Annotated in this window: 42 protein-coding genes; 11 read left to right on the top strand and 31 right to left on the bottom strand. The window is 33.9% G+C overall.

Going from position 1 to position 57671, the window contains the following annotated elements:
- Positions 1–61 precede the first annotated feature (61 nt).
- From AB9Q04_RS01590 to AB9Q04_RS01635, 10 genes are all read right to left on the bottom strand, one after another.
- Positions 62–1618 (bottom strand): hypothetical protein, encoded by a 1557-nt coding sequence (locus AB9Q04_RS01590; RefSeq protein WP_410023638.1) that lies wholly within the window; start codon positions 1616–1618, stop codon positions 62–64.
- A 1-nt stretch (position 1619) separates the two neighbouring features.
- Positions 1620–2372, bottom strand: coding sequence for a class B sortase (srtB, locus tag AB9Q04_RS01595; protein WP_410023640.1), 753 nt, complete (start codon positions 2370–2372; stop codon positions 1620–1622).
- Positions 2373–2744: 372 nt separating this feature from the next.
- Positions 2745–3794, bottom strand: coding sequence for a DUF7601 domain-containing protein (locus AB9Q04_RS01600; RefSeq protein ID WP_410023641.1), 1050 nt, complete (start codon positions 3792–3794; stop codon positions 2745–2747).
- 215 nt (positions 3795–4009) lie between these two features.
- Positions 4010–4615: a signal peptidase I gene (gene lepB / locus AB9Q04_RS01605; RefSeq protein WP_410023642.1), complete on the bottom strand. Its 606-nt coding sequence runs from the start codon at positions 4613–4615 to the stop codon at positions 4010–4012.
- Positions 4608–4823, bottom strand: coding sequence for a hypothetical protein (locus AB9Q04_RS01610; RefSeq protein WP_410023643.1), 216 nt, complete (start codon positions 4821–4823; stop codon positions 4608–4610). The genes lepB and AB9Q04_RS01610 overlap by 8 nt, the downstream gene beginning before the upstream one ends.
- Entirely contained in the window at positions 4816–9525 is a 4710-nt protein-coding gene (locus tag AB9Q04_RS01615) for an InlB B-repeat-containing protein (RefSeq protein ID WP_410023644.1), read from the bottom strand. Before AB9Q04_RS01615 ends, AB9Q04_RS01610 begins: the two co-directional genes overlap by 8 nt.
- A 313-nt stretch (positions 9526–9838) precedes the next feature.
- Entirely contained in the window at positions 9839–10741 is a 903-nt protein-coding gene (locus AB9Q04_RS01620) for a class C sortase (RefSeq protein WP_410023645.1), read from the bottom strand.
- Positions 10710–11591 carry a class C sortase gene (locus tag AB9Q04_RS01625; RefSeq protein WP_410023646.1) on the bottom strand — a complete coding sequence of 294 codons (882 nt, stop codon included), beginning with the start codon at positions 11589–11591 and terminating at the stop codon, positions 10710–10712. Before AB9Q04_RS01625 ends, AB9Q04_RS01620 begins: the two co-directional genes overlap by 32 nt.
- Positions 11584–12672 carry a class C sortase gene (locus AB9Q04_RS01630; protein ID WP_410023647.1) on the bottom strand — a complete coding sequence of 363 codons (1089 nt, stop codon included), beginning with the start codon at positions 12670–12672 and terminating at the stop codon, positions 11584–11586. The genes AB9Q04_RS01625 and AB9Q04_RS01630 overlap by 8 nt, the downstream gene beginning before the upstream one ends.
- Positions 12673–12790: 118 nt before the next feature.
- Complete coding sequence (locus tag AB9Q04_RS01635) at positions 12791–14992, bottom strand: SpaA isopeptide-forming pilin-related protein (RefSeq protein WP_410023648.1); 2202 nt, start codon at positions 14990–14992, stop codon at positions 12791–12793.
- 271 nt (positions 14993–15263) lie between these two features.
- On the opposite strand from AB9Q04_RS01635, the gene hydG reads away from it, so the two are divergent.
- The gene (hydG, locus tag AB9Q04_RS01640; protein ID WP_410023649.1) at positions 15264–16682 is read left to right on the top strand and encodes a [FeFe] hydrogenase H-cluster radical SAM maturase HydG; all 1419 of its coding nucleotides are present in this window, start codon (positions 15264–15266) and stop codon (positions 16680–16682) included.
- The gene (gene hydF / locus AB9Q04_RS01645) at positions 16679–17827 is read left to right on the top strand and encodes a [FeFe] hydrogenase H-cluster maturation GTPase HydF (RefSeq protein WP_410023650.1); all 1149 of its coding nucleotides are present in this window, start codon (positions 16679–16681) and stop codon (positions 17825–17827) included. The genes hydG and hydF overlap by 4 nt, the downstream gene beginning before the upstream one ends.
- A 663-nt stretch (positions 17828–18490) precedes the next feature.
- On the opposite strand, the gene AB9Q04_RS01650 is transcribed toward hydF, so the two are convergent.
- The 11 genes from AB9Q04_RS01650 to AB9Q04_RS01700 all read right to left on the bottom strand — a co-directional run bounded on the left by AB9Q04_RS01650 (position 18491) and on the right by AB9Q04_RS01700 (position 40032).
- Positions 18491–18805 (bottom strand): GIY-YIG nuclease family protein, encoded by a 315-nt coding sequence (locus AB9Q04_RS01650; RefSeq protein ID WP_410023651.1) that lies wholly within the window; start codon positions 18803–18805, stop codon positions 18491–18493.
- A gap of 508 nt (positions 18806–19313) precedes the next feature.
- Positions 19314–20354, bottom strand: coding sequence for a [FeFe] hydrogenase H-cluster radical SAM maturase HydE (gene hydE / locus AB9Q04_RS01655; protein ID WP_410023652.1), 1041 nt, complete (start codon positions 20352–20354; stop codon positions 19314–19316).
- A 405-nt stretch (positions 20355–20759) separates the two neighbouring features.
- Complete coding sequence (locus tag AB9Q04_RS01660) at positions 20760–21074, bottom strand: type II toxin-antitoxin system RelE/ParE family toxin (protein ID WP_410023653.1); 315 nt, start codon at positions 21072–21074, stop codon at positions 20760–20762.
- On the bottom strand, positions 21055–21327 hold the full coding sequence (locus AB9Q04_RS01665) for a type II toxin-antitoxin system Phd/YefM family antitoxin (protein ID WP_410023654.1): 273 nt from the start codon (positions 21325–21327) through the stop codon (positions 21055–21057). Before AB9Q04_RS01665 ends, AB9Q04_RS01660 begins: the two co-directional genes overlap by 20 nt.
- 612 nt (positions 21328–21939) lie before the next feature.
- Positions 21940–22584, bottom strand: coding sequence for a hypothetical protein (locus AB9Q04_RS01670; protein ID WP_394012204.1), 645 nt, complete (start codon positions 22582–22584; stop codon positions 21940–21942).
- Between the two features lie 266 nt (positions 22585–22850).
- Complete coding sequence (locus AB9Q04_RS01675) at positions 22851–23186, bottom strand: hypothetical protein (protein WP_394012206.1); 336 nt, start codon at positions 23184–23186, stop codon at positions 22851–22853.
- A 168-nt stretch (positions 23187–23354) separates the two neighbouring features.
- The gene (locus AB9Q04_RS01680; protein ID WP_410023655.1) at positions 23355–25640 is read right to left on the bottom strand and encodes a pilin N-terminal domain-containing protein; all 2286 of its coding nucleotides are present in this window, start codon (positions 25638–25640) and stop codon (positions 23355–23357) included.
- Positions 25641–26523: 883 nt separating this feature from the next.
- Positions 26524–34749, bottom strand: a complete 8226-nt coding sequence (locus tag AB9Q04_RS01685) for a SpaA isopeptide-forming pilin-related protein (RefSeq protein WP_410023656.1) — start codon at positions 34747–34749, stop codon at positions 26524–26526.
- A gap of 1319 nt (positions 34750–36068) precedes the next feature.
- Positions 36069–37904 (bottom strand): V-type ATP synthase subunit I domain-containing protein, encoded by a 1836-nt coding sequence (locus AB9Q04_RS01690; RefSeq protein WP_410023657.1) that lies wholly within the window; start codon positions 37902–37904, stop codon positions 36069–36071.
- Positions 37905–38176: 272 nt separating this feature from the next.
- Complete coding sequence (locus AB9Q04_RS01695) at positions 38177–38950, bottom strand: pepsin/retropepsin-like aspartic protease family protein (RefSeq protein ID WP_410023658.1); 774 nt, start codon at positions 38948–38950, stop codon at positions 38177–38179.
- Positions 38950–40032, bottom strand: coding sequence for a hypothetical protein (locus AB9Q04_RS01700; protein WP_410023659.1), 1083 nt, complete (start codon positions 40030–40032; stop codon positions 38950–38952). Before AB9Q04_RS01700 ends, AB9Q04_RS01695 begins: the two co-directional genes overlap by 1 nt.
- A gap of 205 nt (positions 40033–40237) precedes the next feature.
- Here AB9Q04_RS01700 and AB9Q04_RS01705 point away from each other — a divergent pair, with 205 nt between their 5' ends.
- Complete coding sequence (locus tag AB9Q04_RS01705; RefSeq protein ID WP_410023660.1) at positions 40238–41149, top strand: helix-turn-helix domain-containing protein; 912 nt, start codon at positions 40238–40240, stop codon at positions 41147–41149.
- 47 nt (positions 41150–41196) lie between these two features.
- On the opposite strand, the gene AB9Q04_RS01710 is transcribed toward AB9Q04_RS01705, so the two are convergent.
- The 5 genes from AB9Q04_RS01710 to uvrB all read right to left on the bottom strand — a co-directional run bounded on the left by AB9Q04_RS01710 (position 41197) and on the right by uvrB (position 48470).
- Positions 41197–42369 (bottom strand): ABC transporter permease, encoded by a 1173-nt coding sequence (locus tag AB9Q04_RS01710; RefSeq protein ID WP_410023661.1) that lies wholly within the window; start codon positions 42367–42369, stop codon positions 41197–41199.
- Positions 42362–43252, bottom strand: coding sequence for an ABC transporter ATP-binding protein (locus AB9Q04_RS01715; RefSeq protein WP_410023662.1), 891 nt, complete (start codon positions 43250–43252; stop codon positions 42362–42364). The genes AB9Q04_RS01710 and AB9Q04_RS01715 overlap by 8 nt, the downstream gene beginning before the upstream one ends.
- Positions 43253–43378: 126 nt before the next feature.
- On the bottom strand, positions 43379–43663 hold the full coding sequence (locus AB9Q04_RS01720; RefSeq protein WP_410023663.1) for a hypothetical protein: 285 nt from the start codon (positions 43661–43663) through the stop codon (positions 43379–43381).
- Positions 43664–43672: 9 nt separating this feature from the next.
- Positions 43673–46501 (bottom strand): excinuclease ABC subunit UvrA, encoded by a 2829-nt coding sequence (gene uvrA / locus AB9Q04_RS01725; protein ID WP_410023664.1) that lies wholly within the window; start codon positions 46499–46501, stop codon positions 43673–43675.
- A gap of 1 nt (position 46502) precedes the next feature.
- The gene (uvrB, locus tag AB9Q04_RS01730; RefSeq protein ID WP_410023665.1) at positions 46503–48470 is read right to left on the bottom strand and encodes an excinuclease ABC subunit UvrB; all 1968 of its coding nucleotides are present in this window, start codon (positions 48468–48470) and stop codon (positions 46503–46505) included.
- 229 nt (positions 48471–48699) lie between these two features.
- On the opposite strand from uvrB, the gene dhaK reads away from it, so the two are divergent.
- The 4 genes from dhaK (at position 48700) to AB9Q04_RS01750 (ending at position 51386) form a co-directional block, all read left to right on the top strand.
- The gene (gene dhaK, locus AB9Q04_RS01735; protein WP_410023666.1) at positions 48700–49677 is read left to right on the top strand and encodes a dihydroxyacetone kinase subunit DhaK; all 978 of its coding nucleotides are present in this window, start codon (positions 48700–48702) and stop codon (positions 49675–49677) included.
- A 7-nt stretch (positions 49678–49684) separates the two neighbouring features.
- Positions 49685–50284: a dihydroxyacetone kinase subunit DhaL gene (dhaL, locus tag AB9Q04_RS01740; RefSeq protein WP_410023667.1), complete on the top strand. Its 600-nt coding sequence runs from the start codon at positions 49685–49687 to the stop codon at positions 50282–50284.
- Positions 50277–50663, top strand: a complete 387-nt coding sequence (dhaM, locus tag AB9Q04_RS01745) for a dihydroxyacetone kinase phosphoryl donor subunit DhaM (RefSeq protein WP_410023668.1) — start codon at positions 50277–50279, stop codon at positions 50661–50663. The genes dhaL and dhaM overlap by 8 nt, the downstream gene beginning before the upstream one ends.
- Before the next feature lie 90 nt (positions 50664–50753).
- Entirely contained in the window at positions 50754–51386 is a 633-nt protein-coding gene (locus AB9Q04_RS01750; RefSeq protein WP_410023669.1) for a PepSY domain-containing protein, read from the top strand.
- 40 nt (positions 51387–51426) lie between these two features.
- Here AB9Q04_RS01750 and AB9Q04_RS01755 read toward each other — a convergent pair whose 3' ends face one another.
- The 5 genes from AB9Q04_RS01755 to AB9Q04_RS01775 form a co-directional block, all read right to left on the bottom strand.
- The gene (locus AB9Q04_RS01755; protein WP_410023670.1) at positions 51427–51588 is read right to left on the bottom strand and encodes a hypothetical protein; all 162 of its coding nucleotides are present in this window, start codon (positions 51586–51588) and stop codon (positions 51427–51429) included.
- 71 nt (positions 51589–51659) lie between these two features.
- Entirely contained in the window at positions 51660–51830 is a 171-nt protein-coding gene (locus tag AB9Q04_RS01760; RefSeq protein ID WP_410023671.1) for a hypothetical protein, read from the bottom strand.
- A 79-nt stretch (positions 51831–51909) separates the two neighbouring features.
- Positions 51910–52083 carry a hypothetical protein gene (locus AB9Q04_RS01765; protein WP_410023672.1) on the bottom strand — a complete coding sequence of 58 codons (174 nt, stop codon included), beginning with the start codon at positions 52081–52083 and terminating at the stop codon, positions 51910–51912.
- A gap of 10 nt (positions 52084–52093) precedes the next feature.
- Entirely contained in the window at positions 52094–53224 is a 1131-nt protein-coding gene (locus AB9Q04_RS01770; RefSeq protein WP_410023673.1) for a hypothetical protein, read from the bottom strand.
- A gap of 3 nt (positions 53225–53227) precedes the next feature.
- Positions 53228–53932 (bottom strand): ATP-binding cassette domain-containing protein, encoded by a 705-nt coding sequence (locus AB9Q04_RS01775; protein WP_410023674.1) that lies wholly within the window; start codon positions 53930–53932, stop codon positions 53228–53230.
- Positions 53933–54049: 117 nt separating this feature from the next.
- Between AB9Q04_RS01775 and AB9Q04_RS01780 the strand changes: the two genes are divergently transcribed.
- The 4 genes from AB9Q04_RS01780 to AB9Q04_RS01795 all read left to right on the top strand — a co-directional run bounded on the left by AB9Q04_RS01780 (position 54050) and on the right by AB9Q04_RS01795 (position 57541).
- Positions 54050–55051 carry an ornithine cyclodeaminase family protein gene (locus AB9Q04_RS01780; protein WP_410023675.1) on the top strand — a complete coding sequence of 334 codons (1002 nt, stop codon included), beginning with the start codon at positions 54050–54052 and terminating at the stop codon, positions 55049–55051.
- A gap of 102 nt (positions 55052–55153) precedes the next feature.
- Positions 55154–55456 carry an ArsR/SmtB family transcription factor gene (locus AB9Q04_RS01785; RefSeq protein WP_410023676.1) on the top strand — a complete coding sequence of 101 codons (303 nt, stop codon included), beginning with the start codon at positions 55154–55156 and terminating at the stop codon, positions 55454–55456.
- A gap of 9 nt (positions 55457–55465) precedes the next feature.
- Positions 55466–55690 (top strand): cation transporter, encoded by a 225-nt coding sequence (locus AB9Q04_RS01790; RefSeq protein ID WP_410023677.1) that lies wholly within the window; start codon positions 55466–55468, stop codon positions 55688–55690.
- A gap of 3 nt (positions 55691–55693) precedes the next feature.
- On the top strand, positions 55694–57541 hold the full coding sequence (locus AB9Q04_RS01795; protein ID WP_410023678.1) for a heavy metal translocating P-type ATPase: 1848 nt from the start codon (positions 55694–55696) through the stop codon (positions 57539–57541).
- The last annotated feature ends 130 nt before the right edge of the window (positions 57542–57671 follow it).

Here is a 57671-nt window from a genome sequence, read left to right on the forward strand (position 1 = left end):
GTTCGTTCAACTCACTTAAGTGAACAAAAAAAAGCTCTAAGAAGTTTCTTAGAGCTAAGATCTAACCTTGGTAGGTATCTTTATTTTTTTGCATTTTATATAGAGCATAGGCTGCTATTAATAATATTATCAGCCAAATAAATACACTTTCTATACCAGTTTTTACTCGATCTGTTGATTTTCTGTCATTACCCTTACTTAACCAAGAAAATAATCCATTATTACCATCAACACCTTGATTTTTTGTAGCTGGTGATTTTACACTAGCTGCATTTGAATCTACTTCACCATCACTTTTACTTTTTTTAGAAGCATCATCACTATCGCTCTCGCTTCCATCTTCACTAGTAGGAGGTGTAGTCTCTGTTTGATTATCCTCTTTGTCATAATTCTCAGATTCATTTTTATCATCTATAGGTTTTTTAGGGTCTTCTGGATTGTAAGGAATATCTGGGAAAATTTTATCCCACCACCAAGGCTGTTCAGCTGGTGCTTGCTCTACCGGTTTGTCTGGGTGAGCTGGGTCAAATACTTTTCCAGGATATAGTATTTCCCACCACCAAGGTACTTCTGGCCTAGATGTATCTACTGGCTTATTTGGATTTTTTGGGTCAGTAGGATCTATTGGTGGATTTTCAGGATTAAATTCTATATCAGGATTTAATTGATCCCACCACCAAGGTTTTTTATTTTTATTTGCTTGTTCATCTGATCTATCATCTGTATTTTCATTTGGAGTAGTTGGATTTTCTGGTTTGCTTGGCTCATCTGGGTCCCAAGGCCAGTTTGGCCACCATGGAAATCCTCCTGTATTGGTATCTCCTCCACCATTATCACCAGGTGTTGGTGGATTGTTTGGGTTTGGTGGATATACTGGAGGCCATTTATCATCGTTTGGATTGGTTGGCTTAGATGGATTTATTGGTTTATTAGGATTTTCTGGATCTTCAGGTTCTGTTGGATAGATTGGAGTATTATTCTCATTTCTATCTGGATTTGTAGGATCTGTCGGCTGATTTTCCTTATCTGGTTGATAAGGATTGTCTGGGTCATTTGGTTTTACCGGATTGTTTGGGTTAAATGGATGATAAGGGTTGCTAGGATTTACAATGCTTCCATCATTTCTATGAATATGGGGATCATTATTTACAAATCTAATTTTAGTACCCTTGCCAGTTTCTAGATTATCTTTATCAAAATTAGCTTCATTGTAGGTGAAAACATTGGTTTTTAGACCATCACTGCTATTTTCAACTATAAAAACTAATCTATAAGCTGATTTATCAAATGTAACACTTCTACCATTCTCTTCAAAGTCTTCGTTATCTTGGCGGATTACATATTCATATCTACCTACCTTATCAAAGTTAGGCTTATTAAAATAAACTATATAGTCTCCACTATATTCAAAGCTTGCAAGTGTTGGATTTGGAGCATTATCTTGTGGTTTGATTACTACTTTTGCTTTATGAGGGGAATTGGCCCATTTTTCTTCGCCATACATCCACTCTACACCTATAGGAATATTTATCTGGCTATCAGCAGATGTTTTTAAAAATGGCATGACTACAAGTAAAGCCACAAATATTAACTTATATATTTTTTTAAATTGCTTCATTTTAGTCTCCATTCATAGGTCTAAGTACGCCTAATAATACTGTCCTACCATTTGTAGTTGCCTTTTCACATGTAGATAAGGCTATTATTCTATCATTTCTTATATTTATATCACGCTCATGAAGCTTTGTTTTTCTAGCATGTTCGATAAGAGCTTGCCTACCCTCCATGGTGTTTGTTGAGGAAGGATTAAATATTACTGGATCATAGGCATCAATTTTGCTTACCATAAAAATTTCTATACGATAAGTTTCTTTTGGTAGGAAAAGTGTACCAGTCTTGTGTTTATCAAAGTACTTTTGGTCCTCAAAAAGCACGACATCTCCAAACATGCCCCCTCGCTCCATATGGTGGCCATATAATAGTGAATATGGATCTTTAAATTCTTTATTATTTCTGTAATCCAAAAATATAGAACCACTTAAGGCGAATTTTTTGTAAACATCCTTATTTATGTATTCCATATTGTCCTCTCCTTGGACAACAGGGTGGTCAATGTTTGTATCATCAATAGTAACCCAGGCTACTACATCTTCATTTATTTTCATCAAGTCCCAAAGAGTAGGATTTTCTCCATCTTCGGTAATTTGAGGTTTGTATTTTAAAAGCTCATCACCTGCAAAACCACCTCGAAATAGCATATACGAATTCCAAAGGGAGTAGCCTGCAAAAAGCATTACTAGTATTAAAATGATTGCGACTATACGGTCAAGTATTTTCTCGCCTATACGAGATATATTTGCTGCTGTTTGCAAATTGCTTACTCCTTTCTTTGGGATTGATTTAAATTGTTAAGATTTCTCAATGGGTGTTAGTATATAAAAATAATATTAGTTTAAAAGATCCTTCGATTTCATTCGCTACGCTCATTACACTCAGGATGACAGTTTGGTATGGAGTGGATTCTTCCCAGCATGAGTAGAGTCTAACAACATATACTGGAAATAAAGCGATTCTACTTAAACCACTCTCATCGTGCTCTGTCACCCTGAGCGTAATGTGTCGATAGACACATGAAGTCGAATGGGTCTGTTCTAATATAGTTAGTTATTTGGTAGTCCCTTCCCGGGACTAGGGGCCGTTTTAAATCTGGCGAGATTTTAATTTTTAATATGTTATTTTAGTTATTAAGCGTATTGTTCTTCTTCCTTATCTCTTTTGAAGTATACAAAGAAGATAACTCCCGCTGCTGCGATTGCTAGTACAAATGGTGCGATGTTTTCGATAAGACCTGTTGGGATTTGTGCTGTACGGCTGTTTTCCCAAGCGATATCCTCAATACCTGCAGTAACTGTAGCTTCTGCCGTTGCACCATCATCTACATTTCCACCATTAAGTGTAGCACCACCTGATACGTTAGCTACATATCCTCCATCAGCTGGATCTGACTCTGTAATTGTTACAGTATCATCAGCTGTTAGACCAGTTAATGTTATTGTAGAATTATTTGTTACACCAGAAATTGTGATATCTTGTCCAGTAGTTACTGCTTGATTTTCTACATCGTTCCCTACACCATTTGTTGAGTATCTAACAGAAGTGTTGAATCCAGATCCCACATTGATTGTAAATGTAAATGTATCTGATAAATTAGCTTGGTTACCTGTGATTGTTTTTGTAATTACAAGGTCTTCTTGAGCTAAGGTATTTTCAAAGTTAGGTGTTACCTTATTAGTTCCATCGTGAACAATATAGTAAGCTATCTCTCTACCATTATCTTCTGTTCTTTGTACAAAAACATCTATATAGTAAGTAGAATCAGAATCAGTCATACCTGATATACCAGATGGATTTTCTGTAACTTGGTATCTATATACACCTACCGGTAAATCTCCTGCTGGTTGATTTACTGTTACAGCTACATTTCCAGTTGTTTGACCAGCTGGAAGAGTTATAGAAGCAGTTTTCCCGATAAGATTTCCACCTGTTTGGTTATTATATCCTGCATAGCTTCCTCCGTTATCATCTGTTATACCTACTTCAGTGATTGTAAAATCAAATGTACCCCCACCAAAGTAGTCACTGCCTGTTACTGTTTTAGTTAGCTGAGGAACTGTGTTTGTACCTTCAGTTGTACCTGCTGGTGCTGCAAATGCGTTACCAGCAAATGCACCAAATGATAATGTAGCTGCTAGCGCTACACCAGAAACTTTTTTGAAAATATTATTTAAATTCATTTATTTTTCTCCTAATTTTTATTTTTCCTGATAAAAAGTGACTCTTTATTTAAGAAATCCTTCGACGCGCTCCGCTTGCTCAGGATGACAGGCGGTGTCTAAATTATTGATTTTGGATTATTTAGTCGGCTTGCTGACAAAGTCACTTCGTAACTTTGAAACGCCGCGACATCTGACCTACCATACATCCTGCTTCGCACGATGTGGTTAGGTCATTAGAAGTTTGACCTTCTATAAAGGGCAAATACTTTTCCCTTTATTTCATCTTTTTCAACCGGACCAAAGTATCTACCATCTTTGGCTCCTCTTCTCATATCTCCTAGGGCAAAAACTTCATTTTCTTTTAATTTAAGTGGGAATTTGATTTCTTCTGTTGTTTCATCGTATTCCCCGGTTGGGTAGAAAATATTTGTTTCTGCTTGATATGATCCGTTTACTATCAACTGTCCTTCTTTGGAAATGTCTACTTCATCTCCTCCACTTGCTACTAAACGTAGCGCGTAGTTTGCATCATTCTTACCTACCACTACTACATCACCCACATAGAAATTTCTATCAAGTCTGTAGTACATTAACAAATCACTTGGTACCATCTTTGGAAACATGTCGTCATTATAGACTACAAAAAATCCAAAAATAAAAGTGAACAACAACCATAATACTAAGATAATAAGAAATAATTTCTTAAAAAAACCTTTAATTGCATTTTTGTTTGAGACATCAACTCGTTTCTGTCTAATGATTTTATTTATATTTGTAAAATCGACAGGATCTAGCGAGGTTTTACTATCCGCCTGAGCTACTTTTATTTTTTCACTCATTGCTATTCTCTCTTAATGCTTTTAGTTCTCTATTCTTATCATCTAGTAGAGTTTCATATTTGATCTGTTGGTTTTTAAAAGCCTCGGCATAGAGGTCTGAAAACTTTTGAACTTTTGCCAGCACATCAGCTTCAGACACTCCGCCAATAGTTTGCTTCTTAAACTTAAGATTTTCTAAATATTGTTCTATTTTTTCTAATTCATTCATCAATACCCCCTGCTAGTTTTTCTTTTTTGTAAAATCTATATGCAAAGGCCATTATTGCTAGGGCAAGCATTATAACCATAGGGGCTATGTCATCGATTATGCCTGTTGGTACTGGTATTGGTTCATTTTCGAATATTACTTCAACATCACCGGTAATAGTACTTAAATTTAAAGTATCACTATTATATATCTCTCCATTGTATTTATATTTTACATAACGGTTGGAATGAGATTTTACTTTTACATTTTTACTACCATAAGGCATTTCTAATTCTATAGATTCCCCGCTTGGTATAATGTATTCTTCTTTGTAACTTTCATCATCTAACATGTAGGATACAGTAAATTTAATATCCTCTGCGGATGTATTATCGCCTTTTACATTATTAGTTATTTTAAAGGTATATTTATCTCTTTCCCATATTCCATAAAGAATGTTTGGCACACTATCATCGGTTATCATTACCTCATCGCCAGGTTGAAAGATTTTGCCACTCTCAAGATCTTTAGTTGTCGACCATCCCTTAAATGTATAGCCTATTGTATTCTTTGCTTGAGGCTTAGGAAGAATTTTTGTATCATTATTTCTCAAATCTTCTTCTCCTCTGTTATCCTCAATGTTAGTAGGCAAATCATATGGCTTATCTCTATATTCATATATAACATCCGGTATGCTTTCACTGTGTGGTGCGATTTCTTTTAAGGTCAATGTTGTAATATCATATTTATTAAATACCGGCTTAAACAATATATTACCTATAACATTTATAATATCTCCGGGTTGGAATACTTTATTAAGCATCTCAGAATCTTTTATACTTGTAAATTCAGAATTCTGATCAATTACCCAACCTTGGAAAACTTGATCTTCAGGAACTTTTAATGTTTTTCCTGTCGGATTGTTTTCATCCGGAGGAAATTTATAGATATTATCTGTATATGGCGGTATAACAATTGCTTCTGCATTATTTACATACTCATTAGGATCTGTATAAATATAATCGCCACCTTCTAGTTGGGGTGCTCTATACTTTACTCTATAGATTTGTGATAGAGGTCTAAATTCTTCTCCCACTGGGGCTAACCAGACAGGATATAGGAATAAATCGCTATAAACAGGATCACTAAAGTTGTATTCTGTTAGTGTACCGTTGATAAATGCATACCATCTAAGCTCTGACCCTGGGGTTTGTTGGGCTACGGGAGGTTTGTCCGCACTAAGCTTAGACCTATCTACCGTATCCCCCCTTTTTACTTTTTGTTCAATAACACCTGCTTCAGGGTTGTTTCTTTGCCTATAAGCTCTAACTGTATAGACTGGCTCTTCCCATTTGGCGTATAATTTTACATTATTGTCAGGCATGGTCATTGATTTTAGGTCTACTGGATTACCTGCACCATTGGGTTTATCAAACCATCCGGCAAATATTTTGCCATCGTCATTTTTTGTTTGACCAATTATATAATTTTCTGGGGCATATTGAGCCAAGGATGAATCATATAAAATGTTACTTTTTATGATATCAGGTCCATTTCCATTAGTAGAAAAGATTAGATCGTGCCTATTTCTCTGATAGAAAACCCACACCTCATTTTGTTCAGATGTCTTACCATCGGCGTGCCTTGTACTTGCTCTGGCGAAGTTGTTTCCTGGTCTTTCTACGTATTTGTAGGTATAGCCTGGTATGATTTCTCCACCAGTATAACCTTGCCTTGATGAGTCTACTTGAGATGTTTTTGCATCAAGTCTAATTAGCTGGTTGGTCTCAACATCAATGATTCTAACATTCCATTCATTCCTACCTTCACGCCATGCTAATAGATTGTAGTTGTTTTTTGGCATCCTTGGAGGACTGGTCACAATTTGACCAGCTATACCATTTTCCTTAAAAGTATACCCTGAAGGCAACTTTCTTAGAGCTTCCTCAAAATAAGGCTTGGTATCTGCTCCCCATTTTAATTCTACTTTTACAACGTCAGTCTCATAAAGAACGTATGACTCAAAAATTCTAAATATGAATTTATCCCTATCATAGTAGAGATTAATCTCTGTGGAGTCATCCCCTCTTATGATTTTTCGTTCATCAGCCCTGACATAGTGTATCTTTTCATTATTCATAGTAGTAGCAGATAGTTTATAAGTGCTTGAATCAGCGTTAGTATATGTTCCGGCATTAGCATTTTTTGTTTCAGAATCATATAGGGAGTAGCCACTATCATCAGCGTTTTCCATAAAATGGTTGATGGTATATTTAACCACCCTAGGAGTCCATATGGCATAAAGGGTCATGTCTTTAGTGATAGGGGTATTGGAATTAAATTGACTTCCATTTTTTGAAGTCGACCAGTACTTAAAGTCATAGCCTGGCCTTACTGGTTTTGCAAGATCATTTAAACTTAATTTGTCTCCACTATATACGACTTTATTATTTACATGAGTCCCTCCTTGGGAATCAAAGGTAACTGTTAGTGCTTTTTTATATACTGCATAAAGGTTAAGTCTAACGAAATTGTCTGCACCCTGTACACTTTGGATAGAGTCCTTTGTGATTGGAGTGCTAAAGTCAAAAGCTGTACTTCCTTCTGGCTTTGTAGCCCAGTGTGAAAATACAGTTCCACTTTCGCCTGGGATTACTGGTACATCTTCTGTTGTAACTTTATCGCCTAGCGGTATTTCCTTAGTGGATAAGACTTCATTCACGTATCTTATAGTTCCATCACTATTTTTAACTTCTTTTCTATCTATAAAGTTGATATAGGCTACATCAGAATATTTTCCATTTAGATATATGGTTTTAGGAGATGATTCTGTTACAGTCACCGGTTTATCAAAATTGAATTTCTCTCCAAAAGTATCTGTCTCTATATCATAATAATGCCAGCCTGCAAACTTACCCTTATAACTCAAGATAGGTAATTCTGGTTCAATTAGCTTTTCACTATCTCTAATTGTTTGGGTATCCCATACTTCTCTATTGCCATCTTTATTCCTATTTAAAAATACAAACTTTATTGCTTGTGCTTCTGGGTCTGTGATAGCATAGATAGAAAAGCTATCAGCCTTAAAAGTTACTGTGTCATTTGTCTTATTATCTACTTCAACCTTTTCTTCTGGCGCATATTGGTCTTCTTTGTGGTAGACTTCTATGTCTTTTGCTTCTTCTATTCTTTGGTTACTAATCTCTACTTCTACATTATTCTTTGCTGTGACTTTGTATTCTTCGTCATTTTCATCAAAGATTGTTATATCGTAAGCTGCTAAGATTTCTTTACCTTCAATTTCAATCTCTACTGGATATGCTTTTACTTTTGTATATCCTGGTAGGTTACCTGAAAGTTTTATTCTTGTTCCATCGTTTGATTTTTGGCTATAAGACTTATCTGTGTATATATCCGCTAATACTTGTTGATAGGTTAGTTTTTCTTCTGTCTCTTCTTCTAATTTATTAGTTTCAGATTTTTCTTCGGATTCTTCGTAATCTTCTTTACTTTCAGACTCATTATCAATAGTACTTTGTGGATTTTCTTTAGAATCTTCTTCTTTTGATTCCGCTTCATCTTTTATTTCTTCAGAATTTTCATCTTTTGGAAGTTCTTCAGATTTATTTTTAGATTCTGAATCTTCTTCTGTGTCTGAACTTTTTTTAATAGTTTCTTCTTTGTCAGATTTATCTGCTTTTAAATTTCCAGCAATAACATCTAAAAAGTCTTTTTTCCAATCTATTAGTTCTAAATTATTAGTTGGCTTCGGGTCTTCATTATTAGTTGCTGGAATTTCTTTTTGATTTAATGAACTTGTTAAGCTATCTAAGATATCCTTTGGATCTTCAACTTCCTTTTCTTTTGTTAGCTCATTGTTTAATTCTTCATTATTATCTTGAATAGTTATAAATGGAGATTTAACTTCATCATCTTTTGCTTGATTTGTTAAAGTTTCCTTTTCTTCTTTTTCGATATCTTTTGCAATGGCAAACTCATCTGCTTTGCTATCTAGCTTTATTTGATTGGAAAGTTTTGAAAAATCATTTATTTCAGTGAATCTTAAATCTGCTTCATCTTTTTCATAGAAGTAGACTTTATCTAAGTCTCTTAATTTACTCGATTTAATTTCGATTTTATATTCATCATTAGAATTTTTATCGTATAAGTTGTCATCTTTATCAAATATTTCAAAACCAAAAGCTAAGACATTTTCTTTTTCCATGTCTGTAATAGCATTTTGAATTTCATAGGCTTTTAGGCTGCCATTTTCTGGCATATTACCTGTGATTTTGATGTCGATATCTTCACTGCTTAATTTTGTGTAGGAACTGTCTTCGTATAAAGTTGCGCTATCAGATTTTTTAACTATTTTTTCTTTTTCTTCTATTTCTTCTGTTTCTATCTGTGGTGTGTCTGATGTTGCTTCTTTATTAGTTTCTTCCTCTCGTTCTACTTGTATTTCTGATTGTTGTTCTTCAGTTTTAGTATCAACTGGAGCTTGGTCTTTAACTTCTTCAGTTTTTTCAGGAATATCAAGTTGAGTGTCGCTAGTTTCTGCTGGCTTCTCATCATCTTTTACTTCATTTATACTTTCATTCATTATGGAAGTATTTTGTTCTACATCTGCACTTGCATATGATTTACTTGCTGCAAGAGGCGCAATAGTAGATGATACTAACATTGAAAAAGCCATTATTGCGGACATTAACTTATATTTCAAACTTAACAGTCCCCCTTTCTTTAACTTTTAACATTTTGTTACTAATATATATAAACTAACTTTAAATTTATTTTAAATTTTATATTATTACTATACTGTTTACTCTACACATTTCAAACAAAATTTATAATTTTAGAAAATTTTTATTATGTCAAAAGATTGGAATATCAATATTTATCTAGGAAATCATTTACCCTAGTATTTTAGTCAGAATTAAGATTAATACTTTACAAGTATACACCAAAAATATGCTTTGTCATTTTTTATCTATGTTATATTTACCCAAAAAATAAAAACCCTTTATAAAGGGCTTTTATTTTTTTGAGTAGGCAATATTTACTTTCAGTCTTCTAACAAATCTAATGAGAGTTAGGATAAATAATATTGTACCAAGTATGGCAAATATTAGTGTTGTTATTCTTGTGATTTTAACCATATTATCCGTTTTACCATTTTCTTCTTCATTTTGACTTGCTGGCAATTCCTTGCCCGGAATTTTAAACTCTTCTGCAATCGCACTTTCGTCTCGATAGCCGTTTACAAGAAGTCTGTTTGGTCTAGGTGGTAAAAACGGACTACAAGTCAAAAGTGTTATGATATCTTCATTACCTCGCGGAGCAAGTTTATCCCAATCGTAAGGGCCTATCACCTCTTTATCTTTAACTACATATCGCATAGTTTCTTCAGCACGTTCTATATAAATATAATCTCCTGGCTGGAGCTGATCAATATATAAAAACATAGTATCTGTCCACCATCCTCTGTGGCCTGCTATAACAGATCTTGTTCCCGCACCTCCAATTGGTATAGACGTCCCGTCTACTTGGGCTACTCCTAGAGAAATGTGATCAAGGGTTGCATCAAGATATAAGGGCAAGTGTTTATCTAGTTTTGGTATAGATAAATAAGCAAAGGGTGTGTTGGTTTGTGTAAATTTTTCGTATCTAGTTTCGTAATCCTCAGCAGTAAATGGATCTGAAACAGTGATGTCAGAGTTTTTTACAGTTTCATTGTATTCTTTGGCATTTTCTGTTTCTTCTAAAACTTCTGCCTCTGACCTTTGGCTTTGAGCTTTTTCAAAGTTTTTTTGGGAGGCAAGGGCTGAGTAATCATTATAACTTCTTCTAATAAGAGGCACTGTTACAAACAGTAAACCCAAAAGAATAAGTAGATAACCTATAGTACTACTTTTTGTAAGTTTTAATCGATTCTTCAATAGTCTTTACCTCCGTACTTAGTGTATTTCTTCTTCTATGTTCTCTTATTATAATTATAATTAATACTGCAATAATTGGTAAGAGAATTAATGATAATTGTAAAAAGTCAGGTGCAAGTCTTTTGCTATTTGCCACTCCATCATCGATTGCCTCTTGGTAAGGAATCCTATGTCCTCTTACCAAAAGCCTGTGGGAATTTATCATATATGGTGTACATGTCAAAAGAGTTGCATAGTCATGGCCTTCTTCTACCATAACCGGGCTAAAATCTGATGGGTCAACCACCTGAATTTTATCCACTTGATAGGCTAGGGTACCTTCAAGATTATGGATATAAAAAACATCCCCTTCTACAAGCTGGTCTAGGTTTCTAAAAAGTTTAGCATTTGGTAGACCCCTGTGGCCGGTAATAACCGCATGGGTACTTTTACCTCCAATCGGCAAAGAGGTACCCTCTAAGTGGCCTAGTCCTTTTTCTAGAACATCATCAGTTGTACCTGCATATATTGGCAAATCTTGCCCGATTCTAGGAACTTCCAAGTGTCCTAACATTTCATTTACCTCAAGCATCCTAGCATATTCTGCACGTCCTGCCTTTTCTTCTTCAGTAAATGGGTCGGATAAACGTGATGGATCTAGGGTGTCGTTGTAGGCACGGGCTAAGTCCATACGTCTTTTGACTTCTTCTTTGTCTATATCTTCTGTTTCTTTGCTAAATTCTACAACCTCACTGCCAGACTCTATTTCATAGTATTTCTGACTTATTAAAGGATAGGCAAATATCAAAAGACCTACAAGAAAGATAAGGGCAAAGGGAAGATTTCTCTTTAGCCTTTGTTTCCTATTCATTTATCTCACCATTTGTATTATCCTGATTGCTTGGAGTATTTGTATTTCTCATTTGTTCAAACATATCAGATCCATTTTGGTAAGAAGGATAGCCACCATTATAGCTTCCATTCATAACGATATTCTTTAAGTTTTCTTGTTCTTTACGTACTTCTTCAAGTCGTTTATAGTAGTCCTTATTTTCTTTTCTTAATTTTATAAGCCTAATAATAAGGACTAAAATCAAGAATAGGGCTACGAAAAATAATATTCTAAACATCCAGTTCGCTCTATTCGTCCTAATTAATTCTTCATCCACAGCAGGTACATATGGTACCCTGTGTCCTCTTACTATCAGCCTGTGGGTATTGATCATAACCGGCGTACAGGTCAAAAGTGTAACATAGTCATGACCTGGTGCTACCACTAACTCAGAGAAATCGGATGGGTCGATAACTTTTATTTGGTCTACTTGGTAGGCCATAACGCCTTCTATGTTGTGAACATAAAATTTATCCCCGATTTCTAATTGGTTTAGGTGGGTAAAAAGTGTTGCTTCTGGTAAACCTGAGTGGGCAGTTAAAACAGAATGTGTACTATTGCCCCCAACTGGTAGGGAAGTTCCCTCAAGGTGGCCCACACCTTTTTGTAAAATATCCTCGCTAGTACCAGCATAGATTGGCAAGTCTTGGTTGATTCGTGGGACTTCTAAGTGACCAATCATTTCTGCTACTTCTAGCATACGAGCATATTCTTTTTTACCTTCTTCTTGCTTTTCTCTGGTGTATGGATCATCAGCTATATCTCCTGATAAGGACTCATTATAAGCATGAGCCAAGTCCATACGTCTTTTAATTTCTTCAGTAGATAAATCTTCTGTACCGGACTTAAAAGTATCTACCTGATTAGTTGAATCTATACGATAATAAAGTCTATTTATTAGAGGATATAGCATGATAAGTATCCCTAATAAAAATATTATACGCCAAGCCCACTTAGAAGCCTTTGACTGAGGCTTTTTCTTCTTTTTTACCTTTTTATTAGGATTTGACTTATTATCTTTAGCTTGTTCTTTAGTTTTATTTTTCTTCTTAAAAGCCATAGTGCCTCTCGTTTTCATAAAAAAAGGTGCTTTTGCCTAAGCACCCTTGAGCAGTTTTTGATAAATAATTTTATCTTTTCCGCTTTTATTAAATTCTTTTAACTAAAATTTAGTCAAATTATTGTAATGGAACTCGTCCAATTTGAGTTTTTTCTTCTTTTCTTACTATGTGGTTACCAAATAAAATCATTATTAAACCAATAGCTATAAATACCAATATTCTAATATCACCTGTCTTTACAAGAGGCCCTCTTGGTACTCCAGGAGTATCTTTTGGTACGTAGTAAGTTTTTGGTGGGCTTACTACTGGAGGAACTGTTGTCCTTGTAGTTGGTGGTGTAGTTGTTCTTGGTGGAGTGGTGCCTGGAGGGCTAACCACTGGTGGTGTTACTGGTCTATCTGGATTTCTCTTATTGACAATCATAATTGCTTCTGCATTTGCAGAATCTTTTGAAATTGTAAACTCAATTGGATTTACATCTAGAATGTAACCTGCCGGAGCTGCTGTTTCTCTAAGGACATATTTGCCGTAAGGTAGGTTTTCTACCTTAAATTCACCGTTGTCCCCAGATTTTACCGTATATCTTTTGCCATTTACTTCATATGGAGTTTGTTTACCATCTTCGCTTACTTTATAAAGGGCAAAGGTTGCTCCTGCTAGTCTTTTTTGTTCTTTGCTATCATCTACTTTTACAAAATTATATGACCCGTAAGGGCTATTTGGTGTTGGGGGGCTAACTGATGGTGGAGTTACTGGTCTGTTTTTGATAGTAAATGTAGGATTTTCACGGCTTAATCCTTCTGATTCTTTGCCACGGTTTTCAGCTAAGTTATAATCTTTTTGTGGTTGATTTTCTCTAAAGAAGTATTCCCCTTCTGGCAAACCTCTCACATCAATTTGTCCATTTACACCTGTATATAGTTGGTATTCTATTTCTGATTCTGCTAGATCATCTCTAAATTCATATAATCCAGCCTTACCCTTCACTCCCACACGTTCCTCAGTGATTTGTGCAGTATTATCATCATTTTCATTTGTAACTACTTTAAATAATTCAAAGCCAACTTTATCGATTGGCTCATCTGTAATGGAGTCTACTTTGTTAAGTCTAAGCTCGATTGGTGTTGGATTTTTGAAGTTTTTTACTTCAACAACTTCATTTCTCTTAACTGGATAATTGTTATCATTGTTTATAACATATCCATCACGTTGTTTTACCTCTCTAAATACATAAGTATTTGCTTCTGCAAGCTCTGGTAAACCTTCTATTGCTATCTCACCTTTTTCATTAGTTGTAAATGTATCGGTATATTGGTTGCCAATATCATAGTTGCCATTTTCATCTATACCAACTGGTGTAAGATTCTTTCCTGCTTTAACATAAAGTCTAAATTCTACGCCGGCAAGATCTTCATTTGTATTTCCATCTACCTTGTGGAGACCTATGGTAAATCTTTGGCCTTCTTTTCTGTTTACAACTGTTTTTGTACGACCTTCTTCAGAATTGTAAGTAAACTCTTCAGTATCTCTTTCATCTTCATTTATTATATAATCTTCAATGGTTTGAGTTTCTCTAAAGAAGTAGTCGCCATCAGGTAAATTATTAATTTCAATCTTACCATCTGCATTGGTTACAAGATCTGGCTCACCTTGGTCTTCTTTGTAAGCATAAATGCCATCTGCAGTTTTTTCTAGATTAATTGCTTCTTCTTCGCCATCTTCATTTTTTCTTAGAAGGTTAAAAGTAACACCTTCTAGGTCAATAGGCTCAAGGTCGCTAGATTCATCTTTATATGCAATTTTATGTAATACTAAAGGTACTTTTTTGTGTTGCTCAGTTTTTACATTTATTTCTTGAACATCAACTATCCCTGCTTGGATATTGGTAGTTGTGCTAGTTATCCTATATTCATGTTTTTCAGCTGAATCGTCAGTTTCTTTTAATAGGTAAGCTCCTGGTGTTAGATTTTCTAATCTTATGACATCATGGGAATCTTCTACTGTTGATTTTAAAGTTTCGCCTACTGGTTCGAATTCTTTTTCTACTTCAGCTATTGTCATAGCATCGTATTTGAGGCGTTTTTCTTCTAGCTCTTTACTTGTAAGATTTTCCTCACTTATCTTATACACCTTTAGCTCACGAGCTGGGCTATTCTCATCTCTATCCTTACCATTTCTTGGTATTCTTATGGTAATTTGGCTTTTGTTATTTGTTGACTGCGTATTTGCAGCATAGGTTGTTGGCGATAAAACTGCTGCTAGTACCATAAAGATACTAAGCAATCCAGCCATTAACCTGCTTTTTTTCTTAGTTAACATAATAAACTCCTATCAGTATAGATATTTTGTAAATAATTTCACATAATTTTAGTTAGACTTATTCAGATATATTATATCGTATCACTAGGGAATATACAATTGAATTTGCTGATAATTTAGGCATTTTAGAAGAAAATTACGATTTCTAAAAACATTGTTAAAAAACTTATTAAGATAAATTTACCAATAATTTCGATTAGTTATAACTTATACTTGTACTTGTAAACCCGACTCTTTTAGTATTATAATTATAGGTATGAAAGGAGATTTTATGGCAAAATATAATCCAAAAAGCTCAGATCCAGCTGAGTTTATAAACCATGAAGAAATTTTAGAAACAATTGACTATGGTAGAGCAAATGCTCACAATAGACAACTTATTATAGATATATTAGAAAAGGCTAGAAAGGCTAGGGGGCTTAATCACAGAGAAGCATTTGTGCTTTTATCATGTGCAGAAGATGACCTAAACGAAGAAATCTTTAAAGTTGCAAAAGAGCTAAAACTTAAGTTTTATGCCAACCGTATAGTTCTCTTTGCCCCACTATACCTATCAAACTACTGTATAAATGGATGTACATATTGCCCATATCACGGCCATAATAGACACATTCCTCGTAGAAAATTAACCCAAGAAGAAATCCGTGAGCAAGTAATTGCCCTTCAAGATATGGGACATAAAAGACTAGCCCTAGAGGCTGGCGAAGATCCAAGAAACAATCCTATTGAGTATATCCTTGAATCTATCGATACAATTTATAATATCCACCACGAAAATGGTGCTATCCGTAGGGTAAATGTAAATATCGCTGCAACCACAACAGAAAACTACAAAAAACTTCACGATGCAGAAATAGGAACTTATATCCTATTCCAAGAAACTTATAACAAAGAAAACTACGAAAAACTCCACGCTTACGGACCAAAATCAGACTACGAATACCACACCACAGCCCACGATAGAGCTATGGATGCAGGTATAGATGATGTGGGCCTTGGAGTTTTATATGGACTTGATAGCTACGAATACGAATTTATCGGCCAATTAATGCATGCAGAACACCTTGAAGCAAAATATAATGTCGGCCCACACACAATTTCCGTGCCACGTATCCAACCAGGAGATGATGTAGATGTAGAAGACTTTGAAAATGCCCTAGCAGATGATGTATTTGAAAAAGTAGTTGCATGTATCCGTGTTGCAGCTCCTTATACAGGTATGATTGTATCAACTCGTGAAAGCGAACAAATGCGTGGCAGACTACTAGATTTAGGTATCAGCCAAATCTCAGGTGCTTCCAAAACATCTGTAGGTGGATACACAGAAAATGAAACCAAAGGCTCAGACCAATTTGAACTATCAGACAACAGAACCCTAGATGAAGTTGTAGACTGGTTAATAGAAAAAGACCACATCCCATCATTCTGTACAGCATGCTACAGAAAAGGTAGAACTGGTGAAGTATTTATGGAAATGGTAAAAAATGTCGGAATAGGAAACATTTGCCAACCAAACGCCCTAGTAACCTTAAAAGAATATGGCCAAGACTACGCAAGCGAAAAAACAAAAGCAGATATCGAAGCCCTAATAGGCCGTGAAATAGACACTATTCCAAATGAAGAAGTAAGAAAAAATACTATAGAAAACTTAGCCGCAGTAGAAAATGGCAAAAGAGACCTATATATATGAGAACTTCAAATGGAGAAAGAGTGCACATTGCCATATTTGGTAACACCAATTCAGGTAAATCGACACTTTTAAACTATATAACCGGGCAAGAAACAGCCATAGTTTCTGCCACCCACGGTACAACAACCGACCCTATTAATAAGCCCATGGAAATCCACGGGCTAGGGCCGGTCCTTTTTATAGATACTGCAGGGATCAATGATAAGACAGACCTATCAGATAAGAGAGTAGCAAAATCAGTCGGTGTTTTAGAAAAAGCAGACCTATTTTTATACGTTCTAAGCCTAGAGGATGATTTAAGCTTTGTAGAAAAATTAAAAGAAAAAAATAAGCCAATTATCTTTATAGCACCAAAACAAGACCTAGAAATAGGGAAAAAAATTGCAGAAAAATTTAAAGATTTAAAACCACTTGCAATCAATGTAGAAACTGATGATAGGTATAAACTATTTGATAAAATAAAAGAAATAGCAGCTAATGATGGCCCATTAACCCTTACGGGAAGATTAGTAAAAAAAGCTGACACAGTAGTATTAGTTATGCCCCAAGATGAGGCCGCTCCAAAAGATAGGCTAATCAAACCGCAGGTAATGACCATCAGGGAATTGATAGACAAGGATGCAGTTTGCATCAGTACAAGCCTAGAAAACTTTTCAAACACTCTAAGCGTGCTAAAAAATCCACCAGACTTAATAATTACAGATTCAAAAGTATTTAAAGATGTCTACAAGCAAAAGCCAGCAGACAGTAAACTGACAAGCTTTTCTGTACTAATGAGTGGATTTAAGGGGGATGTAGACTACTTTAGAGAATCAGTAAAAGTTTTAGATGACAAAGTAGAAAATGTATTAATAGCAGAAGTGTGCACCCACCCACCCATAGACGAAGACATAGGTACGGTAAAAATTCCAAAAATGCTTAGAAAAAAATATCCTGATATAAACATAGACTTTGCCAGAGGCGAAGACTTTCACGATATAGAAAAATACGATTTAATCATAGAGTGCGGATCATGTATGTTTAACCGCGCCAGTGTAATGAATAGGGTAAAACAATGCAAAGAAAAAAACATCCCAATGACAAATTACGGGATGACAATAGCATATTTGCAAGGAATATTAGATAAAATAGACTACCAAGTTTAAGCTTGGTAGTTTTTTTGTGTAAGAAGGTATATAAGAATAATAAGACAGATATCTCCATGCGCGGCGCTTTTCTTGCTTAGTTGATATGGACAGGGTGTAACATAGATTTTAAATTATATTTCAATACAAAATCAAATCCCATTTCAACCGAGATATCTTTGATTTTGAGTGGAGAAATCTGGCTTGACCTTCTATTTTATGTAACAGATATCTCCACGCGCGGCGCTTCGCTTGCTTGGTCGATATGGATAGGGTGGATCTTAGATTTTAATTATATTTCAAAACACAAGAACTCCATTTCGACCGAGCACCATAGGTGCGAGTGGAGAAATCTGTGTCAACTCCTCTATTCTATCTAACAGATATCTCCACGCATTTCGCTTACGCTCACTTGGTCGATATGGATATGAGACCGCACAGAATGTAGATTCTATTTCAGCACAAAAACAATACCGTTTCGACCGAGATATCTTTGATTTTGAGTGGAGAAATCTGGCTTGACCTTCTATTCTATGTAACAGATATCTCCACGCATTTCGCTTACGCTCATTTGGTCGATATGGATATGAGGCCGCACAGAATATAATTTTATTTCAGTGCAGAAAAACAACTCCATTTCGACCGAGAAATCTTGATTTTGAGTGGAGAAATCTGTGTCAAAGTTTAAAATAAATATGATTCAATATCAGTATTCCATCTATCCGTCAAATCTTCCCAATCGGGATTCATAGAATTTATTAACCTATCTTTTTTGATACGGCTCCATTTCTTTAATTGCTTTTCCCTAGCTAGTGCTCCGAATTTATCATCGGTCCACTCATAGTACACTAATTTTACAGTATTGTAGCGATCAGAGAATCCATTTACCAAGTGATTTTTATGCTCATACATTCGTTTTTCTAAATTATGAGTCATGCCTACATAGACAGTTGTATTTGTTGCATTTGTTAATATATAGACGTAATAATTATTGGTCATATTTTCTCCCCGATTATAAATTACAGTTATTGCAGATATCTCCATGCGCTGCGCTTCGCTTGCTTAGTCGATATGGAAATGGTGTAACATAGATTCTAGATTATATTTCAATACAAAATCAATTCCCATTTCGACCGAGAAATCTTTGATTTTGAGCGGAGAAATCTGAATTGACTTTATATTTTATCTAACAGATATCTCCACGCATTTCGCTTACGCTCACTTGGTCGATATGGATATAAGATCGCACAGAATGTAAATTTTATTTCAGTACAGAAAAACAACCCCATTTCGACCGAGAAATCTTTGATTTTGAGCAAAGAAATCTGAATTGACTTTCTATTTTATGTAACAGATATCTCCACGTATTTCGCTTACGCTCATTTGGTCGATATGGATATGAGGCCGCACAGAATATAGATTCTATTTCAGCACAAAAACAATACCGTTTCGACCGAAAAATCTTTGATTTTGAGTGGAGAAATCTGCTATATCTTACAAACTCCCTCTAATAAATCAACTCAGCCTTTCTAGTAATCACATCTCCCCTATCAGTTACTATTTCATAGCCAGCATTATCAACCCTACGGCTCAGGCACGCCCTACATTCTGCTGCTTCATCGCCTGTACAGATTTTGTTATCATAAAGTTGATATTGTTTTCTATACATAGTTGGAGATAAGTTTGGCATTAGGACATTTGCCCCTGCCTTTAACCCCATCTCACGACCCAAAGGATTAATGGTTCCTAGGGCAGTCGTTGCTGGGATAAGTGCATATGGGAATAGGATTCTTAAAATAGAGACCAATCTTAAAGTTTTGGTATATGATCCATTTGGAAACTCTTTAAACGGAGTATCGTGGCTGGTTAAAAATGGTCCAATGCCTATCATATCTGGTTCTAATTTTTGTAAAAATCTTAGGTCCTTTATCAAATCTTCTGTAGTTTGGTAAGGGCTATCCACCATAAAGCCGCCACCAACTTGGTAGCCAATTTCTTTTAATTGCCATAAGGCCTCGTGGCGTTCTTCCATTGTCATGCCTGATGGGTGGAGCTTCTTAAAGTGCTCGCTGTCAGAAGTTTCCTGACGCAACAAGTACCTATCAGCCCCCGCATCATAAAATCTTTTAAATGACTCATAAGGTTTTATCCCAAGTGATAAAGTAATAGCTGTGTCAGGGTGGTTTGCTTTTATCTCCTTTATAATATCGACAATCATGTCATCAGTATAATATGGGTCCTCCCCACCTTGCATAACATATGTCCTAAATCCTAACTCATAGCCAATATCAGCACATTGGACAATCTCCTCTGGAGTCAATCTGTAACGGTTAACATTTTTATTTGATTTGCGGATACCGCAATAAAAACAGTCGTTTTTGCAGTAATTGGAAAACTCAATAAGCCCACGAACATAAACAGCATCGCCATATATGTCGCGACGAATACGATCAGCAGTATCAGCCAACCACTCATTCATAGACTCATCCTCTATCCAATTTTTAAGCTCCTCGTCTGTGTAATATGTAGTGTTTTTTAAGTTTGTCATATATCTATTATAGCAATGAATGAGGTGGCTTGTCTAATATATTTTAGTAATTTACTAGGGATTTAAGATATAAAGCAGATATCTCCATGCGCTGCGCTTACGCTTGCTTAGTCGATATGGATGATGTAAGTATACTGGTTTTTTTATAAAATCAAATTTACCATTTCGACCGAAAAATCTTTGATTTTGAGTGGAGAAATCTGCATAAAATTATGCTAGTATTTACTAGTAATAAATTAGCAAAATAATTAACCCCCAACACCCCGAGTGTCATCCTGAGCAAACGAACGAAGTGAGTGCGTCGAAGGATCTCTTTGGTAATATTTATCCTAATCGGGGTTAATGAATGTCTAGGAGACCCTTCGACTACGCTCAGGGTGACAGGTTGGTCTCGCAGTTCTAATATTATATAAGTTCATCAATATTTCTTCTAGAATAAAGAATTCTTCTGACTTCCATTACATCATCTATAACTACGTAAAATATAGAATAATTGCCAACATTTATCTTATAGTATGGATGTTTTCTAGTTTTACTAGAAATATATGGTGCATACATTAAAGGATTATCAAGTCTTTTATAAATAGCTTCTTCAACTTTATCAACTAATTTATGAGCTGCGCCTGGATTTTGCAAATCCACAGTGATATAATCAACTATCTCATTTAAATCCTGCTCAAATAATGGTAAGTAATTAATTCTATAGGTCTGATTGTTCATCTATCCTGTTCCTAATACTATTAAAAACATCATTATGTTCTAATCTCTCTGTATTAGTGTCAGCAATTATATCAGCCTGATCTAATTTTTTCTCAATAGTATCTGTTAAACTTGCATAATGTTCTAAGCTCATTACAACCATTGACCCATACCCATTTTTAGTTAGAAAAACAGGAGAATCAGTACTATTAACTTCTTTTTCAACATCTGTAAAATTATTTCTTAAATCTGATATAGGACGAATATTTATCATAATCTATAACTCCTTTTATCATTATTATATCATCATTTTACATATCTTCAATTATTAATTATTTTATTCAAATAATAAATACAGGTAATATTAATGTATTAACTTTATTACATCATTGGTTCTATTCATATAGTATTATATAATAACCAAGTGAACAGATCGAATGCTCGGAGAGAGCATCTTAAAAAATATTTACGTTGTACGACGAAAAATCTTTCGTTGCACTTATCGCCGCAACGATGCAACGATAAAACTAATATCTATAATAAAGGAACAAAAAAAGACAAGCTTAATTGCTTGCCTTGTGGTCTGATACCATGCTTTGCTACTAGCCTCATGGTCAATGTTAATGTACTTATAAAACACTATATTTCAACAGGTATAATTTTAATAAATTCAATTTTACCCCAACCCACGAAGTGTCATCCTGAGCAGGATTTGCACAGGCAAATTCGTCGCCGAAGGATCCCCTTCCGAATCAAGGACATGATGACAGACTTCGATTTGTAGACTTTGTCATTCTCGACTATGTGTGGAAAATGAAAGAATAGAGGTATCTACTTAAATAAAATTTACGTTGCACTTTCTGAGAAATTAAGTTGATATTAAGTATTATATATCAAACCTATCCAATGAGTATTCTAGCATATTCATATAATCTTTATTAAATCTAATATGTGCTGGAAAATAAAAGTTGAAAATTTCTTTAACTTCCTGTCTATTATTAGTAGTATTATCATCAATTGCTCCTAGATAACTATTTTTAATGTTATTAACTAAATTAAAATGTAAAACAAGCATATTTAATACACCCGTTTCTATATCACATAGCTCTACATCTGGATTAGCTCTATAAGATCTATCCTCTATATAATATTTAATCTTATTATGAGCAAGCAAAGAACCATTGTTTCCAACAGAAATTAGTTTTTTTCTTATTTCTTCATCCATTACTCCATCGACATAATTTTGTACAATTATATTTTGCTTATCAATACTACTTTCACTTGAAGCTTCTATCAATATGCTACCTAGTCTACTTAGTTCATTGAGCATATAATTTTTTTGTCCATCAAACGAAACTTCATAATTTTTATTACTTATATCCATAATTCTATTAGCATTTGAAGCTATGGTATTTGAACTTTTAGAGATATTATTAGCATTTTTACTCATTATGAATGTTAATACACCAAAAATAATTGATAGTAAAATATTAGTAAAAGCTTCTATATTATTAGATATCCAATTAATCATTTGACCTCCAACTCTTTCTTTGTTATTAAAAAATAAATAAATTTAGTATTTTTTTAATTCAAAATTTTGATTCACAGCAGAATATTACATTGATATATTAGTTGTAGCTTAAAGAATTAAATAATTTATAGAAACTTCAATATTACTTAAATACTATATTTACCATTATACAATATAACTTACTTTAATATTCAATTAATCATTAAAATTTATATAAGTATTTTAAATAAAAACATATCAGAATTTCATAATAGATAAACTAATAATTAATCAATAGAAAATTTTTTATCGAGCATTTTTTTTATTTGTTCTATACTGTATTCATTACTATCATATAAGCAGTACATCCGTCCATTTCCTTTTACTTCGTGTCCTATTCCGGTATAATTTCTGCTGTTAAACTCATCATAATCTCCAAATAAATGATTCAGTGACTTTCCAGCGTATTCAATAAATTGAGAAGTAGCTAAACCTCCTAACTCATATTCAAATATAATTCCCTCATACAATAATTTCGTTTTAAGATTATCATACTGATTATTTGCTTCAAACATCTCTTTGATACCCTCTGGGCTCATATACCACCACATATTATCTACCATAATCTAACTCCTTAAATAATGTATAAGTCACTCCTAAACGGATTAAATATTAATGCCTATTATATTCATAGTCTCAATTTAAATGTTTTAAAAAAAGACCCAGGACCAAGTCCTGAGCCTTATTCATTGCTTTTTCTTTTATTGTCTTTTCTTACTTATGAATGAGTCTTAAGCTTCTTCGTAAGAGTTTCTTCTTTTCATAGCTACGAATGCTACACCCATAAGTGCAAGACCTGCTACGATAAAGATTAGTGAACCAATACCACCTGTTTGTGGGATAGTTACTAATTGGTTGTCAACTCTTTTAGCATCTTTTGTTGCATCATCATTAGTTACTGGAGCTGTTCCTTCATATTGAACATCGCCATTATTATATGAGTTAGCATCCACATCAAATCCAAATTCTGGTTTAGTAGGTAGAGCATATCCTGCTGGAGCTTTAACCTCTACTAATGTGTATGAACCTTTTTCAAGTCCAGAAATTTCAAATTTACCGTTTACATCTGATATAAGTTTTACAACATTAGTTGCATCTTGACTATCTACCCATTCATAAGCATTAGCAGCTTCTTTGAATGCCTTGTCATAATCCACTTTTAATTCGGCAATTTTTGCTTGAACTGCAGTCTTTCCAGTGTATTCTTGGCCACCAATTGTAACTGCTAATTTATCATCAGCTACTCTCTGATTTTCTGGTTTAGCTTTATTTTCAGCCACAGCTTTATTCCAAGCATCAATTGCATTTGTATAATTTTCTTTAGCTGTTTCTAGTGCGGTTTTTTGTTCTCCAACTCTTGCTTGACCTTTAAGAGCTAGGAATTTATTTTTAGAATTTCTAACAACGAACTCTGCACCTTCTAGTCTTTGGCCAGAACTTTTGTCAGCCTTAACGAATTTTTTACCATAATATACAACTTCTGGTTCTGATGGGTTAAGTGGTGTTGGGTTCTCGTTATCTTTGGTGTTTGTGATAGCTGCAGCTCCTGATGTATCTGCATTGATTGTTTCATCATATCCAGCTACACGCTCTGCAATAGTCCAATTATTAGTCTTTAATGCTTCACCTTTGAATGTACCAGCATATGCACCTGTAACTGTGAAAGTAATACCATTTCCAAGATCAAATTCTTTATTAGTTTTTTCTTTACCATTTAGCATTACTGATGCATTGATAGTTCCATTAGAAATTGTATAAACTACTTCTGGGTTTTCATTTTCACCTTTTCCAGACCAAGTTTTAGTAACTTTTAATTCTCCATTTTGTTTATCTGGAGTTACTGGAGTAGGTTCTTTTTCTTGAGATGGTTTGTTAGAATATTCTAGTTTAACATCGTTTTTCTCAGGAATATCTTTTACTGCGTTTTTATTTACTTTTGCAGAATATGTTATTGTAAATTCTACATTTTTTCCTGCACCTGCTTCAGGGTGAGTAACTGCATTTAGTTTTTTAAAACCTGTTTCAGTTAATGAAAGTGTGAATCCTCTATCATCAGCTGTAATTTTATAATCAGTTCCTTTTGTTAAGTCAAGTGATGGGTTTGTTGCTAGTTGAATAGTATTTGCATCAAGTGTTAAACCGTTAGTCATTGTATCTTTCCAGTTTAATGTTTGATATTTTGAACCAGCTTGGATTTTTGTTTTAACTTCGTATGGAACAGATTTTCCTAATTCAGCTGTAACTCTTGCTTTTTCTTTTTGATAGTTATTGTAATCAGCACCATGATTTGGGGCAACTACAGGATTTTTACCTTCGCCTGTTTCAGTTGATAAGTCAAAATCATCTTTCTTAACTTCTTCAGCTGTATTTGTATTAGCAAAGTTTTTGTCGATTTCAGGTTTTTCTTCTGTATTCTTTGGATAAACGTGAGCTTCTGTTACAACTCCCTTTTCATTTACTAATGGTAGAGTAATTTTAACTGGTACTGCTTTTGAACCAGCTAGTAATTTGCTCTTGTTACCTTTATCATCAGTACCTTTGTATGTTGATAATTCTGGTATTTCAACAATTGTATATTCTGTTGCTTTGTCTTGAGCAAGGTTTTCTGTATTTAATTCAAGACCATTTTCAGTTGTTAAACCACCAAGTACGGCTTCTTCGAATCCTTCAGCTGTAGGTTCTTGAACAGATGCTACTGATCCATCCTCTGCTAAATATTTTCCATCAGAGTTTTGAACTGCAAAGAATACATCAGGAATTTCATTCAATGTTTTTCCTACTGATTGTAGTTCTCCTAGTTGTTCTAAGTTTTGAGTTCCATCGTATCCTTCTGGTCCTTTTTCGTCCCATGAATCTAATTCATTTTTTGTCATAAGAAGCTTATGAAGAGTAACTTTTGTGGTTTTTTGTGTTGTAGCATCATCTGCATTAGCAGAAGTAAAAGGTGCAACTAATACACTTAACACCATAGCAAAAGCTGCTAAAAATGACATTAGCTTGTTTGTTGCTTTTTTCATATATTTTTCTCCTTTATCATTATTTTGCGAAAAAGCAATTTCTTGTTGATATATTGATTATCCTAGTCCCATGGTAATGTTCGTCTTGTGGAGTGACTAGTGTCACTTATGTAAATTACTAACTACCACTAGCATAACTATATAACAACTTTATTGATTACAATAGATAAAGTGCATTTGAAAATATGTTTAACTTTCTGACCTATCTGGCCAGCTACTATTGTAAGCAATGGTTTGATCTCTTCATAAAACTCCGAAAATACTTTAAGAAATCAATAGTATTTTTTCTAAAAGTGATATCCACTTTTAGCATCGACAAGGTTCTTGTCTAAATTTATTTTACCGAAGAAAGTTTCGTTCTATCATTATTCGTTATTAACTAACTACTTGTAACGAGTTTACATGTCTAAAATAAGTACTGATTAATAATCTCTTTGTTTAAATATTATACGTGATATAGCTGTTTTGTACAATAGTATTTTACTCAAGTTTAATATTCTAAAGTGAACTTTCCAATATCTTAAAAATTGTAGCCAATATGTATAAAATATTAAGATAATTAACAAGGCATATTCCCTCATTTAAATCATACTATTTTAGTATACTTATTTGCATATTGCTTGCAAAGTGTATTTATAAACCCTCAGGAAAATTTACTCTAAATTTCTATATATAAGTATGAGCAAAATATCAATTAAATAATTATTGCTTGAAAGAGTTTAAACTTTAATTTAATCAATTTTTAAATACAAAATGTGATAAAAGCGTTATTTAAAATTAAGCTTAAATTAGCCACGCTCTATTTTAGATATCGAATAATAAAAAGACTTTAGATAGGTATCCAAAGCCTTTCTAATATTCAATTGTTATTTAATTGTAAATCCTACTTATCATATCTATTAGAACGACGACGGTTTTTGTCGTTGACATAGATACCATAGTAAGCAATACCTGCAAGCATAACAGCTGTACCAATTAGAGCAAAGCCAATAAATGTACCGGATCCACCTGTGGATGGGTAGCTTGGTCTACGGTTAGTTACTATCATTTCTCGCTCAATAATATCCTCATCATTGGTTAATGGGTCTATTATTTTATATTGGTCGCTAGATTTGTTTACTATCTTTTCTTCACCAACAGAATCTTCTTTTACCTCTATTATATCAATACTATAATCAGAATCTGATCTTTTATATGTTACTTTCCAAATAGTAGGTAATTTTATATACCCACTTTTAGCTTTAGTTTCTTTAAGGTAGAAAGATTGATCTGCACTTATATCATCAAAGACAATATATCCATCTTTATCTGATGGCATCATATGGCCACCTTGTTCTCTTAGCGCATCTTTAAAGCTATCATACAAAGTAAATTCTACTCCTTGAATAGGATTATTATCCTGATCTTGTTTTAATATCCTGATTTTACCAGCTTGTGGTGGTATTGGGTTAGGGGTAGGAGCAATAGGGTTTTCTACATCCATGTTAGCATCATTTGGTGTAGTTGTTGTTTGAGTTTTCTCAAATCTATTGTAGGTAAATACTGGATGATATGGGTTATTTGTCCCACTTCCTGCATTTTTAGTATCGTAGTTAAGGTTTGAGTATCCTTTAAGACTATTAGTATTTAAGTTAATATTGCTTACTACCGGATAAGAATTATTTTCTATACCATCTTTTAAAGTAAGCTCTGTAGTATAAGATACTGGATCAGGCCCTACATCAACTTGATGGTAATTGTGAATATTCCAAGCATTATTGTGATAAACATCAAATATGTTTTCATCAACCTCATGGGTTAGAGTTCCAGTAAATCCACCAGCCCAGTTCGATACAGTGCTTTTAAGATGGGTATCATCACTGTTATTGGTCCAGTTAACCTTAAAGAAGGATGGTTTGCTGGTGTCTACAATATTAGCTTTAACTCTTACTAAAAATTTCCAATTACCAAATCTTTCTTTTGGAATACTGATTTTTACTGTATTTGTACCAACAGATTTTTTAACATCACCACTTGGATGTCCTTGACTGATAGCATTATCTAAAGTTCCATCACTTTTATAAATGTTTATATTATCTCCAACATTTTGGTTGTCTATGGAGTTCTTTATTTTTTGCTTGTTATATACGTTTAAAACTTCAACATCATTTATAGAGTTTATAGTTGCGTTATCAAGGTTAATATTGTATTGCGTATCCTTATCTACATTACCATTATCATAGGGATTGAGTATTGCATAGTATTCAACTGTTTTACCACTTGACTTAGCATAATGAGAAAGATTCATAAAGTTTTCCCATTCTTTATTATGGACTGTTTTACTCACTGTTTGATTTAAACCTTTGTAGTAATTTCCTTTTAAAGTAGTGGTTAAATAATACTTATTCTCATCCTCTTCATCCTGAGTTAAGGTAGTGTACCATTCTCCATGCGAGTTACTTGTTCTCGGATAATTTATTTTAACAGAATCTGTAGGACTATTTGTAATATCTTTTTGTGTTACGTACTCTCCTAGACCAGTAGTAATAGTTTCAGAGCCTTGGTTCTTTCCGTCTACTATAACTTCACCTTTTTCATTTATTTCTACATTCCATGTTGATTTTTCTCCTAGGGTATATCCCTCTGGAGGATAAACCTCTCTTAGAATATATTTACCTGGAGATATGCCTTGGAAACTTCCCTTACCATCATCATCTGTAAATAATGTTCTCGAATAATCATTATCTATTCCTTGTAGGACAAATTGTGCACCAGGAAGATTTTTCTTTTTTGATCCATCAGTTGGAGCGTCTGTTTTTTGAATATTTATTTTACCAGATTTAAATGATTGGTTTACAAAGTTTATATCAGCAGGATTTGGAGTTGGCGGAGTATATTTGCTACCTAATGCAGTAGCTTCGTTTTGCTCACCCTTAAATGAGTGACCAAATCCTTGGCTGTTTAATGTACCATAATCATCTAACCATTGTCTTGTATATATCCATAAGCCATAATCAGAATCATAGAATACCTTATCTTCATTTGAAACTGCAAAGTCAAATTCAAATACTTTACCATCTCTAAAATTAGGGTTTCTGATAGGAGAGGTCTCAATATGATTTAAGTTTAAATCTAGTTCTAACTTAGGATTTGTAATTTCTGGACCTGCAATCTCCGGATCATTATTTGGCCTATATCTGTAATATGAATGTCTATCATCAGCATAGCCCTGTTGGTTTTCAGAACCAGTATAAAGAGTCAGTACATTATCATAGTTTCTAACTCGTCCATTTCTTACATAAGTATCTTTTTGAGGTTCAATACCATAAGAAGTAGGCATTGCTACTCTATTGTAGTCTCTTCCAATCTCATAAGGAATGTTATATTCTCGGAATTCTTTTAATTCCATATTATCATTCCAGATAAATTGTACTCTAGGCCATCCATCAGTATTTCTAATATATTGATCATTAGCATTGTAATACGCAATGTATTTTATATATCTTTGTCTACCTGGTCCAGGTGTTTGATATTCATTGCCAGAAGCATCTTTATAATAAGTTTGGGAGTAGTTGGTTCCATATTTTACATACTTACCTGGATAATCTCCAAAGTTTACTGGGATATTGTAAGTATCATTTCTTTGTTTTTCTTCATCTACTTTATTGTCATATGAACTGCTAAACTTATTTTCTATAGGATTGTCTAGCATGATGTATCCGGTATTGAATGTACCTGATATGTCCTTATATTTTTGTCTATTTAAAGTCACACCTCTAATTGTAAGTGTAGCATCTACATAATCATATTTATGTCTGGTTAAATAATCTGTAACTGTATAGGTTATTTTATTAGTTACTGGATCTAGTTGACCAGCAGTAGCTATAACTTCATCATTTTTATCAACAATATCAGGGAACTTATCAACTGTAAAAGTAAAGTTTAATTTGTCGTCAAAGTCAAATGTAAATGTATCCCCTTGTTGAGACTTGTTAAATCTTATATGAGTGGAGTATTCTACACCTTCGTTTAACAATAAGTCATATACACCTGGGTTTCCGGATTCTGCTTCTCCGATAGCACGTATTTTACCAGTTTTGCTATCTTTGGCCCACTTGGTAACTGTCATAGTAGGCTTTTCAGGTAAGTATACGCCTCTAGCTAAGGTTATGCCTGATTCATAATCAACTGGAGGTGCAGCACTTCCTATACCTTCATCACCAATCTTATTGCCATCTTTATCATATTTTTGATACCTAACCCTACGTTCATTATTGACGTCTCCAGTTTCAGGGTCTCTTACTTCTTCATTAGAAACTACAATTTTATAATATTCTCCAGTTTTCTTATAACCATCTGGAGCTTGAGTTTCTCTAATGTAATATGTGCCAGGTCTAAGCTCATCAAAGATTAACTCTCCGTTATCATTAGTAAGATCTGAGTTAATAGTATTTCCGTATTCATCTTCTAAAGTAATTGTTGCATTTGATAATCTATTGTTGTTAGAATCTGTCTTAGTTAAAGCAACTGCTGCATCAGGGATTCTAGTATTTGTTATCTCTATTGGGGGAACTGGAACCGAAGTATCAATCTTTTTCATGGCAGGTAGGATTGTATATCCATCTAAAAGTCTAGTTGTGTACTCACCTGACCAGTTAGGGTTTTCATCTAGAGTATAAGCAAATTTATTAGGTCTAACAAGGTTAGTATTATCTAAAGTTGCATTTACTTTTATAATATATGTCCATCCAGATCCAAATCTCTGATGATCGAACTTAACATCGGCTGATTGACCATTTCTATTTACAGTAGTTGATATAGTTTCATTTCTGTTGATAGTCAACTCTATATCTTTTAATCGTTCAAAATCCTTTTCGGTCATTGTACCAGCATTGTATTTATCTTTAACTTCTTCTATCGTCTCTTTATATTCTTTAGTCCAATACTCATTTGTACCAGACCAAGTATCGAAATCTTTAACATCTATATAATTTATTCTGGCATTTCCTGGGTTAATGTGCAGCTTACTATCACGAGCTGATACTCCTGCTCCATCTCTGTAATAAACTAAGTAATAGTTTACAGTTACACTATTATCGTCATTAGATAATGAACTAGTTTCTTCATCTTTTTCTAAAAGAGAGGATTGCTTATCAACACCAATAAACTCAGTTATGCTATTGGTTCTTAGTCCTGCTTTACCATCTTTGGTTTGTCTATCAGATTTATAATCATCAAGAATTGTTAGATATTTAGGTGGTTTAACCTGGGTAAGAATATTTGAACTTGTTTCCCAATAAACATTACCAGTGTTTTCTACAACAATTTGCTCATCTTTTAGATTTCTTAGATATCCTTCAGGAGCCCTTACTTCAGTTAACGAATAACGAGCATTTTGTCCATAGTCATTTGGCTCTACATTATAGAAAGTAACATATCCATTACTATCTGTAACCCCTTCATATGATCTATAGGCATTACCATCTTTATTATTAGAATCAGATGTTGATAGTTTAAATTTTGCTCCCTCTAAAGGTGTTACTCCATCTTTAGCGAGCTTTCTTATTGTTATATCTCTTGGTTCAAAGGTATTATCCCATAGAGCATTACCGCCTGTGCCTACTTTTTTATTTGGTGTGTTATCTATTTGTTCACCTAAAAGTGAGTTTTTTAAAGTGAATGTATTTGATTTAGGATCAAAATAATTTTCTCTTTCAACATATCTACGAGTAGCTGATTGATTATTCGTAGTGTCTGAGCTAGTTGTTGGCTCAGGTAAATGTTGTTTAATAGAATAATTTACCCTAACAAAATTACCTTTATCATCAAATGTCCACATAGGTAAATTTAGTACTTGAGGCTTTTGACTATTCCCATCACTTAGCTCAGGCATCTTTATAGTAGTTATCTTATCATTACCATTAGCAATTAAATCTACTTCGTATGATGGTATAGTTTCCCCACCAATTCCTCTGTGCCATTCCGTATTTATAGTAACATCTTGATTTATGCTTAGAAGCTCTGCCTTATTATCACCACTTACTACAGTAGGTTTTAATGTTTTATCAGAGTCTAAATTAGTATAAAAATCGTACACAACTATAGTTCCTGCCGGATTTATACCTTGAGGATAACTTCCCCTAGATAAGTCTTCTAAGTTTTCAAATTCTTTTTCTCCAGCTTTAATCATTTTCCCACTAATATCTTTTTGGTAATATGTTGCCCTGATTTTTCCTGCCAATTTCTGATTTTGAAGGCTTAATTTTTCTATAGGGAGATATCCTGTGTCATCAGCATTAACTGCATCTGATATAGTCCAATGAGCTTGGGTTGGCTTACCACCATTTGCAGGACTTACATATTCTCCTGCTATTATCCTTCTATTATCATTGGTTGATTTATATACATTCTCATTTTTAGATGTTGTAGTTGTATTATAATATCCAAATCTCTTAGCCACCCCATTATATCCATTTATATTTGAAAGGGTATAGGTTAAGTCTAGTAACTGATGTTTACCACTATTCTTAGCAACCGGGGTATTAAACGTAATTATATATTTACGTCGACCTTCATCGGTTGAGGGCTTGTAGTTATAAGAAAAGTTGATATGTGGGTCTTCTAGTTTATTATTGATTAAATCATTATTAGGTATCGGTTTATTATTTACCTTTAAATCCTTAATATTTCCAAGACCTGATCCATAAACACCAGTCAGATTTACAATTATTCCTAGTTGTGACAAATCACTTATTTGAGGATCTAAATGTTCCCCATCAATTGTAACAGTCCAATCTACAGACTCTACTTCACCTGTTGATGAATTAGTATTTTGTGATGTATCTGTAGTCAATCTTACATTGTACCTAGCATTTGGATCGTAATTATAGGTCTTAGACTGAGCATTTTTAGCATCATAATCTTCACCTACTAATAATCTGTTAGGAGCCATATTTATAGTTCTAGATTTACCATCTGGAGTAGTAATAGTCATCTTGTTATTGATTACAATCTCTTCTCCTTGTTTTATATTGCTATTAAGAGAAAAGTTTTCTGAAAATGGTATAACTTCGTATGCGCTATTGCCCATAGAACTCACATTGTCATTAAGAGTATAAGTTATAGTTTTCTTGTTAGAATCATAAGTTCCATTAGCAATAATTTGGTTTCTAGAATTGTAAAGTGGCTTTACCCTATCAGAATTTTTTATTAAATAATCTGAATGCTCGACCTCAATAGTTGTCCCTGATGGTGTAGTTTGATTAACGTACAAAGGATTAAGTGTTATTGGAAATGATCCATTCAAAGTATATTGTGCGCCCGGTAATACCGCTAGTACCATAGGTTGGATTTCCTCATCATTGTGCTTATCAAGTAGATTCCTAATAGCTTCTTCATTTGCAGAGTAAATCCTATCAGCATCTTCATTAGTAAGCCCATACTTTTCTTCCAATTCGTACATATAGTTTTGAAAGTCTTCTAATGTTGTGTTAGGGTCGTTTAGTTTTTCTTTTGCTAATTCATCTACTGATTTTCCTGTTGTATCTGCTGGTTCTGATTGAACCGTGGTTTCTTCTACTACAGAGGTAGCTTCTTTTGTATCTATATTTGCAACTTTATATTTATCTTCGTTTAGACCTGCTAGTAGTGCTTGAAGTATTTCTTCTGTTTGAGCTTGGTCTAGGTTTTGTTCTTTTGCTATGTCTTGTATTGTAGCTTTGAACTCATCCCAGTTAGTTTCTTCTTTATTATATGATTCTAGGGCAAGTTCGATGTCAGTTGCTGCTTTTTCTAGGTTTTTTGTTAGTTTTTCTCCATTTTTTAGATTTTCTAGGTAAGCTTCTTTGTTTAAGGCTATAGCTGATGTGTCAGATTTTGGATTTTGAGAAAAGTCTTGCTTTCTTTCATCTGCTATGCTATATTTGGAAGGTTTTGCCTCTTCGTTATTTTTTGAAGAATCGCTAGGGAGAGGATCTGCATCATCTGATGCTTGTTCTTCTTCTGTCTTTTCGGTTTTTTCTTCTTTGTAGGTTGGGTTTGCTACTTTTACTCCGTTAAAGGTGTATGCTTTTGCATTTGTATTTTCTTTTATATCTGTTGTTAGGCTAACTTTTGCTATGTAACCCTGTGGTATGGTTAGGTTTAAACTATTTGTAAAGTCTACTGTTTTGCTAAAGGATTGGTTTAGAACGTATCCTTTGTCACTAGCTTCGTAATAGTCGATTTTGATTTGGCTATTTTCTGTGTCTTGGTTTTCGTCTAGGTTAAAGTCTACGGCAAACTCTTTGTCATCTTTTGCATTGATGTAGTCTGTCCATACTAAATGTGCTGGGGTGGTTTGGAAAAGTGTTTTTTCTTCTTTTTTGTAGTCACCCTTATATAAATGAAGGTTATCTTCTTTTTCAACTAAGTCTGATGTTTGGTTTACTAGATTACCATCATTGTCAATTGTGATTTCTGTAGAGTCTGGTTTTGTAGTTTCTAAGGAATATCTTGTTTGAAAAATGTCTTGGTTTGGGGAAGCTATGGTGATATCTAGAGCAAGTTGTGGGGATTTTTCTTCTAGATTTTTTAAAGCTTCTTCTGTTAATTGTGCGCTTAAGTAATAAACCATCCCGTATTGTGGTTTGGTTGCTGTAATTCCTAAAGTTCTTAAATTGTCTGTGTTGTTAAATGCTTTTGGTGTTTTTAGTGTGTTTTCTACATCTATTTCTTTACCATCTGCATCTAGAGCTTGGACTTTTTCTACCTTTAGATCTTTTAAATCAGTGTTTTCAGTTATTCCAAAGGTTGTAGTTTGATTTTCTGTAAACTCTTGGCTAGGATCTTTGGTTTTTACTAGTATTTTATAGTCTAGTTTTCCTGTTGCTTTTGATAAACTCGCTGATTTTTCGATTATATAGTCAGTCGATTCTGCTGTGCTTACTGCTGATTTTAGTAAGCTAGTTTCTGTATTTGCCACTTCTTCTGGTGTGTCATCCTGTGTCTGAACACCCATCACTGATGTGGCTGCTGTGTAAGTATTGCTTTTTCTTTGACTTATAGCAAATACGTTTGTAGGCACAGCCATGATAATTGCAAGCGTTGCTGCTAGCAATTTTACAATAAACTGTTGTAATTTGTTTTTCATAAATCTCCCCCTGATTTATATTTTTTTAAAAATCTGTTTAAATTTTCTCATATGTATAGTATTTTACTTTCAATTATTATACTACTAAATTAGTGTAAAATGTAGAGATTTTTTGTGTATTTTTAGGTATATACATAAAAAAACCAATATAATGTTATTAAAGTAAGAAAATAATATACAATTTCATTAGAAAATATTTATTATCTATATATATTATTAGTTGAAATGTGAGTTAGGTATATACTATACGGTATTTATGGAGTAAATGCACCTAAAATAGTATGATTAGTTGTTTATCTTTGGCGGAATGATTTGTTGGTGAATTTGGTTAAAGTTTTTGTAGATAGGTTATATGGAGGCTTGCTTTGAATATGAGGAATGTCTGACTCGTAGGTAGATCTCTCGACTACGAAAACCCGCTTCTTACGAAGCTCTCTCGTGCTACCGCACTTTGTTTTCGGCATAAAAGCCCAAAATCAATGGGCTTTTATGGGCTCGAGATGACAATTGATAGGGTTGCTTCGAATATTATTGTGTTTCTTATTTACTATGTTTCTTATTTACTGGATTTAAGGTTCGGAGTGTAATTGTTTGTAAGATTTATCTTTTACACAATATAATCACACCCCCATTGTCATTTCGACTGGAGTGATAGCGGAATGAAGAAATCTTTTTTTGCTTTATGTGACTGTTATACGTAGTTATTAGCTTTTTTTATTGGTAATGATTTTATATAAGTAATGACTGGCGGATGGGAATGTTTGACTCTTAGGTAGATCTCTCCACTTCGCTTCGCTACGGTCGAGATGACAATTGACATGGTTGCTTCGAATATTATTGTGTTTCTTATTTACTGGATTTAAGGTTCGAAGTGTGAGTGTTTGTCAGACTTGTTTTCTATATAATATAAGCACCCCCATTGTCATTTCTACTGGAGTGATAGCGGAATGGTGGAATCTTTTTTGCTTTATGTGACGGGTATACTTAGTTATTAGCTTTTTTTATTGGTAATGACTGGCGGCTGGGGATGTCTGACTTTTGGGTAGATCTCTCCACTTCGCTTCGCTACGGTCGAGATGACAACTGAGGGAATGCTTCGTATGTGAATGTGTTCCTTATTTACTGTGTTTAAGGTTCGAAGTGTGAGTGTTTGTAAGGTTTATTTTCTATATAATTTAAGCACCCCCATTGTCATTTCGACTGGAGCGATAGCGGAATGGAGAAATCTTTTTTTGATGCTTGCTTTTCTCATTGTATAAATTTAACTAAATATTTGCATATAAAAACACCCGGGCTTTCCCGAGTATTTTTTATATTTCTTATTTAAGCAAATCTTGTACTAATTTTAAATCTTCTAAGTATTTCGCTATGGTAGGATAATTTTTACTTGCTTCTTCTTTACTTACAGTAGCTTCTTCTTTATTTAGTGGATCTAGGGTTACTGTTACTACTTTTTTAAGGTCTTTGTAGACATTTTCTGAGTAGTTTGGAACTACATTTTTAAAGTTTGAGCTTATTTCTTCATCATTGTTTCTTTGGTCTACTTTTTCTAAGACTTTTTCGTTATTTGCTTCTAACTTTTCTATATTTTCTAGTAGGGCTTTGATATTTTTTGCTTCTTCTTTATTATCTAAAATCTTATTTGATTCGATAGATAGGTTTACTTGGTTGATAATTTCTTCTATTTTTTCGTTATCTTTATCAACACTTGTAATAAGCTCGTAGGTTTCATTATCTATGGCCTTATTTAGGTCCATTACAGAATTAACTGCATATTTACCATAGATTTTTTCTAGCTCATCTTGGATAGCTTTATTTCTGTCATCTAATTCCTTGATAAGATCAGATACGTTTTTACTATCTTCCTTATTTACATCAACTGGAGTATCTGTTTCATTTACCCATGCAAATTCTTTGTCAATTTCTTGCATAGTTTTTTGGATTTCTATTGTTCTATCGTCTAGTTCTTTAATCAAACTTTGTACTTCTAACGCACTAGCCTCATTAGATTTATCATTTAAAACTACGGTTGATGCTGGCTTAGGAGTTGTTTTTTCTTTGTTATCAACTGCTACTTTTTTATCTAGCGCCTGCATCTCTGTTTTAATTTCTTCATTTCTATCATCTAGCTCTTTGCTTAGCTTGGCAGCATCAGTATCTGATTTTTCTTTTTTAGTATCACTGTCAATATTTGACATTTCTTCTTTTATTTTTTGATCGTTTTTATCGATAGTTTCTGTTAGATCTTTTATTTGATTGCTAGTTTCTATATCTCTTCTTACTTCAGCACCATTGGCTTTAAAGGTAGTTGCTTGCTGATCTACCTTTGTTTTAAAGATAAGTGTTGCAGCTCCATTTGCTGGGATTTGTAAATCTTTAACATTTCCATAAGCTAAATCAAGCCTTTGGTCAGCTACTAGTCCATCCTTGCTTGGTCTATAGGTTTGGATAGTAAGTTGACCTGTACCTGTTTGTTTGTCACTTAGTTTGATAGGATAAGCTGTTGTAATTGCTTCGTTTGTTTGATTTATTAATACATCTGACCATTCTATAGTTTCATTATCAACAAACTTACCCTTTAAATGTGAACCTAAATCCGTTATTTGATTAGCTTTTATAATTTCTTTGTCATTTTCATCTTTTACAATGGATGAGCTTAATATTTTGCTTGCAAAAGCTGTTTCATCTTCATTTGCTAGTAGATAGGCTAGGTTAAGATTATCAGTTTTACCTTCTTTGATATCTGCTCTTAAGTTGATTGTTGTAGCTTCTTTTAAGGCTATGGTAATCTTTTTACCACCATAAAGGTCCTCAGTTTTTATATCATCCTTGCTAATATTTTCATCTGTTAAAACTTCTAAGTTTTCTAGGTTAGAATCTTTACTTATATAAAATATTGCATTTAGATTTTCTGCTGGTTGGGTTTTTGTAATATCTATTATGTAATTAACAGACTTAGCTGTTTCATCTAGGCTTACTTTTGCTTTAGATGAGATAGCTTGTTTTTTTTCGCTTAAATCATTTATTATTTTTTCTTCTGTAAGCGGCTCTAATGTGTCGATTTTAGTTTCTCCAGCTGCATGAGCAGTAGCTGGTAGGACTAGGGCTAGGGCCAAGGCAAGGCTTGCGTAGCTTTTAATTTTTGTGCGTTTCATGGATCCTCCAAATTTTCTTTATTATATTAAAAAATAGGCTAACTTTCAATATTTTAGCAGATAATATCAATATATATAAAGTTATGTATCAGTAATTCTTCTATGTTTATCCTAAATCTTTTTACTTATATAATACCGGTATACTAAGAATTAAAAAGTATTGCTTAATTTTTAATAACTAGATTTTTACCCCTCTTACTTATATATAGAAAAACTAGCAGATTTTTCCCGATAATTCTCTATAAAATAGAGGGGATGTCCCACTGCCTATTTTAAAGCTGTTTTGCCCTCATATATCTCATCGGACAGTACATAGCCCATGTGGTATTTTGTAGTAAGTCTGCTCCAAATATTATTTTTACATCACCTTCGTTTAGTTTTGGATTTAAACCTGCACTTGGCAGTACTATTTTATCCTCATCTACCTTAAACTCTAAGCTTGTTTCATAGGTTAGGTTTTCTTTTTCTAGTCCTAGCATTTCGATAGTATTTGCTGCATCCTTATTTTTTACTATCTTATCAAAAATCTCTTGGCTAACTGTGGTAAGCGGTTTTGATGTATCAATCCCTGCAAGGACTCTCTCTCCCTCAAATTCTACATATACTAGAGGTAGATTTTGAGATTCTTTGCTAGAAGGCTGTCTAAAATCATCAACTTGGACTTGAAAATCATTGCTTTTGCCATCTCCTCTAAAGCAAAGTTGGGAAATGATATTCCAACCTAGGATAAAGTCTGCCGGATATTTATTGCCTGTTGGATCTAGGGGCAAGTCAAAACTATCATCGTTAGCAACAATAACTGGGGCTGAACCTATTTCAAGGCCACCTAATCTTAGATTTACCCTAGCCCTTCTCCAGCCGCGCTTTTCATCAATCACTTCTTGATCGATATAGTCTACATCAATTTTTTCAGCTATAGATTTTTTTAATAAACTATTGCCCTTTGTATCAAACATGGCAGTGATAGGCTCACCGCCCACTGCTGCTTTTAAAAATATATAATTTAGGTATTTTTTATCTGCTAACTCTACCTTAGTAAATTCCATTATTGCTCCTTGGTATTTCTTATTTCTATCTGCTTTATAATTTCATGGTCTGCATAATAAATATAGTCTGTGTCATTGGCAGCAGTAAATATATATTTACTTAACTGGTCATTGACCCTACCTTCTATGCTTAGTCTAGGCGGGTTTTGGTTTTTCTTATCTACTATTTTTAGTTCCTCTAAACTAGCACCTACATAAATATTACCCACAGATAAGTCTGAGCTACTTTCTGCAACAAGTCCTATTATCTGGGCATCTTTTAGATCGATGGGGTTTGTACTAGTATTTTTTAACTCAAAGTCCACCCCACTTGCACTAGCTTTGTCAGCCATATTGTCAAATAAAGGCGAATATACCCTAATAGTTAGCTCTTCTCCTGGATTTAAGCTTTCGTAAGTTCCTTCGATATTTATATTACTTATTAATAGTTCTTCCAAATCATGGATGGTTAGAGGGAATTTTACAGTTTGCCCAAAAACTACAAATTCTCCGTTTTTGTAGGATTCATCCCTCATAAAACTTTTGGAAAAAATGGCAACTGAAGATAGTTTTTCATCTTCAAAGTAGAGGGAAACATAGTTTTTATCTGTATAATAATTTATGGTTTTATCAAATTCCTTGCTGGCCTCTTCGATGTGGATATTTTTTAATGATTTTTTGGCATCTTGGTAGCTAGTACCCCAAGTAAGACCATTTATACAAAAATCATTATTCTCTCCTTCGTTATTATTTATGTAAAGTTCGATAATAGGGGCTTTTTTTATATCAAGAGCTTCCGCACTATTATTTTTAAAGGTGGCTCCAAGATTTATTCCACGACCCTTTAAATTTGCCATGGTCTGGCTATTTTTATTTATATGTTGGTAATCAAATTCTTCTTCATTTAAGCTTATGCCATTTTGCTCAAACTGATTATATGAAACTGGCAAAGTATATTTTTTGTTATTTATATAAAAAGAATCATAGTCATTTTTACTTATTTCTAAGGGGGCTAGGGTTTTTGCTTTTTTTATAGGTTCTTGTTCTTTTTTCTGACATGCACTTAGCAAAATCATAGCAAGTATGTATATAATTTTTTTCATTATTATGACCCCTCCATTAACCTATTATACAATATTTTTAAAATTTTTACCTTTGGGATATAAATATTATAATAAATTATTTATCAAATTAAAAGCGCTAATTTTAGCCAATGCAACCATTAGTTGCCCAATTTCCAAATTAGATTGGTGGTATGTTAAGGCAGATTTTTATAAAATGAACTTAGAAAAATATAAGGAGGATCTTATGATACTGGCTGATAAGATTATAAGTTTAAGAAAAAAAGAAGGAATGACCCAAGAGGATCTGGCAGGTCAAATCGGAGTAAGCCGCCAATCAGTTTCAAAGTGGGAAAGCTCTTTGAGCATGCCTGACTTGGATAAGGTTGTAAAATTATCTCAAATATTTTCTGTAAGCACAGACTTTTTACTTGATGATAGTTTGGGTATGGAGCAGGTAATAGTAGACGAAAAGGTAGAAGAAACTTCGAGAATCATAGACTTAGATTTGCTAAACCAATATTACTCGGCCTATGATAAGTTAGCTAAGTTTATATCCCTTGCAACTATTCTAGTCATAGTATCACCAATAGCTTATATGACCCTAGCTGATATTAATGAAAGCTTGGGTGTGATTATATTATTAGCACTGATTGCTTTTGCAGTAGGTCTTTTTATAAACTCTGGTTTTGCTATAAGTAAGTATGAGTTTATAGAAAAAGAACCTTACAATTTCTCTTATGGTGTAGAAGGTGTTATAAAGAAAAATTTAAATGACTATATGCCAAGGCTTAAGAGAAATATAATTATAGCAATTGCTATATTTATCCTATCTCCAGCAATATATTTACTTGCTATAAATCAAGGGATAATAAGCAATACGCCTGTCTACTTATTTTTATTGCTAACTGCCATTGGGGCAAGTCTTATGGGATATAGTATGATAAAATATTCTTCATATAGGGATATATTAAAGTATAGAGACCCAAAAATCCAGAAAAAAGAAGGAAAGATTGGCAAGATATCAGGCGTGCTTTGGATAAGTGCCATTGGTATTTTCTTTGTATATAGTTTTTGGAGTGGAAATTGGCAGACTAGCTGGATAATATTTGTAATTGCTGGATTTTTACAAGTTATAGTAGCTATGGTACTTGACTAGGCATAAAAAAAGGGATAAGCTTAAGCTCATCCCTTTAACATTTAAATTTATTTTTTAAATCTTCTAGTTACCCAGTTATCGGTAGAATAGTTTAGGATATTTCTCTTATAAACTCTTTCACCAAATCTATAAACTAATAATATAGTAACTATTAGTATAGCTACAGAGATTAGCCCCTCCATTAGGCTAGCATATCCATTTAATAGTCTAAGTGGCATGAAAAATGTAGAGGCTAGTGGCACGTAGCTTAGTACCTTTGTTATCATTATATCTCCCTTGCCTCTAAGGCTAATAGCTAGGAAAAATAAAATAATTGTACCTAGTATAAGTGGAGTTCCCATCTTTCCTGCATCTTCTACTTTGGTAGCAAAAGAAGCTAACATACCGGCTAGTATTAAAAATACAAAAATGCCTAGTAAAAATAATAAAACTATCTCTGCTATCATTCCATAGGTAGATCCAGTTAAATTATATGATAGGTCTATGCCATCTAATAAGCCCTTAGATTTAACTATGAAAAACCCTACTATTCCAAATATTACATAAGTAATAATTTGTACAAAGACAGCTATGAAGTTACCAAACATCTTGCCTGCAAAATAGTCTCCAGGTCTTACAGATGAGAAGATAAATTCTATCATCTTTGTACCTTTTTCTGTGGCTATATCAGCTAAAACTAGGTTTACAAAGCTCATAAGCACCATATACATCAAGAACATCAAAATGAAGTAGATAACTTGTCCAATCATCTTATTATCAGATTTTTCATCTGCAATTTTATTTATTACTGGAGTTTTTGCTAGTATTTCTTGTTGGATACTATCAAGCTTTGCCCTATCCTCATTTAACTTATTTTGAATATTTGTCAAAATATTTTGAAAGGCTAGCGTTTCTGGCATAGAGGCATCTGCTTCATTAAAGTCAGCTATTAGCTGGCCGTCTTCTTCTCTTATTTTTGCATATGAAGAAATCTTTCCATCATCTATAAACTGGTCAATCTCATCTTCTTCTATAGGTAAAAACTGCTCATCTTCAAAATATGGTTTTAGCTCTTCACTTGTAATAATTCCCATTTGACTTTCACCAGAGCTTGCTGCAAAATAACCACCTACACCACTTAAAACACCAAATATTATAGGTAATAAGATCATAGCCCAAAAAGCACCAGATTTTAGGTGGCCCTTTAGGGTTTCTAGCATTACTATCTTTATTCTACTCATGACTTTCCACCACCCTTGCAAAGATTTCATTTAAGCTAGGAGCAGCTTGGCTAAATTGGGATACAAAGCCAATGTTTTTACTTATATCCTCATAAAGCGTTCTACTATCTTCTGGATCATTTAAATAAATATTCCAAAAGTCTCCAGCTTTTGTATATGATTTTACTTTTCCATCAATTAAAGGAAGTAAATCTTTATCAGTTTCAACAAGCACTCTCTCTCTTGGGAAGGAGTTTCTAATATCTTGTGGGGTACCATTTAGAACTATGCGGCCATTTTTAATCATAACCAGCTTATTGCAAAGGGCTTCCACATTTTCCATATTGTGGGAGGAGAATAAAATAGTCATGTCCATGGCATTTAGCTCTTTGATAATATCTTCTAAAAGTCTGATATTATATGGGTCAAGTCCTGATAATGGCTCATCTAGGATAACAAAGTCTGGTTTGTAGATAACTGCTGCCAAAAGTTGGACCTTTTGCTGGTTACCCTTGGATAGGGATTTGATTTTGTCAGTGAGTTTTCCCTTTATTTCAAACCTATCAAACCATTTGTTAAGTTCATCATCTGGGATGTGGTCCATTTGGTTGAGTTTTGCAAAATACCTTATCTCTTCTTCTATAGTTTTTTTAGGAGAAAGAGATCTTTCCTCTGGTAAAAAACCTATTTTTTCTAGAGGAACATCTTTTATTGGTTTTCCCTCATATGTAATAGAACCAGTGTAATCATCAAAAAAGTTCATTATACACCTAAAGAGTGTAGACTTACCTGCACCATTTTGACCGATTACTCCAAAGACATCGCCTTTTTCAACTTCAAATGATACATCATCCAAAGCTTTGAGGCTACCAAATGTCTTTGAGACATTTTTTACTTCAATCATATGTTTTCCTTTCTATTTTTTATCAGGGTAATTATATCATGATTTGAAATTATTGTATATACTTATAAATTAATAATATATAAATAATAATTAAAGAGCTGGTACAAAATTTGTACCAGCTAAATATTATTCTAAGTCTAGGTCTGAATAGTCGCCTTCTAATAACTTATTTATATCCTTTACTCCCATTTCATGGAGTAAATCTTCTATTTCTGCATTTCTTGAATCGAGTTCAGATATTAAATCTTCAATCTCATCATCATGCATATCATTGGTATTCATGTTTTCTTCTCCAGGTATAGATCCTGGTAGGTCGATTACAAAATCATCGCCATCTCCAGTTGAAAAACTAACTGGTCTGCCATTTCCTTTTGAATCTACCTTGTTATCTCTTTTTTCTTCTAAGCTCATAGTTTGCTCCTATTTTTTATTTTCATCAAATATTTTCTTTAGATATTTACCTGTATAGGACTTTTTGTTTTTAGCAAGTTCTTCTGGAGTGCCACATCCGACGAGTGTTCCTCCTCCATCTCCACCTTCAGGTCCTAGGTCTACTAGATAATCTGACACTTTTATCACATCTAGGTTATGTTCGATTACTACTACTGTATTATTTTGATCTACTAATCTATTTAAAACATCGATTAGTTTGTGAACATCTGCCATATGAAGACCTGTTGTTGGCTCATCTAGGATATAAAGAGTTTGACCTGTACCTACTTTTGCTAGTTCTGTAGCAAGTTTTACCCTTTGGGCTTCCCCACCAGATAATTCTGTGGAAGGTTGGCCTATTTTTATATAACCAAGTCCTACATCATATAAGGTTTGAAGTTTTCTAACAATTGGAGCGTGGTTGGCAAAAAATTCTATACCTTCTTCAACTGTCATATCTAAAACTTCTGATATATCCTTACCCTTGTATTTTACCTCCAAAGTTTCCCTATTGTAGCGTTTACCATGGCAAACTTCACAAGGTACATATACATCTGGTAAAAACATCATGTCTACTTTGATTGTACCATCACCCTTGCAGGCTTCACAACGTCCACCCTTTACATTAAAAGAAAATCTTCCTTTGGTGTAACCTTTCATTTTTGCTTCATTAGTCATGGCAAAAACATCACGGATGTGGTCAAAAACTTTGGTATAGGTAGCAGGGTTTGAACGTGGAGTTCTACCAATTGGTGATTGGTCTATAGCTATTACCTTATCAATTTGGTCTAGGCCTAGGATTTCATCGTGTTTTCCTGGACGGACCTTAGTTTTATTTAATTTTTTGGTTACTGACTTATATAGTATTTCATTTACTAAAGAAGACTTACCAGAACCAGATACACCAGTTACTGATGTTAGCACACCTACAGGGATTTTTACATCTATACCCTTTAGGTTGTTCTCTGATGCTCCTTTAATTTCTATAAAGTTATCACTTGTTCTACGTTCTTCTGGGATAGGTATTACCCTTCTGCCGGATAGATAATCTCCAGTAATAGATCTTTTTGATTTTTTTATATCTTCCACTGATCCCTTGGCAACTATTTCCCCACCATGGACACCAGCTTTTGGACCTATATCTACTATGAAGTCTGCTTCTTTTATGGTATCTTCATCGTGTTCTACAACTATCAAAGTATTTCCAATATCAGTTAAGTTTCTAAGAGATGCTATTAACCTATCATTATCTCTTTGGTGAAGGCCTATCGAAGGCTCATCAAGGACATAACAAACTCCAACTAAACCTGATCCGATTTGAGTTGCAAGCCTTATTCTTTGACTTTCTCCACCAGATAGGGTTGATGCAGAACGGCTTAGGGTTAGATATCCAAGGCCTACATCGTCTAAAAATTTAAGGCGAGATTCTATTTCCTTTATAATAAGCTCTGCTATATTTGCTTTCATTTCTGATAATTCTAGGTCTTTAAAGAATTTTACAGAGTTTTCTACTGATAATTTTGTAAGGTCAGCTATATTTGTTTGATCAACCTTGATTGATAGAACTTCTGGTTTTAGCCTATCACCATGGCAGGTCTTGCATTCTTCTTCACCCATAAATTCTCTAAATCTTTTTCTTTGAGTTTCAGAATTTGTTCTCTCGTACCTGTCAGCTAAGTTTATTACTGCCCCTTCAAATTTACCCTTGTATCTTTTTCTTCCAGAAAATCTAGAGTCAAATACAAAGGATAAGTCATATTTGGTCCCATAAAGGATATCATCAACTAAACCCTTTGGTGCGTTTTTAAGTGGTTCATCGTAAGAAAAATCATAATGGTCTGCAATGGCACGGATGGTTTCATAGTAATAAGAGTCCTTAGCAGATCCACTATAGGCATCTACCGCATCCTGATTGATGGATAAATTTAAATCTGGAATTACAAGTTCTGGGTCAATTTGTAAGTGGAAACCTAATCCATTACAATCTGGGCACATACCAAGGGGCGCGTTAAAAGAAAACATATTTGGTGTGATTTCGGGTAAAGAAACGTGGCCATCTGGGCAAGCAAGTTTACTACTTAGCATAAAAGGCTCGCCATCAATTACATCTATCAAAATAATACCATCAGCAAGACCTAGGGCTGTTTCTAGAGAATCGGTTAATCTTGATTCGATGCCTTCTTTTATCACGATCCTATCTACAATTATTGATATGTCGTGTTTCTTTGTTTTTGAAAGTTCTATATCTTCTTCCAAATCGTGGCGTTCGCCGTCTATTACAACCCTTACAAAACCCTGTTTTTGGATGTTTTCTAAGGCTTTTTTGTGTTGGCCTTTTTTGCCACGAATCATTGGAGCAAGGACTTGGATTCTTGTTCTTTCTGGTAATTCTAGGATTTTATCAACCATTTGGTCTATGGATTGGGCTTCGATTTTTTTGCCACAAACTGGGCAATAAGCATCCCCAATCCTTGCATATAAAAGTCTATAATAATCGTAAATTTCAGTAACTGTAGCTACTGTCGACCTTGGGTTTCTATTTGTAGTTTTTTGATCAATTGATATAGAAGGAGAAAGTCCTTCTATGCTATCCACGTCTGGTTTGTCTACATTGCCCAAAAATTGCCTAGCGTATGATGATAAACTTTCTACATAGCGCCTTTGTCCTTCTGCATAAATAGTATCAAAGGCTAAAGTGGACTTTCCGGATCCGGAAAGCCCTGTAAAAACTATCATTTCATCGCGTGGCAGGGTGATGTCGACATTTTTTAAATTGTTGGTGCGAGCACCTTTTATAACTATGTCGTGTTCTGTCAAATTACGCTCCTACGAAATTTTCTTTCATTTGTTTAATCTGATCACGGATGTTTGCAGCACGTTCAAAGTCTAACTCTTCAGCGGCCTTATACATCTGACTTTCCAGATTAATTATTATAGTATCTATATCTTCTCTATTAAATTCTTCTATTTCTGCTTCTTCTGTTGCTTTTGTAACTTGGATCATTTCCCCAATATTTTTTCTAATAGTTTGTGGGGTAATGCCATGCTCTTCATTAAATTTCATTTGGATATCACGGCGGCGGGCTGTTTCATCAATGGCTTTTTTCATTGATTTTGTAATATTATCCCCATACAAGACTACATGGCCTTCGCTATTTCTAGCTGCACGACCGATAGTTTGGATAAGGGATGTTTCTGAACGTAAAAAACCTTCCTTATCAGCATCAAGGATTGCAATTAGACTTACTTCTGGGATATCAAGACCCTCTCTTAGTAGGTTGATACCGACTAAAACATCAAACTCTCCTAAACGCAATTCACGGATGATCTCAGATCTTTCAATAGTTTTTATATCTGAGTGCAGGTATTTTACTTTTATGCCATTTTCTGTAAGATAGGTAGTTAAATCTTCTGCCATTTTTTTTGTTAAGGTTGTGACCAAGGCCCTGTCGCCTTTTTCTGTTGTCTTATAGATTTCTTCAATTAAGTCATCTATTTGATTTTCTGTTGGTCTTACCTCAACTATTGGGTCAAGCAATCCTGTTGGACGGATAATTTGTTCAACCATTTCTCCACCAGTTTTCTCCATTTCATATGGGCCTGGTGTTGCTGAAACGTAAATAGCTTGATTTACTAAAGACTCAAACTCCTTAAATTTTAAAGGTCTATTGTCAAGAGCTGATGGCAATCTAAAACCAAAATCAACTAAGTTTTGCTTACGAGCCCTGTCCCCTTCATACATACCCCCAACTTGTGGAATAGATACGTGGGACTCATCGACCATTATTACAAAATCATCTGGGAAATAATCTATAAGTGTGTATGGACGACTTCCTGCTGGTCTTTGGCTTAAGTGTCTGGAGTAGTTTTCTATCCCTGAACAAAAACCAATTTCTTTTAACATTTCTATATCATATCTGGTTCTTTGCTCTAGTCTTTGAGCCTCGAGTAGTTTATTATTTTCATTTAGATATTTTAATTGCTCTTCTAACTCTTGCTCGATAGTTACTATGGCACGTTCTGTCTTTGCACTTGTTGTAGCATAGTGGCTGGCAGGATAAATGTAGGCGTGGGACAATTTTGCAGTTACTTTTCCAGTTAAAGAGTCAAACTCTGAAATTTCTTCAATTTCATCTCCAAAAAACTCAAAACGTATAGCTTTTTGGTCAAAACCTGCTGGAAAGACATCTAAGATATCCCCACGTTTTCTAAAAGTACCCCTATCAAAGTCAATATCATTTCTTACATATTGAACATCGATAAGTTTTCTCATAACTTCTTCAGGGGCAATCTCTTGGCCAGGACGAAGTGAAACTACAAGTTCTTTATAATCTATCGGATCACCCAGACCATAAATACAAGAAACAGATGCCACAATTATTACATCGCGGCGTTCAAAAAGAGCCATGGTTGCAGAGTGGCGCATCTTATCTATCTCATCATTTATCGAACTATCCTTTGCAATATAAGTATCAGTTGCTGCTACATAGGCTTCTGGCTGATAGTAATCGTAGTAAGAAACGAAATACTCCACAGCATTGTCTGGGAAAAATTCTTTAAATTCTGTGAAAAGTTGGTAGGCCAAAGTTTTATTGTGGGCTAAAATTAAGGTTGGCCTTTGCACCTTTTCTATAATATTTGCCATGGTGAAAGTCTTACCAGATCCTGTTACACCACGGAGGATTTGATGTTTTTTACCTTGATTTAAACCATTTGCAAGGGTCCTTATAGCCTCTGGCTGGTCACCTCTAGGTTTATAATCAGAATTAATTTTAAATTTTTGCAAATATTTATCCTTTCTTTTTTAATACCTAAATAAAAAGGTCAAAATCTACTTTCGCCTTTTAAAATATATCTATATAGTTAAAGGTCAAGTTTTTGACTAACCCTGACCTTTGTTTTAATATTTATTTTATATAAAATATACTATTTTAGGTGGTTTTTTTCAAATTGCAGCATAGTTATATTTCTGGGTATAAACGTCAATGGAAGACTTTTTATATTTGGAGGTAAATATGAAAAAATTAATCAATAGTCCAGAAAAATTAGTGGATCAAATGCTTGATGGCTTAGTAAAAGCTAATCCAAACAAGATTACTAGAATAGAAAACACAAACGTAATAGCTCGAACCGATGCACCGGTAGATGGTAAAGTAGGAATCATATCCGGTGGTGGATCTGGCCACGAACCTGCACATGCTGGATTTGTGGGACGCGGTATGCTGGATTGTGCTGTGGCAGGAGAAGTTTTCACCTCCCCTACTCCAGATCAAATTTTAGAAGCAATCAAAAAATCTGATTCTGGTAAAGGTGTCTTTATGATCATAAAAAACTACCAAGGCGATGTTATGAATTTTGAAATGGCCAAGGAAATGGCTGAAATGGAGGACATACAGGTAGATTATATAATCGTAGCTGATGATATAGCCGTAGAAAAAAAAGAAGATCGCCGTGGTGTTGCAGGAACTATCTTTGTTCACAAAACTTTAGGAGCTATGGCAGAAAACGGTGCATCCTTAGCCGAAATTAAAAAAATGGCCGATCTAATAATTAACGATATTAAATCTATTGGTATAGCAACCAAAGCATGTACAAATCCATCTGATGGAAAAGAATCTTTCTTGCTTGAAGATAATGAATTTGAAATGGGAATTGGGATCCATGGTGAAGAAGGTATCCAAAAAGAAGAAATGAAATCAGCCGATGAAATTGTAAAAGAAATGGTTGATAGATTACTAGAAGAAATAAAAGATGACGATAGTGAATATGCAGTAATGGTAAATGGCATGGGTGCCACTCCAGAAATGGAACTATATGTGATCAATAATTGTCTTGCTGATTACCTAGCAGAAAAAAATATAAAAGTTGCCCGAACATATATTGGAAACTTTATGACAAGCATGGATATGGCAGGTTTTTCAATCACTCTTTACAAAGTAGATGATGAGAGATTAAAATTACTTGACCAAGAAGTAGATATAGTTAGAAAGTAGTGAAAAAATGGAAATTAAACAAGTACAAGAAATAATAAATAAAATTGCAGACGAAATTATAGCAAATAAAGATTATCTAACAGAGCTTGATAGATCAATAGGTGATGCTGACCATGGTGTAAACATGGCCAAAGGTTTTAAATTCACAAAGGAAGCTATAGAAGGCGATTTTGATGATTATAAAAACCTATTTAATAAAGTTGCTACTACATTGCTCTCAAAAGTAGGTGGAGCAAGCGGTCCACTTTATGGCTCATTTTTTATGAAATTTGCCGCAAGCTTAAAAGATATAAGTGATTTAGATCGTGATACATTAAATAAAGCTTTTGCTAGCGGTCTTGAAGGTGTCAAACAAAGAGGAAAAGCTGAAGTTGGCGATAAAACTATGGTTGATGTCTTAGAGCCAGTTGCAGATGCATTAAATGAAGGCAAAACTTATGATGAAGTTATAAAAGTTGCCGAAGAAGCTATGAATAAAACAAAAGATATAAAAGCAAATAAGGGACGAGCATCCTATGTGGGTGAAAGATCAATTGGTCACATAGATCCAGGTGCAGCAAGTTCATATATAATGATAAAAACAGCATTAGGAGAAATTGATGATTAATATATTAATAGCAAGCCACAGCCACAAATTAGCTGAGGGTCTCACTGAATTAGTAGGACAAATGGCTGGTGATGTAAATATAGAATACTCTGGTGGTACAGAAGATGGTGAGCTAGGTTCAAATTTTGAAGAAATAAACGAAAAAATGACAAGGCTTGCTGAAGATGGTTTAGTAGTATTTTTTGATTTAGGATCATCTATGATGAATTGTGAAACAGCTTACGAAATGCTAGATGATGATTTAAAAGAAAAGGTAGTTTTAGCGGGATCACCCCTTGTAGAATCTAGCGTACAAATTGGTGTTAGTATAGATGAAAATACTGAACTTGACGATCTAAAAAATATGATTAGTAAATATGATTTAAATAAACTTGAATAATAGCTAGGATTATAATTAATATATATCTAAATTTGTTTAATAAATTTAATGTAGTATATTAATAACACAAATTTCATTAAGGAGGGTTTTATGAAATTTAAAAATTTAAAATATGGAGCATCAGCTCTAGTACTAGCAGCTCTACTAACAGCTTGTGGTGGAGAAAATGCTCAACAAGCTAAGGAAGATGTAAAGGATGCTGCAAATAATACTGAAGCAGCAGTTACAGAAGAAATTAACGAAACAAAAGATGATGTAGAAGAAAAAATCGATGACTTAAAAACAGGTATCGAAGAAAAAGAATTTGCTATTAGCCTAGATGATGCAGTAGCTAAATTTAAAGAAACTTTCCCAGAAGAAGGTATTGAAGTTTCTGGAGTAGAACTTGATGAAGATGACGGAAAATATGCTTACGATATTCAAGGTTTTAAAGAAAACAAAGAATATGAAGTAAAAATCGATGCTGAAACTGGAGATATCTTAGCTCAAGAAGAAGAAGTTGATGATGATAACGATGATCTAGATGATGATATTGCAATTGACTTTGCAACAATCATAACCCCACAAGAAGCTATGACAAAAGCTTTAGAAAACAACACAGGCTATGTAAAATCATATGAACTAGACCACAATGATGATGGTAAACTAGTTTATGAAATAGATATCGAAGATGGAGACGATGTTGAACTCGATGCTGAAACTGGAGACATCATTCACAAATAATTATAAAAAACAAAGGACCATTTAGGTCCTTTTTTATTGCCTACATTGATCTATAATCAGTACCTCGCCTACTATAAATATAAAGTCCAAGTCCTATCAAAAATACTAAAAATCCCAGTCCTCCCCTTTTGGTAAAGAATAAAATAACAGATAAGATTACAAATACTATGCCAAATATACTTTCTAACTTTTGTTTTTTCATAACCTTTCTCCAAATTTAATTATATAATAAAAAAACCTCCCAATTATGAGAGGCAGTGTTAAAACATATATTTATCTAGGTACGTAGTTTGTATTGTTTTCAGACTTCTTACCAATACCAAAAACTACTGCTCCTATCAGTAATACAAAAAATCCTAGACCACCTCTACTATCAAAAAACATATACACAGAGTATAGCATAGCAATTATTCCAATAATTTGTGCAATTTTACCTTTTTCCATAATAATTCCTTTCTTAAATAATATTTGTTAAAATTATACCCGAAATAAAAAAATCTCCCCAAGGGGAGATTTTCGCTTTTTAGTTAACGCTACGATTACTACTATTATCCTCATTTTTAAAGGCAAATACTAAGAATACTACTGCTAAAACCGCACTTAAAATAGCAAATACCATCTCATTTCTTTTGTAGGATAAAATCGCAACAACAAACCATATTATAGCTAGGATGATTCTTAAGACTTTTCTATTCATACTTTTCTCCTTAAATCATTACAAATATTACAAAGGCCAACATAAAAACAACTACACCCAGTATGTACTTTCTAGGCGACTTCCAAACCGCCATTGTGGTCTTTTTACCTACTATCGGATATTTATTCTCCATAAAATATGCTAGAAGTGTATCAAAAATTGTAAAAACTATAAGGCATATGACTAGTTTTGCTGACATCTGACCTTGATTTGCTAGTAAAATTATGATATGAACCAAAGCAAAGTATATAAATAACACTTTTATATAATCTTTATCTAATGAATTGTAAGTCTTTGGTAACATATTTTTATAAGTAGCAAGTCCAACATCTGTGGAAAAAATTGTAAGCAATGGTGTATTAACCGTTGCTACTGCTAGAGCAAGTGGGATTTTAATTGCTCCTGGCATCATAATAGAAACAAATCCTATCATTAAAATGATACCCACGGTATTAATCAAGTATACATTTTCTGCTAGGATAAATTTTAAGAAATAATTATAGATTTTAAACTTTCTGCTAGAACCCATCTCTTGCTGGGAAAATATAGCTTGATTTAGATAAAATCTGCTTAATATCATTACTAATATCAAAATAGCCATGATTGATATTAAAGCTTTAATTCCCATACTTAAACTAGTTTTATAAAATAAAAACAAAACCAAGGCAATTGAGGCAAGCAAAAGGAAACATACAATTAACTTCTTATTTCCTCCAATATTTCTACTACTAGGTAAGGATCCGAGCATACAAATAATTGGCAGCATAAGTAAAATTATGGGATAAAATTCAATCGGTGCCTTTAAAACATAAGCTATAACTGCAAGTGGCAAAAATTTTCTAATTATCGAATCTACTATTAAACTTAAAATAAATGATAAATTTATCTTTTTGCGTTTTACCGGCAGTTGATAATATAGCAAGGTATTTTCGGTACTGGTATAGGTCTTTGCAAAATAGAATATGGTTGTAAAAAGGGCAAAGGATATGAAGATTGCTAATCTTAGATCAAAATTGACACTTAATAAATTTGGATCCTTTTGTATCAAAAAATCCATGCCAATATAGATTAGCACAAGCCCTACCAAATATTTACTTATAGTTTTTCTATCAAGCATATCCTTTAAAAAAACTTTTGTCATAGGCTACTCCTTAAAAGTTTGCAAAATCTTTTCAGATGTAAGGTCACTATTAACAGTAGTTTTTGCAGATAGTTTTCCCTTATCTAGTAATACATAGCTATCACAAGATTCTGTAATGGATTCTAAAATATGAGTTGCCATGAATATTGACCCATACTTTTTGTAATCGCGCATTATTTTATAAAGGAAAACTGATCCCTCAAAATCTAATCCATCTACTGGCTCATCTAAGATGACCAAAGGCAGTTTTAAGCCAAGGGCAGCTATTATAAAAAATTTCTTTTTATTTCCCATAGATAGTTCTTTGACAGGTTTGTTTATGTACTGGGCAAAGTTAAAATTTTCTATCATATAGTTTTGATAGTCTTCATCAATTTCTCTATTGTAAACTTTATGCAAAAATTCATTGTACTCAGGAAAAGTCCAGTATTTAAAACTATTATCTTCAGAAAAAACTGCAATACGATTGAGTTTAAAATCTTCATTAGAAAAATCAATGTTATTTCCACGAAAATTTATACTATTAGCTTCAAATTTGGGATGAATGTCTGTAATAGTTTTTATTAAAGTGGTTTTCCCAGAGCCATTGCTACCAACAAGGGCAACTATTTCATTTTCTTCGATAGCAAAACTACAGCCATTTAAAATATTTTTATCAGCTTCATACCAAGATTTTAAATTGTTCACTTCTAATAAATTATTAACCATATCAGCCTCCTTTTGCTCTCTTTTTACCCAGCATTTTTAAAAATATACATTGTTTTTGACAAATTATTTCTATATAATTAAAGCAAAATAATACAAATTTTATGAAGGGGTTTTACTATGCAAATTCGTGTATTAAATGAAAAAGATATCAAAAAAGTAATGGATATGAAAGTAGCCATAGAGGCAACAAAAGATGCTTTAAAAGCTTATTCAGATGGTGGAGCTGACATTCCCCTACGTGCAAATTTAGATGTAGCTGACCACAATGGCCAATCCTTATATATGTATGGCTATGTGCCAAGTGAAAATGCCTTGGGTGTTAAAATAGTTTCAGTTTATCCAGATAATATTGCCAAAAATCTCACATCAGTACCTGCAACTATGTTTACCTTAAATAACGAAACAGGAGAGGTAAATTCTCTAATAGATGGGACCTACCTCACTCGTTTACGTACTGGAGCTATAGCTGGAGCAGCTACTGATGAGCTAGCCAATAAGGATAGCAAAATATTTGCCCTTTTTGGTACAGGTGGACAAGCAGAAAGTCAACTTGAAGCAATATTAAACGTACGTGATATAAAAGAAGTAAGGGTTTTTGATTTATCGAAAGACCGCGCAGAAGATTTTGCTAAGCGCATGAAGGAAAAACTAGGAAATAGCTTTGATTTTGAGATAAAGGCTGTAGATTCTGCTGACCAAGCAATAGAAAATGCAGATATAATTACCACAGTAACTACCGCTAAGGACCCTGTTTTTGATGGCACAAAAGTAAAAAAAGGCTGCCATATAAATGGAGTTGGTTCCTATACTCCTGATATGAGCGAAATCCCAGCATATATAATCACTCACGCACAAAAATTATACGTGGATACCTTTGATGGGGCAGTGAGTGAATCAGGAGACCTTATAAAGCCAATTAAAAATGGAAACTTTGACCCAGATAAAGATATCACTGGAGAACTTGGTGAAAAACTTTTAGGAAAAGTTTCTGGTCGCGAAAGAACTGATGAAATTACATTTTTTGAAACAACTGGATCAGCAGTTTTAGACCTAGTTGTTGGACAAAAAATATTAGAAGCTGCAGAAAAAGAAAATATTGGACAAATTATTGAAATGTAAGATAGATAGCCTAGATTATCTAGGCTTTTTTTAGTTGACATCATATGTATATATGATATAATGCTCATATGAACACATGTTCAAATTTAGTAAGGAGGTAACATGGATGAATCGATAAAAAATGCTAGACTTGAAAATATAATGGAGCTTTCGGACCTTTTTAAGGTTTTTGCAGATTCTACTAGACTTAGGATCCTCCATAAGCTTTTTAATGGACCTATAAGTGTAGGGGGCATTGCTGATGCTCTTAATATGAGTCAATCAGCTATTAGCCACCAGCTTAAGTATCTAAAGGATAGCAACTTAGTAAAATCAGAAAGAAATGGCAAGTCTATATATTATTCACTTGCCGATGATCATATAAAGACAATTTTTAAGACAGGATTAGAACATATTAATGAATAGGAGAATATAATGAAAGTAAAATACAAAGTAAAAAGTGATGACCTATGCCCAAATTGTGCAGCAAAGATTGAAGAGGCTGTTAAGAAAATAGATGGAGTGAATGATGCTAACCTATCATTCCTAACTTTGAAACTAAAGATGGACTTAGCTGATGGTGCTAATGAAGATGCTATCTTTGATGAGGCTAATAGACTTGCTGATAAGCTTGAGCCAGGGACTGTCTTAGTGAGGTAGGATATGCTTGAGTCTATGACAGATGCTCACAAAAAGGAGCTTAGAAAACTTATAGCTATAGGTGTGTTTACTGCTATATTAGCAGTATTAAGTAATACTATAGGTGAAAATATATGGATTAAAGTAGGTTTTCTGATAGTCTACCTCATTTCAGCATGGAATATTTTGATAAAAGGGTTTAAGGGAATCATCCGTGGCCAGGCCATGGATGAGAACTTCCTTTTGACTATAGCAACAATTGCAGCCTTCTTCCTAGGCAAATATACAGAAGCAATTGCTGTAATACTTTTTTATAATTTTGGTGATTTATTTGAAAATATAGCAAGCCATAAGTCCCGCCAAAACATAGAAGGACTCCTAGACTTAGTGCCTGATGTGGCCAATAAGGTAAACCCAGATGGTTCTACTACAGAAATCGACCTAGATGATGTAGAAGTAGGAGATATCCTCCTGGTTCGTGATGGTGAGAAAATCGGTGTGGATGGTGTCGTTATAGAAGGTCACGGCCTCCTTGATACATCCTCTGTCACTGGAGAATCCATGCCAGTAGAAGCCGAAGTAGGGTCTGAGATTATATCTTCATCTCTTCTTACTGAAGGGATTATCAAAATGGAAGCTAAGAAAGAATTTGATGATTCTGTTGCAGCAAAGATTATGGAGATTATAGAAGATTCCGCAGAAAGCAAGTCTGAAAGTGAAAAGATGGTAACAAGATTTGCCAGAGTCTATACCCCAATTGTTGTAGCTATTGCGCTTATAGTAGCAATTATCCCTCCCCTATTTTTTGGAAGAGATTGGTATGACTCTATATTCTTGGCAGCTACATTTTTAGTAATATCATGCCCATGTGCCCTAGTACTATCAGTCCCACTAAGCTTTATGTCAGGCCTTGGTCTAGCTAGTGAAAATGGCATCCTTATAAAAGGAAGCCAGTATTTTGAAGGACTAAACAATGCCAAAGTCCTATTATCCGACAAAACCGGAACCCTCACTACAGGGAATTTCAAAGTAAAAGATATAGAATATTTTACTGACCATGATAGGGAAAAAATCCTCGATTATATATATAATATCGAGCTAATGAGTACCCATCCTATCGCAAAAGGGATAGTAAAAAGTCTAGACCGTGATGAAAAACATGATTTGTTTGAAGAAGTGATCAATGAAAAGGGCCTTGGTGTAAGAGCTAATAGCAAGGATGGCGACCTAATCAAGATAGGTTCTGCTAGATTTATTGGCTATGATGGAGAAGAAAATGACAGGGCAATCTATGTATCTATAGATGACAAGCTTGCTGCAAAAGTAATAATCGAAGATGAAATCAAAGACCAATCATTTGAAACTATAGAAGATCTTCACAAGCATTTTGAAAATATAGCTGTAGTATCAGGCGATGGCAAAAATGCAGTTGAAGAAACAGCCAAAGAACTTGGCCTAGATAACTACTTTGCAGAAGTAATGCCAGACCAGAAGCTAGAAATTATGAAAGGCTACCAAGATAAAGGACTTCCTACAGTCTTTGTAGGAGATGGTATTAACGACGCCCCAGTCCTTACCAATGCAGATGTTGGTATATCAATGGGAGAAACAGCATCTGACCTTGCTATAGAATCATCCGATATACTCGTAGTCAACGGAGAGTTTAGCCAGATGAGCAAGCTAATGAAAATCTCAGACCTTACCAACAGAACAGTAAGGCAAAACGTGATTTTCATAATGGCTGTCAAAATAGGAATCCTAATAGCAGGACTACTAGGATATGCAAGTATGTGGGCAGCAATATTTGGAGATGTTGGAGTTACAATAATAGCAGTCCTATGGGCAATGAGAATTTTAAGAAAGAAAATATGATTTAATAAGACCCGCAATATTGCGGGTCTTTTACTTATTAATTTTTAAAGATAAAGTCTGTTATTCTTAGCAAAAAAAGAAAGTGAACGCATCAAAGGAGCTCCTAGGTTAATAGCAACTTCGAATAAAA

The organism is Anaerococcus groningensis, assembly GCF_046365465.1.
Classification (GTDB): domain Bacteria; phylum Bacillota; class Clostridia; order Tissierellales; family Peptoniphilaceae; genus Anaerococcus; species Anaerococcus groningensis.

Excerpts from the sequence above, each read along its gene's own strand:
- AB9Q04_RS01635 (WP_410023648.1), bottom strand. The coding sequence starts at position 14,992 with ATGTTAACTAAGAAAAAAAGCAGGTTAATGGCTGGATTGCTTAGTATC.
- AB9Q04_RS01770 (WP_410023673.1), bottom strand. The coding sequence starts at position 53,224 with ATGACAAAAGTTTTTTTAAAGGATATGCTTGATAGAAAAACTATAAGT.
- AB9Q04_RS01700 (WP_410023659.1), bottom strand. The coding sequence starts at position 40,032 with ATGAAAAAAATTATATACATACTTGCTATGATTTTGCTAAGTGCATGT.
- AB9Q04_RS01590 (WP_410023638.1), bottom strand. The coding sequence starts at position 1,618 with ATGAAGCAATTTAAAAAAATATATAAGTTAATATTTGTGGCTTTACTT.
- AB9Q04_RS01755 (WP_410023670.1), bottom strand. The coding sequence starts at position 51,588 with ATGAAAAAACAAAAGTTAGAAAGTATATTTGGCATAGTATTTGTAATC.
- AB9Q04_RS01680 (WP_410023655.1), bottom strand. The coding sequence starts at position 25,640 with ATGAAAAAAGCAACAAACAAGCTAATGTCATTTTTAGCAGCTTTTGCT.
- AB9Q04_RS01705 (WP_410023660.1), top strand. The coding sequence starts at position 40,238 with ATGATACTGGCTGATAAGATTATAAGTTTAAGAAAAAAAGAAGGAATG.
- hydE (WP_410023652.1), bottom strand. The coding sequence starts at position 20,354 with ATGACAAACTTAAAAAACACTACATATTACACAGACGAGGAGCTTAAA.
- AB9Q04_RS01765 (WP_410023672.1), bottom strand. The coding sequence starts at position 52,083 with ATGAATAGAAAAGTCTTAAGAATCATCCTAGCTATAATATGGTTTGTT.
- AB9Q04_RS01685 (WP_410023656.1), bottom strand. The coding sequence starts at position 34,749 with ATGAAAAACAAATTACAACAGTTTATTGTAAAATTGCTAGCAGCAACG.
- AB9Q04_RS01660 (WP_410023653.1), bottom strand. The coding sequence starts at position 21,074 with ATGAACAATCAGACCTATAGAATTAATTACTTACCATTATTTGAGCAG.
- dhaM (WP_410023668.1), top strand. The coding sequence starts at position 50,277 with ATGATTAATATATTAATAGCAAGCCACAGCCACAAATTAGCTGAGGGT.
- AB9Q04_RS01670 (WP_394012204.1), bottom strand. The coding sequence starts at position 22,584 with ATGATTAATTGGATATCTAATAATATAGAAGCTTTTACTAATATTTTA.
- hydG (WP_410023649.1), top strand. The coding sequence starts at position 15,264 with ATGGCAAAATATAATCCAAAAAGCTCAGATCCAGCTGAGTTTATAAAC.
- AB9Q04_RS01675 (WP_394012206.1), bottom strand. The coding sequence starts at position 23,186 with ATGGTAGATAATATGTGGTGGTATATGAGCCCAGAGGGTATCAAAGAG.
- AB9Q04_RS01775 (WP_410023674.1), bottom strand. The coding sequence starts at position 53,932 with ATGGTTAATAATTTATTAGAAGTGAACAATTTAAAATCTTGGTATGAA.
- AB9Q04_RS01610 (WP_410023643.1), bottom strand. The coding sequence starts at position 4,823 with ATGAATGAATTAGAAAAAATAGAACAATATTTAGAAAATCTTAAGTTT.
- AB9Q04_RS01650 (WP_410023651.1), bottom strand. The coding sequence starts at position 18,805 with ATGACCAATAATTATTACGTCTATATATTAACAAATGCAACAAATACA.
- AB9Q04_RS01760 (WP_410023671.1), bottom strand. The coding sequence starts at position 51,830 with ATGGAAAAAGGTAAAATTGCACAAATTATTGGAATAATTGCTATGCTA.
- AB9Q04_RS01710 (WP_410023661.1), bottom strand. The coding sequence starts at position 42,369 with ATGAGTAGAATAAAGATAGTAATGCTAGAAACCCTAAAGGGCCACCTA.
- AB9Q04_RS01715 (WP_410023662.1), bottom strand. The coding sequence starts at position 43,252 with ATGATTGAAGTAAAAAATGTCTCAAAGACATTTGGTAGCCTCAAAGCT.
- dhaL (WP_410023667.1), top strand. The coding sequence starts at position 49,685 with ATGGAAATTAAACAAGTACAAGAAATAATAAATAAAATTGCAGACGAA.
- lepB (WP_410023642.1), bottom strand. The coding sequence starts at position 4,615 with ATGAGTGAAAAAATAAAAGTAGCTCAGGCGGATAGTAAAACCTCGCTA.
- AB9Q04_RS01695 (WP_410023658.1), bottom strand. The coding sequence starts at position 38,950 with ATGGAATTTACTAAGGTAGAGTTAGCAGATAAAAAATACCTAAATTAT.
- AB9Q04_RS01600 (WP_410023641.1), bottom strand. The coding sequence starts at position 3,794 with ATGAATTTAAATAATATTTTCAAAAAAGTTTCTGGTGTAGCGCTAGCA.
- AB9Q04_RS01750 (WP_410023669.1), top strand. The coding sequence starts at position 50,754 with ATGAAATTTAAAAATTTAAAATATGGAGCATCAGCTCTAGTACTAGCA.
- AB9Q04_RS01785 (WP_410023676.1), top strand. The coding sequence starts at position 55,154 with ATGGATGAATCGATAAAAAATGCTAGACTTGAAAATATAATGGAGCTT.
- dhaK (WP_410023666.1), top strand. The coding sequence starts at position 48,700 with ATGAAAAAATTAATCAATAGTCCAGAAAAATTAGTGGATCAAATGCTT.
- AB9Q04_RS01790 (WP_410023677.1), top strand. The coding sequence starts at position 55,466 with ATGAAAGTAAAATACAAAGTAAAAAGTGATGACCTATGCCCAAATTGT.
- AB9Q04_RS01630 (WP_410023647.1), bottom strand. The coding sequence starts at position 12,672 with ATGGCTTTTAAGAAGAAAAATAAAACTAAAGAACAAGCTAAAGATAAT.
- AB9Q04_RS01625 (WP_410023646.1), bottom strand. The coding sequence starts at position 11,591 with ATGAATAGGAAACAAAGGCTAAAGAGAAATCTTCCCTTTGCCCTTATC.
- hydF (WP_410023650.1), top strand. The coding sequence starts at position 16,679 with ATGAGAACTTCAAATGGAGAAAGAGTGCACATTGCCATATTTGGTAAC.
- AB9Q04_RS01795 (WP_410023678.1), top strand. The coding sequence starts at position 55,694 with ATGCTTGAGTCTATGACAGATGCTCACAAAAAGGAGCTTAGAAAACTT.
- AB9Q04_RS01665 (WP_410023654.1), bottom strand. The coding sequence starts at position 21,327 with ATGATAAATATTCGTCCTATATCAGATTTAAGAAATAATTTTACAGAT.
- AB9Q04_RS01780 (WP_410023675.1), top strand. The coding sequence starts at position 54,050 with ATGCAAATTCGTGTATTAAATGAAAAAGATATCAAAAAAGTAATGGAT.
- AB9Q04_RS01690 (WP_410023657.1), bottom strand. The coding sequence starts at position 37,904 with ATGAAACGCACAAAAATTAAAAGCTACGCAAGCCTTGCCTTGGCCCTA.
- AB9Q04_RS01720 (WP_410023663.1), bottom strand. The coding sequence starts at position 43,663 with ATGAGCTTAGAAGAAAAAAGAGATAACAAGGTAGATTCAAAAGGAAAT.